Source organism: Pseudomonas sp. AFG_SD02_1510_Pfu_092 (assembly GCF_003331055.1).
GTDB lineage: Bacteria > Pseudomonadota > Gammaproteobacteria > Pseudomonadales > Pseudomonadaceae > Aquipseudomonas.
Genome location: NZ_PUQD01000046.1, coordinates 1 through 44,732 on the forward strand (window position 1 = coordinate 1; position 44,732 = coordinate 44,732).

42 protein-coding genes and 1 pseudogene are annotated in these 44,732 nt (G+C 64.6%); 20 read left to right on the top strand and 23 right to left on the bottom strand.

What is annotated here, in order from left to right; genetic code table 11:
• Positions 1-101: 101 nt before the first annotated feature.
• The 3 genes from holA to leuS form a co-directional block, all read right to left on the bottom strand.
• A complete protein-coding gene (gene holA / locus C6A77_RS18110; RefSeq protein ID WP_114170704.1) occupies positions 102-1,139 on the bottom strand; it encodes a DNA polymerase III subunit delta in 1,038 nt (345 codons plus the stop codon).
• Between the two features lie 39 nt (positions 1,140-1,178).
• A complete protein-coding gene (gene lptE, locus C6A77_RS18115) occupies positions 1,179-1,784 on the bottom strand; it encodes an LPS assembly lipoprotein LptE (protein ID WP_114170705.1) in 606 nt (201 codons plus the stop codon).
• Between the two features lie 61 nt (positions 1,785-1,845).
• Positions 1,846-4,452 (bottom strand): leucine--tRNA ligase, encoded by a 2,607-nt coding sequence (gene leuS / locus C6A77_RS18120; RefSeq protein WP_114170706.1) that lies wholly within the window; start codon positions 4,450-4,452, stop codon positions 1,846-1,848.
• A gap of 227 nt (positions 4,453-4,679) precedes the next feature.
• On the opposite strand from leuS, the gene C6A77_RS18125 reads away from it, so the two are divergent.
• Both C6A77_RS18125 and C6A77_RS18130 read left to right on the top strand, forming a co-directional pair.
• On the top strand, positions 4,680-4,994 hold the full coding sequence (locus tag C6A77_RS18125; RefSeq protein ID WP_114170707.1) for a hypothetical protein: 315 nt from the start codon (positions 4,680-4,682) through the stop codon (positions 4,992-4,994).
• Between the two features lie 136 nt (positions 4,995-5,130).
• Entirely contained in the window at positions 5,131-5,892 is a 762-nt protein-coding gene (locus C6A77_RS18130; protein WP_114170708.1) for a YdcF family protein, read from the top strand.
• Positions 5,893-6,021: 129 nt separating this feature from the next.
• On the opposite strand, the gene lnt is transcribed toward C6A77_RS18130, so the two are convergent.
• Genes lnt through C6A77_RS18150 form a run of 4 tightly spaced genes read right to left on the bottom strand, consistent with a single transcriptional unit; the run spans position 6,022 to position 9,877 of the window.
• Positions 6,022-7,539, bottom strand: coding sequence for an apolipoprotein N-acyltransferase (lnt, locus tag C6A77_RS18135; RefSeq protein ID WP_114170709.1), 1,518 nt, complete (start codon positions 7,537-7,539; stop codon positions 6,022-6,024).
• A gap of 8 nt (positions 7,540-7,547) precedes the next feature.
• Positions 7,548-8,387: an HlyC/CorC family transporter gene (locus C6A77_RS18140; RefSeq protein WP_114170710.1), complete on the bottom strand. Its 840-nt coding sequence runs from the start codon at positions 8,385-8,387 to the stop codon at positions 7,548-7,550.
• 25 nt (positions 8,388-8,412) lie between these two features.
• Positions 8,413-8,886 (bottom strand): rRNA maturation RNase YbeY, encoded by a 474-nt coding sequence (gene ybeY / locus C6A77_RS18145; RefSeq protein ID WP_114170711.1) that lies wholly within the window; start codon positions 8,884-8,886, stop codon positions 8,413-8,415.
• The gene (locus C6A77_RS18150; protein WP_114170712.1) at positions 8,879-9,877 is read right to left on the bottom strand and encodes a PhoH family protein; all 999 of its coding nucleotides are present in this window, start codon (positions 9,875-9,877) and stop codon (positions 8,879-8,881) included. Before C6A77_RS18150 ends, ybeY begins: the two co-directional genes overlap by 8 nt.
• Positions 9,878-10,127: 250 nt before the next feature.
• On the opposite strand from C6A77_RS18150, the gene C6A77_RS18160 reads away from it, so the two are divergent.
• On the top strand, positions 10,128-10,454 hold the full coding sequence (locus tag C6A77_RS18160; protein ID WP_016489346.1) for a DUF1820 family protein: 327 nt from the start codon (positions 10,128-10,130) through the stop codon (positions 10,452-10,454).
• A 3-nt stretch (positions 10,455-10,457) separates the two neighbouring features.
• Here the strand turns inward: C6A77_RS18160 and C6A77_RS18165 are convergent, their stop codons facing one another.
• From C6A77_RS18165 to C6A77_RS18180, 4 genes are all read right to left on the bottom strand, one after another.
• The gene (locus C6A77_RS18165; protein WP_114170714.1) at positions 10,458-11,003 is read right to left on the bottom strand and encodes a tetratricopeptide repeat protein; all 546 of its coding nucleotides are present in this window, start codon (positions 11,001-11,003) and stop codon (positions 10,458-10,460) included.
• A 289-nt stretch (positions 11,004-11,292) separates the two neighbouring features.
• Positions 11,293-12,576: a glutamate-1-semialdehyde 2,1-aminomutase gene (gene hemL / locus C6A77_RS18170; protein ID WP_114170715.1), complete on the bottom strand. Its 1,284-nt coding sequence runs from the start codon at positions 12,574-12,576 to the stop codon at positions 11,293-11,295.
• Positions 12,577-12,592: 16 nt separating this feature from the next.
• Complete coding sequence (gene thiE, locus C6A77_RS18175) at positions 12,593-13,216, bottom strand: thiamine phosphate synthase (RefSeq protein ID WP_114170716.1); 624 nt, start codon at positions 13,214-13,216, stop codon at positions 12,593-12,595.
• Positions 13,217-13,230: 14 nt separating this feature from the next.
• Complete coding sequence (locus C6A77_RS18180; RefSeq protein ID WP_114170717.1) at positions 13,231-14,028, bottom strand: hydroxymethylpyrimidine/phosphomethylpyrimidine kinase; 798 nt, start codon at positions 14,026-14,028, stop codon at positions 13,231-13,233.
• A gap of 265 nt (positions 14,029-14,293) precedes the next feature.
• Between C6A77_RS18180 and C6A77_RS18185 the strand changes: the two genes are divergently transcribed.
• The 4 genes from C6A77_RS18185 to C6A77_RS18200 all read left to right on the top strand — a co-directional run bounded on the left by C6A77_RS18185 (position 14,294) and on the right by C6A77_RS18200 (position 20,312).
• Complete coding sequence (locus C6A77_RS18185) at positions 14,294-16,282, top strand: hybrid sensor histidine kinase/response regulator (RefSeq protein ID WP_114170718.1); 1,989 nt, start codon at positions 14,294-14,296, stop codon at positions 16,280-16,282.
• Positions 16,283-16,390: 108 nt separating this feature from the next.
• Positions 16,391-18,043 (top strand): acyl-CoA dehydrogenase family protein, encoded by a 1,653-nt coding sequence (locus C6A77_RS18190; protein ID WP_114170719.1) that lies wholly within the window; start codon positions 16,391-16,393, stop codon positions 18,041-18,043.
• 160 nt (positions 18,044-18,203) lie between these two features.
• Complete coding sequence (gene amn / locus C6A77_RS18195; RefSeq protein ID WP_114170720.1) at positions 18,204-19,667, top strand: AMP nucleosidase; 1,464 nt, start codon at positions 18,204-18,206, stop codon at positions 19,665-19,667.
• Positions 19,668-19,673: 6 nt separating this feature from the next.
• On the top strand, positions 19,674-20,312 hold the full coding sequence (locus C6A77_RS18200) for a pseudouridine synthase (RefSeq protein ID WP_114170721.1): 639 nt from the start codon (positions 19,674-19,676) through the stop codon (positions 20,310-20,312).
• 665 nt (positions 20,313-20,977) lie between these two features.
• Here the strand turns inward: C6A77_RS18200 and C6A77_RS18210 are convergent.
• Both C6A77_RS18210 and C6A77_RS18215 read right to left on the bottom strand, forming a co-directional pair.
• Positions 20,978-21,181, bottom strand: coding sequence for a DUF2788 domain-containing protein (locus tag C6A77_RS18210; RefSeq protein ID WP_114170722.1), 204 nt, complete (start codon positions 21,179-21,181; stop codon positions 20,978-20,980).
• 54 nt (positions 21,182-21,235) lie between these two features.
• Complete coding sequence (locus C6A77_RS18215; RefSeq protein ID WP_003249795.1) at positions 21,236-21,712, bottom strand: Lrp/AsnC family transcriptional regulator; 477 nt, start codon at positions 21,710-21,712, stop codon at positions 21,236-21,238.
• 394 nt (positions 21,713-22,106) lie between these two features.
• On the opposite strand from C6A77_RS18215, the gene C6A77_RS18220 reads away from it, so the two are divergent.
• Positions 22,107-22,892 carry a DUF6515 family protein gene (locus tag C6A77_RS18220; RefSeq protein WP_114170723.1) on the top strand — a complete coding sequence of 262 codons (786 nt, stop codon included), beginning with the start codon at positions 22,107-22,109 and terminating at the stop codon, positions 22,890-22,892.
• A gap of 20 nt (positions 22,893-22,912) precedes the next feature.
• Here the strand turns inward: C6A77_RS18220 and C6A77_RS18225 are convergent, their stop codons facing one another.
• A complete protein-coding gene (locus C6A77_RS18225; protein ID WP_114170724.1) occupies positions 22,913-23,785 on the bottom strand; it encodes a cation diffusion facilitator family transporter in 873 nt (290 codons plus the stop codon).
• Positions 23,786-23,807: 22 nt separating this feature from the next.
• The gene (locus C6A77_RS18230) at positions 23,808-24,227 is read right to left on the bottom strand and encodes a polyribonucleotide nucleotidyltransferase (RefSeq protein WP_114170725.1); all 420 of its coding nucleotides are present in this window, start codon (positions 24,225-24,227) and stop codon (positions 23,808-23,810) included.
• Between the two features lie 118 nt (positions 24,228-24,345).
• Between C6A77_RS18230 and hrpB the strand changes: the two genes are divergently transcribed.
• Complete coding sequence (hrpB, locus tag C6A77_RS18235; protein WP_114170726.1) at positions 24,346-26,880, top strand: ATP-dependent helicase HrpB; 2,535 nt, start codon at positions 24,346-24,348, stop codon at positions 26,878-26,880.
• A gap of 11 nt (positions 26,881-26,891) precedes the next feature.
• Here the strand turns inward: hrpB and C6A77_RS18240 are convergent, their stop codons facing one another.
• Positions 26,892-27,548 carry a YciC family protein gene (locus C6A77_RS18240; RefSeq protein ID WP_114170727.1) on the bottom strand — a complete coding sequence of 219 codons (657 nt, stop codon included), beginning with the start codon at positions 27,546-27,548 and terminating at the stop codon, positions 26,892-26,894.
• Positions 27,549-27,714: 166 nt separating this feature from the next.
• On the opposite strand from C6A77_RS18240, the gene C6A77_RS18245 reads away from it, so the two are divergent.
• From C6A77_RS18245 to C6A77_RS18265, 5 genes are all read left to right on the top strand, one after another.
• A complete protein-coding gene (locus tag C6A77_RS18245; protein WP_114170728.1) occupies positions 27,715-28,425 on the top strand; it encodes a DUF2076 domain-containing protein in 711 nt (236 codons plus the stop codon).
• 140 nt (positions 28,426-28,565) lie between these two features.
• Complete coding sequence (locus tag C6A77_RS18250) at positions 28,566-29,045, top strand: NYN domain-containing protein (protein ID WP_114170729.1); 480 nt, start codon at positions 28,566-28,568, stop codon at positions 29,043-29,045.
• 9 nt (positions 29,046-29,054) lie between these two features.
• Positions 29,055-29,660 carry a 3'-5' exonuclease gene (locus tag C6A77_RS18255; RefSeq protein ID WP_114170730.1) on the top strand — a complete coding sequence of 202 codons (606 nt, stop codon included), beginning with the start codon at positions 29,055-29,057 and terminating at the stop codon, positions 29,658-29,660.
• 141 nt (positions 29,661-29,801) lie between these two features.
• The gene (gene yedA / locus C6A77_RS18260) at positions 29,802-30,722 is read left to right on the top strand and encodes a drug/metabolite exporter YedA (RefSeq protein WP_114170731.1); all 921 of its coding nucleotides are present in this window, start codon (positions 29,802-29,804) and stop codon (positions 30,720-30,722) included.
• A 54-nt stretch (positions 30,723-30,776) separates the two neighbouring features.
• Complete coding sequence (locus C6A77_RS18265; protein WP_114170732.1) at positions 30,777-32,108, top strand: DEAD/DEAH box helicase; 1,332 nt, start codon at positions 30,777-30,779, stop codon at positions 32,106-32,108.
• Positions 32,109-32,300: 192 nt separating this feature from the next.
• On the opposite strand, the gene C6A77_RS18275 is transcribed toward C6A77_RS18265, so the two are convergent.
• The 3 genes and pseudogenes from C6A77_RS18275 to C6A77_RS18285 form a co-directional block, all read right to left on the bottom strand.
• Positions 32,301-33,542, bottom strand: coding sequence for a TIGR03862 family flavoprotein (locus C6A77_RS18275; RefSeq protein ID WP_114170733.1), 1,242 nt, complete (start codon positions 33,540-33,542; stop codon positions 32,301-32,303).
• Positions 33,543-33,690: 148 nt separating this feature from the next.
• The gene (locus C6A77_RS18280; RefSeq protein ID WP_114170734.1) at positions 33,691-34,605 is read right to left on the bottom strand and encodes a histone deacetylase; all 915 of its coding nucleotides are present in this window, start codon (positions 34,603-34,605) and stop codon (positions 33,691-33,693) included.
• A 213-nt stretch (positions 34,606-34,818) separates the two neighbouring features.
• Positions 34,819-35,008 (bottom strand): annotated as a pseudogene (locus C6A77_RS18285) (histidine phosphatase family protein); the annotation flags it as partial.
• 182 nt (positions 35,009-35,190) lie between these two features.
• Between C6A77_RS18285 and C6A77_RS18290 the strand changes: the two are divergent.
• From C6A77_RS18290 to C6A77_RS18320, 6 genes are all read left to right on the top strand, one after another.
• Complete coding sequence (locus C6A77_RS18290; protein ID WP_114170735.1) at positions 35,191-35,760, top strand: GNAT family N-acetyltransferase; 570 nt, start codon at positions 35,191-35,193, stop codon at positions 35,758-35,760.
• Between the two features lie 95 nt (positions 35,761-35,855).
• Complete coding sequence (gene tesB, locus C6A77_RS18295; RefSeq protein ID WP_114170736.1) at positions 35,856-36,725, top strand: acyl-CoA thioesterase II; 870 nt, start codon at positions 35,856-35,858, stop codon at positions 36,723-36,725.
• On the top strand, positions 36,722-37,312 hold the full coding sequence (locus tag C6A77_RS18300) for an HAD family hydrolase (RefSeq protein WP_114170737.1): 591 nt from the start codon (positions 36,722-36,724) through the stop codon (positions 37,310-37,312). Before tesB ends, C6A77_RS18300 begins: the two co-directional genes overlap by 4 nt.
• A gap of 164 nt (positions 37,313-37,476) precedes the next feature.
• Complete coding sequence (locus tag C6A77_RS18310; RefSeq protein ID WP_114170739.1) at positions 37,477-38,487, top strand: NAD(P)-dependent alcohol dehydrogenase; 1,011 nt, start codon at positions 37,477-37,479, stop codon at positions 38,485-38,487.
• A gap of 381 nt (positions 38,488-38,868) precedes the next feature.
• Complete coding sequence (gabP, locus tag C6A77_RS18315; protein ID WP_114170740.1) at positions 38,869-40,260, top strand: GABA permease; 1,392 nt, start codon at positions 38,869-38,871, stop codon at positions 40,258-40,260.
• A gap of 196 nt (positions 40,261-40,456) precedes the next feature.
• The gene (locus C6A77_RS18320) at positions 40,457-42,850 is read left to right on the top strand and encodes a TonB-dependent siderophore receptor (protein WP_114170741.1); all 2,394 of its coding nucleotides are present in this window, start codon (positions 40,457-40,459) and stop codon (positions 42,848-42,850) included.
• Positions 42,851-43,057: 207 nt separating this feature from the next.
• Here the strand turns inward: C6A77_RS18320 and C6A77_RS18330 are convergent, their stop codons facing one another.
• From C6A77_RS18330 to C6A77_RS25810, 4 genes are all read right to left on the bottom strand, one after another.
• The gene (locus C6A77_RS18330) at positions 43,058-43,264 is read right to left on the bottom strand and encodes a co-regulatory protein PtrA N-terminal domain-containing protein (protein WP_114170742.1); all 207 of its coding nucleotides are present in this window, start codon (positions 43,262-43,264) and stop codon (positions 43,058-43,060) included.
• A gap of 266 nt (positions 43,265-43,530) precedes the next feature.
• Positions 43,531-43,809, bottom strand: a complete 279-nt coding sequence (locus C6A77_RS18335) for a DUF2790 domain-containing protein (protein WP_114170747.1) — start codon at positions 43,807-43,809, stop codon at positions 43,531-43,533.
• Between the two features lie 447 nt (positions 43,810-44,256).
• A complete protein-coding gene (locus tag C6A77_RS18345; RefSeq protein WP_114170744.1) occupies positions 44,257-44,520 on the bottom strand; it encodes a DUF3077 domain-containing protein in 264 nt (87 codons plus the stop codon).
• Positions 44,521-44,543: 23 nt separating this feature from the next.
• Positions 44,544-44,732, bottom strand: a 189-nt coding sequence (locus C6A77_RS25810; RefSeq protein ID WP_241507439.1) for a hypothetical protein, incomplete at its 5' end; no start/stop codon positions are given.

Sequence of the window (44,732 nt, forward strand, 5' to 3'; positions counted from 1 at the left end):
GCCGGGCCGCCGCTGGCCGACACCTCGCGGCCCCCCCCGTGTCCCCCGCCCCCGGGGGGGGGGGGGGGGGGCCCCGGGGGGGGGGGGCCACGCGGCCCCGATTACTCAGGGGGAAGCGCCAACCGCTGACCCGCCATCAACAGCGCCAACCGTGCCAGGCCAGTCCAGGGCGAGCCCTCGGCCTGCCCCTTGATCTGCGCATCGATACGCTGAGCATCCTGCAGCAACTGCGCCCAGCGTTGCGCCGACAGGCGCTGCAGGGCCTTGCTGACCAGTGGTCGGCGTTTGTCCCAGATCGGCGGGCGGGCCTGGCTGAAGGCCTTGTCCAGCGGAACGCCCTGGCTGAACTGCTGGGCCAGCCCGGCCAGCTGGCGCAGCTCGCGGGCCAGGGCCCAGAGAATGACCGGTGGTTCCACGCCTTCGCCACGCAAGCCTTCGAGCATGCGCAGGGCATGCGCGGCTTCGCCGTTGAGAATGGCATCGACCAGGCCGAAGACATCGAAGCGGGCGCTGTCGGCGACGGCGGCCTGTACGGTGTCTACGGTGACCTGGTTGCCTTCGGCGAGCAGCTTGAGCTTTTCGATCTCCTGCGCGGCAGCCAGCAGGTTGCCTTCCACCCGCGCCGCGATCAGGTCGACGGCGTCGCGCTGTGCCGACAGGCCGGCCTGCTGCAGGCGCTGGTTGATCCACTGGGGCAGCTGATGCACATCCACCGGCCAGATCTGAATGAACTGGCAATGGGCGCCTTCGATCAGGGCCTTGCCCCACTTGGTTTTCTGCGCGCTGCCGTCGAGCTTGGGCAGGCTGACCAGCAACAAGGTGTCTTCGGCGGGCCTGGCGCAGTATTCCATCAGTGCCGCGGCGCCCTTGTCACCGGGCTTGCCCGAGGGCAGGCGCAGTTCCAGCAGGCGGCGCTGAGCGAACAGCGACAGGCTGGCGCCGGCCTGCAGCAGCGTGCCCCAGTCGAAGTTGGCGTCGGCACTGAACACCTGGCGCTCGTCGAAGCCTTGCTGACGCGCGGCATTGCGGATGGCGTCGGCGGCTTCCTGGCACAGCAGCGGGTCGTCGCCGCTGACCACATAGACCGGTGCCAGGGCGCCTTGCAGGTGCTTGTTGAGTTGGGCGGCGGCGAGCTTCATGGCGAGCAGGCAGGGTACCCGAAGGTACCCCGCTCGGGCTTAGTTGCCCGGTACTTCCAGTGGCGACTGCTGAGGCGTTTCGGCCTGCTGGCGGCGCGCGGCCTCCAGTGCGGCGGCTTCGGCCTTGGCGCGTTCGTCGGCTTGACGCTGCAGTTCGTCCAGCTGGGACGGGGTCAGCATCTGCAGGCGAACGATCATGGCGTTGACCAGGTCGCGACGCATTTCTTCGCGGGCGCGGTTGGCTTCCTGCTCGGAACCGGTGATGTTCGAGCCGTCACGCAGGTAGATCTTGCGCACTTCCAGCTTGTCGCTCATCAGCTCCAGGTTGTTCAGGCCCTGGATGCTGTAGTTCAGCACGGTGGTCAGCTCGTACTCGGCGGTACGGTTGCCACTGTTGTAGGTGGCCGAGCGCTCGCGCTCCTGCTCGTTGGTCAGCACCAGGCGGTACGGTGCGCCGGCATGCACGTTGACGCCGCTGCGCTCCAGTACTTCACGCAGCTGAACCACGGTCGGGCCGTAGGCGTTGCGTGCGCTGACGTCCATTTCCTTGACGCTCAGCTCGGTAGAGCCGGTGCCGCGCAGCTGGAAACCGCAGGCGCTGAGCATGACCGCCAGGCCGATTACCAGCAAATTGCGTTTGATCATGTTGTTGCTCCCTTGTGGGCCTGTTCCGCCCGCCCGCGGTGGCTGCGGGCGGGCGTTGCCATCAGTTGGCGACGATGTTGACCAGTTTGCCCGGTACCACGATGACCTTGCGGATGGCCAGGCCGTCGATGAAGCGCAGGACGTTCTCGTTGCTGCGCGCGGCGGCTTCGACTTCTTCGCGGCTGGCGGCGGCCGGCATTTCGACCTGGCCACGCAGCTTGCCGTTGACCTGCACCACCAGGGTGACGGTGTCCTGCACCAGCGCTGTCTCGTCGACGGCTGGCCAGCCGGCGTCGATCACGGCCTGATCATGGCCCAGCTGCTTCCACAGTTCGTGGGAGATGTGCGGGGTGATCGGTGCCAGCAGCAGGGTCACGGCCTCGAGGCCCTCCTGCAGCAGGGCGCGGTCCTGTGCGGTGGCTTGCGGGGCCTTTTCCAGCACGTTCATCACGGTCATCACCTGGGCGATGGCGGTGTTGAACTTGTGGAACTGGCCGACGTCGGTGCTGGCCTGCTTGATGGCGGCGTGGATGGCGCGGCGAATCACCTTCTGCGCGTCGTCCAGGGCGGCGACATCCAGCTTGCCCGGCAGGCCCTGGCTGACGTGAGCCTGGGCCAGGCGCCAGACGCGGCGCAGGAAGCGGCTGGCGCCTTCGACGCCGGAGTCGGACCATTCCAGGCTCGCGTCAGGTGGCGAGGCGAACATCATGAACAGGCGGCAGGTGTCGGCGCCGTACTGGTCGATCATCGACTGTGGGTCGACGCCGTTGTTCTTCGACTTCGACATCTTCTCGGTGCCACCGATTTCCACCGGCAGGCCGTCGGTCTTCAGGCGGGCGCCAATGATCTTGGCCTTGGCATCGCGTTCGATTTCGACGTCGGCCGGGTTGAACCAGTCCTTGCCGCCGTTGCTGGCGACGCGGTAGTAGGTATCGGCCACCACCATGCCCTGGGTCAGCAGGTTCTTGAACGGCTCGTTCGAGGTGACCAGGCCTTCGTCACGCATCAATTTGTGGAAGAAGCGCGCGTACAGCAGGTGCAGAATGGCGTGCTCGATACCGCCGATGTACTGGTCGACCGGCAACCAGTGGTTGGCCGCTTTCGGGTCGACCATGCCACCTTGGTAGTTCGGCGAGGCGTAGCGGGCGAAGTACCAGGACGACTCGACGAAAGTGTCCATGGTGTCGGTTTCGCGCTTGGCCGCAGTGCCGCATTTCGGGCAGCTGCACGCGTAGAACTCGGGCATGCGCGCCAGTGGCGAACCGGCACCGTCCGGCACCACGTTCTCCGGCAGGGTGACCGGCAGCTGGTCTTCCGGCACCGGTACGTCGCCGCAGGACGGGCAGTGAATGATCGGGATCGGGCAGCCCCAGTAGCGCTGGCGGCTGATGCCCCAGTCGCGCAGGCGGAACTGGGTACGCGACTTGCCCAGTTCCTTGCGGATCAGGGCGGCTTCGATGGCGTCGAAGGCACCGGCAAAGTCCAGGCCGTCGAATTCGCCGGAGTTGATCAGTTGGCCATGTTCGCCATAGGCGGCCAGCCACTCGCTGCCGACTTCATCGCCAGCGCTGGTGCGTACCACGGCCTTGACCGGCAGGTTGTACTTGTGGGCGAACTCGAAGTCGCGCTCGTCGTGGGCCGGTACGGCCATCACGGCGCCATCGCCGTAGTGCATCAGCACGTAGTTGGCGACCCAGACCGGCAGCTTCTCGCCGGTCAGCGGGTGCTCGACCAGCAGGGAAGTGGCCATGCCCTTCTTCTCCTGGGTGGCCATGTCGGCTTCGGCGACGCTGCCGCTCTTGCACTCGTCGATGAAGGCCTGCAGCGCCGGGTTGCCCTGGGCGGCCTGGGTGGCCAGCGGGTGCTCGGCGGCGACCGCCACGTAGGTGGCGCCCATCAGCGTGTCGGGACGGGTGGTGAAGACCTTGAGGGTGCCGGCATGACCGATGCTGGCCTGGTCGTACGGGAACTGCACTTCCATGCCGCGCGACTTGCCGATCCAGTTGCGCTGCATGGTCTTGACCTGTTCAGGCCAGCCCGGCAGCTCGTCGAGGCTTTCCAGCAGCTCGTCGGCGTAGTCGGTGATGCGGAAGTAGTACATCGGGATTTCGCGCTTCTCGATCAGCGCGCCCGAACGCCAGCCACGGCCGTCGATGACCTGCTCGTTGGCCAGTACGGTCTGGTCCGCCGGGTCCCAGTTCACGGTGCCGTTCTTGCGGTAGATGATGCCTTTCTCGAACAGGCGGGTGAACAGCCACTGCTCCCAACGGTAGTAGTCGGGCTTGCAGGTGGTGACTTCACGCGCCCAGTCGATGGCCAGGCCCAGGCTCTTGAGCTGGGTCTTCATGTAATCGATGTTTTCGTACGTCCACTTGGCCGGGGCGACGTTGTTCTTCATCGCCGCGTTTTCCGCAGGCATGCCGAAAGCGTCCCAGCCCATTGGCTGCAGGACGTTCTTGCCCAGCATGCGCTGGTAGCGGGCAATCACATCACCGATGGTGTAGTTGCGCACGTGGCCCATGTGTAGCTTGCCGCTCGGGTACGGGAACATCGACAGGCAGTAGTAGGTGTCCTTGCCTGGCTGTTCGGTAACAGCGAACGATTGTTGCTCGTCCCAGAATTTCTGGGCGGCGGCTTCGATATCACGGGGCGTGTATTGTTCGTGCATGGCTACTTTTTGCTGAGAGGGAAGAGACCTTGTTCCAGGCAGCGGAACCTCGCTGCGTCCGGCACTCCGGTGTCGTTTAGAGTGAACGCCGTAGCATACAGCAGCGCCGCGCATCGTGGGAAACCTTCGTTGCGAATGCCCGCTGGTCGCGGCACACGGCTGCTTTTTGCAACGACGCTAAGCTCAGGTGTGGGGGGAGATATTCTTATCTTCAATGAGGTGAACGGATGGGAGATACGCAGCTACCCGCAATCAGACCGGAGCTATACGAACGCCTGATCGACCGGCTTGGCCTGGCACTGGAAGTGGCCAGGACCTCGGTACGATTGCGCGACGAGATGCCAGCCGAGCTGGAGTTGCGTGGCCTGAGCCACGCAGAGTTCGAAGTGATCAAGGCCTACCTGGAATCCCTTCCGGAGCGCCACGATGCTGCTGTCGGCAGTTACCCACAAGCGGAGCCGACATCGGCCAAGATCATCTGGCTGAAGGACAAGAAACGCCCCGCCAGTACGGCGAGATCCAGGACGCTGCCACATCGCTAGCCGTTCAGGACGCCAGGCGCAGGCTATCGCGCGCCGGTTCTTCAATATCATCACAGCTCAGGATCGACGCCGGCCATCCCCTTGTTGACCGGCGTCGATCCACTTAGGCTGCACGCCTGCCAAGGAGGTGTAGCCGATGCCGATCCGATTTTTCATCAAACAATGGCTGATGCCGCCGGGCGTGCTCTTTCTGCTACTGCTTCTGGCGTGGTGGTTGCGCAGCCGGCGGCCGCGGCTGGCGGCGCTGTGTTTTGCCGCAGGGCTGGGCGGCCTGTGGCTGATGAGCCTGCCGCTGGTGGTGCAGGAAACCGCTCGGCTGCTGGAGACCGAGCCGCCGCTGGCGGTGAATGACTGGCCGGGCCTTGCCAGCCGGGCAGATGCCATCGTGGTGCTGGGCGCGGGGCGAGAACGTGGCGACCCGGCCTGGGGCGGCAGCGACCAGCCGACGGCCACGGCGCTGGAGCGCATGCGCTTTGCTGCGCGGCTGGCCAAGGCGTCGGGTTTGCCGGTGCTGACCAGTGGCGGGCTGCACTACGGCACGCCACCGAGCGAGGCGCGCTTGATGGCTGATCGCTTGCAGGAAGACTTCGCGGTTGCGGTGAAGTGGCGCGAAGAAGCCAGCCGCACCACTTGGGAAAACGCCCAGCTGAGCGCGAAGGTGCTGCAGCCGTTGGGCATTCGCCGGGTGGTGGTGGTGACTCAGGCCTGGCACATGCAGCGCTCGCGCTGGAGCTTCGAGCGGGCGGGGTTCGAGGTGGTACCGGCGCCGGTGGGGTTCCTCGGCCGTGAGCATGCGCGGCCGTTTGGCGGGTTGCTGCCGGAGAGCCGGGCCATGTGGCAGAGCGGGCAGTTGTTCAATGAAGTGGTGGGGTTGGTGGGGTATCGGCTGTTCTACTGAGCCTGCTACTGCCTGTACCGACCTCTTCGCGGGTGAACCCGCTCCCACAGGATTTCCACAAGCTTCGAGAGCGGTGGAGCACCTGTGGGAGCGGGTTTACCCGCGAAGAGGCCGGTACAGGCGGCATCATCAGACAGTTTTGGCAATGCGCCCCGCCAGCAACGCCCAGCCCAGCAGCAGCGCGCAGACAATCGCCAGCGGCCACGACCGCCATTGCAGGTACGGCGTCAGTTGCTGCATCGGCACCACCTCGCCATACAGCACCGCCTGCTGGAACTGGGGAATCTGCGTGGTAATGCGGCCAAACGGGTCGATCAGTGCGGTGACGCCGTTGTTGGTGGCGCGGATCATCCAGCGCCCGGCTTCCAGCGCCCGCATCTGTGCCATCTGCAGGTGCTGCAGCGGGCCGATCGAGGTGCCGAACCAGGTGTCGTTGCTGATGGTCAGCAGCAGGTCGCTGCGCGCCGCCAGGCCGGCGGCGAACTCGGGGTAGACCACCTCGTAGCAAATGTACGGTGCGATCTGGTAGCCCTTGGCCTGCAGCAGCGGCTGGTCTTCCGGCCCGCGGGCGAAGTCCGACATGGGCAGGTTGAAGAACTCGATGGCGCCACGCAGCATGTCCTGCAGTGGGACGTACTCGCCAAACGGCACCAGCTTCTGCTTGAGGTAGGTGCCATCGCCTTCGCCGGTGACGGTGATGCCGTTGTAGTAGCGACGCTGATGATGCACCACTTCACGTACTGGCACCCCGGTGATCAGCGCCGAATGCCGCTCGGCGGCGAAGCGCCCCATCACATCGATGTAGCCCTGGGCCTGGTCCTTGAGCACCGGTACTGCGGTTTCCGGCCAGACCAGCAGGTCTACCGGCCGCGAGCTGAAACTCAGGTCCCGGTACAGCGCCAGTTGCGCGTCGATGTGTGCCGGGTCCCATTTCAGGTCCTGCTCGACGTTGCCCTGGATCGCCGCCACTTTCAGCGGCTCACCGGCCGGCGTGGTCCAGGCATGGCCCTTCAGCGCCAGGCCCAGCCCCCACGGCGCCAGCAACAGCAGGCAGGCGACCGCCAGGAACGACGGGCGCGCGCGCAGGCGGTGCAGGTTGCACAGCAGGGCGGCGGTCAGGGCCAGGGCAAAGGAGACCAGCCACACGCCGCCCAGCGGTGCCAGCCCGGCCAGCGGGCCGTCCAGCTGGCTGTAGCCGGCATACAGCCAGGGGAACCCGGTCAGGAACCAACCGCGGAAGGCTTCTTGCACCAGCCAAAGGGCAGCGAAGCACAGGGCATCGGCCAGTGGCGCCTCGCTGCGCCGCAGCCAGCGCGCCCACAGCCAGGTGGGCAGGGCGAAGAACCACGCCAGCGCGGCGAAGAACGCCAGCAGCAACAGGATCGCCAACAGCGGCGAAGCGCCGCCGTAGGTATTCATGCTGACGTAGATCCACCAGGTGCCGGCGCCATACAGGCCAAAGCCGAACCACCAGCCACGCCACATGGCCTGGCGCGGGCTGAGCTCGCGCAGGCCAAGGTAGAGCAGGGCGATGGACAGGATGGCCAGCGGCCAGATGTCGAACGGCGCCAGGGCCAGGAGGGTGGAGGCACCGGCCGCCAGGGCCAGCAGGTTACCGGGCCAGCCGGGGCGGGTGATCCAACGCATGTTTGTCCTTAACGGGTGATCGGTGTCAGGCGCAGCAAGTGTATCCGCCGGCTGTCGGCGTTGAGAATACGGAACTTGTAAGGCCCGATCTCGGTGGTTTCGTTGCGCTTGGGCAGGTGGCCGAAGGCGCTCATCACCAGGCCGCCAACCGTGTCGAATTCGTCATCGGAGAATTCGCTGTCGAAGAACTCGTTGAAGTTCTCGATCGGGGTAAGCGCCTTGACCAGGAAATCACCGCTGGGCAGCGGCTTGATGTAGCTGTCTTCCTCGACATCGTGCTCGTCCTCGATGTCGCCGACGATCTGCTCCAGCACGTCCTCGATGGTCACCAGGCCGGCCACGCCGCCGTATTCGTCGATGACGATGGCCATGTGGTTGTGGTTGGCGCGAAACTCGCGCAGCAGCACGTTCAGGCGCTTGGACTCGGGCACGAAGGTGGCCGGGCGCAGCAGGTCCTTGATGTTGAAGCTGTCGCCGTTCTCCTTGAGGATCAACGGCAGCAGGTCCTTGGCGAGCAGGATGCCGAGCACATCGTCGTGGCTTTCGCCGATTACCGGGTAGCGCGAGTGCGCTGCGTCGATCACCGCCGGCAGGAACTCGCGCGGCGACTGGCTGGCCTTGATGCTGATCATCTGCGAACGCGGGACCATGATGTCGCGCACCTGCAGGTCGGCTACCTGGATGGCGCCTTCGACGATGGTCAGCGCTTCGCTGTCCAGCAATTTGTTCTGATGGGCTTCGCGCAGCAGCTCGAGGAGCTCCTGGCGGTTTTTCGGCTCATGGGCAAAAGCCTGGGTCAGTTTACCCAGCCAGGACTTCTGCCCGTTGCTCGATCGATCTTCGCTCATGGCGGTTCTCGTGATCCTTCGTGTATCAGTGTGTGAGGGTGTCGGTTTCATCGTCGGCGTACGGGTCGGGGTGACCCAGTTCCGCCAGCAATTCCCGTTCCAGGCTTTCCATTTCCTCGGCTTCGTCATCTTCGATGTGGTCGTAGCCGAGCAGGTGCAGGCAGCCGTGGATGACCAGGTGCGCCCAGTGCGCTTCCAGCGATTTGCCTTGTTCGGCGGCTTCGCGTTCGACCACCGGCACGCAGATCACCAGGTCGCCCAGCAGCGGGATATCCAGCAGCTCATCCGGTACATCGGCCGGGAACGACAGCACGTTGGTGGCGTAGTCCTTGTGCCGGTAGGTGTGGTTCAGCTCGCGGCCTTCGGTTTCGTCGACCAGGCGAATGGTCATTTCCGAATCGGCGCTGCGCTGGCGCAGGGCCAGTTCGCACCAGCGGCGGAAGGCAGTGTCATCCGGGGCGGCAGCGTCCGTGGCCCGTTGAATGTCGAGTTCAAGCATCTTTGCCGGGCGCCTCGGGCTTGGCCTGGCGGGCATCGAAGCGGTCGTAGGCTTCGACGATGCGCTGCACCAGTGGGTGACGAACCACATCTTTGGGTTGGAAGTGGGTGAAGCTGATCCCCGGCACGTCCTTCAGCACCTCGATGACGTGCGCCAGGCCCGACTTGGTGCCACGCGGCAGGTCGACCTGGGTGATGTCACCGGTGATGACCGCGGTAGAGCCGAAACCGATGCGGGTTAGGAACATTTTCATCTGTTCCAGCGTGGTGTTCTGGCTCTCGTCGAGAATGATGAAGCTGTTGTTCAGGGTGCGACCACGCATGTAGGCCAGCGGGGCGATCTCGATCACCTGGCGCTCGATCAGCTTGGCCACGTGTTCGAAGCCGAGCATTTCGTACAGGGCGTCGTACAGCGGGCGCAGGTACGGGTCGATCTTCTGCGCCAAGTCGCCGGGCAGGAAGCCGAGCTTTTCGCCCGCTTCGACCGCCGGGCGCACCAGCAGGATGCGGCGCACCTGTTCACGCTCCAGCGCGTCGACGGCACACGCCACGGCCAGGTAGGTCTTGCCGGTACCGGCCGGGCCGATGCCGAAGTTGATGTCGTTGGCGAGGATTTCCTTCACGTAGCGTTGCTGGTTGACACCGCGCGGGCGAATGTTGCCCTTGCGCGTGCGCAGCGACACGCTGACCTCGTTGACGGCCGGGTTGTCGATGTTCTCGACGGTCGACTCCTGCAGGTACAGGTGCACGGTTTCCGGCGACAGCTCGTTGGCCTTGGTCTCGCGATAGAGACGGCGCAGCAGCTGTTCGGCAGCGGAGGTGGTCTTGGGTTCGCCGATCAGTTCGAACTGATTTCCGCGGTTGCGGATCTCGATGGCCAGGCGCTGTTCGATCAGGCGCAGGTGCTCGTCGAACTGGCCGCACAAGTTGGCGAAACGATGGGCCTCGAAAGGTTCGAGGATGAAGCGATGGGGTTGTATGGGTGCGTTCAAGGTCGTTTTTGGCCGCTCGACGGCAATGGAGGTGAACCCAAGAATAACCCTTGAATGGCAGTGGCGAAAGCACTGAAACGATCAAGGGTATGTGTGGCCTGTTCTGGCCCCTTCGCGGGCACGCCCGCTCCCACAGGTACCGCACCGCTTCGAAGATGGGTGCAAGACCTGTGGGAGCGGGCGTGCCCGCGAAGGGGCCGGTACAGGTATGATGCACCCCTTTTCTTACGCATGTGTTATTTCACCGGACATGAGCAAGCGCGAACCTGCCATTTATAAAGTGATCTTCCTCAACCAGGGGCAGGTCTTCGAGATGTATGCCAAGCAGATCTACCAGAGCGACCTGTGGGGCTTTCTGGAAATCGAGGAGTTCGTTTTCGGCGAGCGCTCGCAGCTGGTGGTGGACCCGAGCGAGGAGAAGCTCAAGAGCCAGTTCGAAGGGGTGATCCGCAGCTTCGTGCCGATGCACTCGATCGTGCGCATCGACGAGGTCGAGCGCCTGGGCACGGCCAAGATCAGCGAAGCCAAGGGCGGCGGCAACGTGATGCCGTTCCCCATGCCGATGCCGGAAAAGTAGCCGTCAGGGAAGTGGCGAGAACGGCGTGCGGCCTTCGGCGTTCTGCAGTTCGAGTAGGTACTTGCGGAAGATCTGGCCGAGCACCTGGGTTGCATGCTCCAGCTCGTCGCGGGGCATTTGCTCGGTCACTTCGTCGGCCATGTCCAGCGCATCTTCGGCGCCGTTGACCGCGGCCATCTTCAGCAGGATGTAGGCCTGCACGTTATTGGCCTTGACCCCTTCGCCACGGAAGAACATGGCACCGAGGCGGTACTGGGCGTCGGCGTGGCCTTGCAGCGAGGCCTTCTGGAACCAGTCCAAGGCCTTGTTCAGGTTTTTTGGGGTTTGTGTGTAGTAGTACTCGCCCAGTTCGAATTGCGCCTGGGCATCCCCCGCGGTCGCCGTCTGCTCGCAGGCCTTGAGGGCATTCGCCAGGTCTTCCGGCTGAACGTTCAAGGTGCAGCGGCCCGCTGCCGGAATCAGCAACGAGTTACCGCCCTCCGCCAGGGCCAGCAGGGGCTGAAGAAGCAACAGGCAGCCCAGGGTCAGGGCGCGGCCGGTGCGGTTCATGGGGATCGACTTACCTCTGCAAAGCTGCGGCCAATGTCTCTGGTGGCACATTATGGGATAAGCAGCGCCAACCTTACAAAGTTTTACTCGATTTTCTGCTTGGTTGGGGAAGTCAGCTGATTGTGCAGGGTCTTTTGTTGCCTGTCCCGGGCTCTGTGGGAGCGGCCTTGTGTCGCGAAAGGGCTGCGAAGCAGCCCCAGCGATCTGTGCATTACTGCTGAAGTCCTGGGGCCGCTTTGCGGCCCTTTCGCGACACAAGGCCGCTCCCACAAAAGCGCGGGGCAGCGTGTTACTTCAGGGCAGCAAAGGCCTTTTCCGCCGCATCCAGGGTGATCTGCAGCTCCTTGTCACCATGCGCGATGGAGGTGAAACCGGCCTCGAACGCGCTCGGCGCCAGGTACACGCCGCCGTCGAGCATCAGGTGGAAGAAGCGCTTGAAGCGCTCGGCATCGCTGGCCATGACGTCTTCGAAGGTGACGATGTCGTCGGCACCGCTGAAGTACAGGCCGAACATGGCGCCAGCCTGGGTGGTGACGAACGGCACGCCAGCGGCATCGGCGCGCTGTTGCAGGCCGTCGAGCATGCGGCTGGTGTAGTCGGTCAGCTCGGCGTGGAAGCCCGGGCGGCTGATCAGCTTGAGGGTGGTGAGGCCGGCGGCCATGGCCAGCGGGTTACCCGACAGGGTGCCGGCCTGGTACACCGGGCCGAGCGGGGCGATGCAGCCCATGATCTCGCGCTTGCCGCCAAAGCAGCCGACCGGCATGCCGCCGCCGACGATCTTGCCGAAGGTCGACAGGTCCGGCTTGATGCCGTAATGGCCCTGGGCGCCGCCGAGCGAAACGCGGAAACCGGTCATCACTTCGTCGAAGATCAGCACCACGCCATGCTTGTCGCACTGCTCGCGCAAGCCTTCGAGGAAGCCCGGCGCCGGCGGTACGCAGTTCATGTTGCCGGCCACCGGCTCGACGATGATGCAGGCGACGCTCTGGCCCACTTCGGCCAGGGTCTTCTCGACTGCGGCGATGTCGTTGAACGGCAGGGTCAGGGTGTGTTTGGCGAAGTCCGCCGGTACCCCGGCCGAGCTCGGCACGCCCTGGGTCAGCAGGCCGGAGCCGGCTTTTACCAGCAGGCTGTCGGAGTGGCCGTGGTAGCAGCCTTCGAACTTGATGATGGCGTCACGGCCGGTGTAGCCACGCGCCAGGCGGATGGCGCTCATGGTGGCTTCGGTGCCCGAGCTGACCATGCGCACCATTTCCATCGACGGCACGATCGAGCAGACCAGGTCGGCCATCTCGGTTTCCATGGCCGTCGGCGCGCCGTAGGACAGGCCGTGCTCCAGCTGCTTGCGTACCGAGTCCAGTACCTGCGGGTGACCGTGGCCGAGGATCATCGGGCCCCAGGAACCGACGTAGTCGACGTAGCGCTTGTCGTCCTCGTCAACGACGTAGGCGCCTTCGGCATGCTTGAAGAACAGCGGCGTGCCGCCAACGCTCTTGAAAGCGCGGACCGGCGAGTTGACGCCGCCGGGGATGTGCTTCTGGGCTTGGGCGAACAGGGCTTCGGAACGGGACATGGGAGGTTCTCTCGAATCAGGATGCGAACAAGGCGTTGAAGGCGCGGGCGCGGCGGGTGACTTCCTGCGCGCTGTCGGCACCGAACAGGCCGTGGATCACCGCCAGCAGGTCGGCACCATGGGCAACCAGCGGGGCGGCGTTGTCGAGGGTAATGCCGCCGATCACCGCGATCGGCAGTTTCACCTGGGCGCGGGCCTGCTCCAGCAGTTCGCTGTTGGCGGCCGGGGCGCCCGGCTTGGTGACGGAATTGAAGAAGCGGCCGAAGGCCACGTAGCTGGCGCCTTCGCTGGCGGCCTGCGCGGCCAGTTCGAGGCTGGCATGGCAGGTGGAACCGATGATCGCCTGGCGGCCGAGCAGGGCGCGGGCCGGGGTCAGCGGGCCGTCGGTCTGGCCCAGGTGCACGCCGACGCCCAGGCGCGCAGCCAGTTCGGCGTCGTCGTTGATGAGCAGCTGGGTGCCGTAGCGCTCGCAGAGCTTCATCAGCCCTTCGGCTTCGCGCAGGCGCCGTGCCGCATCGTCACTCTTGTCGCGGTACTGCAGCAGGCATACGCCGCCTTCCAGCGCCGCTTCGACATGGGACAGGAAACGGCCGGCGAGCAGCTGGCTGTCGGTGATGGCGTACAGACCGCGTAGCTTCATGGCAAGGCCTCGTGTCAGGAGCAGAAATCCAGCGGCAGGCGGCGTGGCACGAACTGGCCCTTGCCCAGCTGTTCGGCGTCACGCAGCGTGCGCCAGGTGTAGTCCAGGGCGCTGCGTACGGCGCTGTCCAGTTGCTCGCCCAGGGCCAGGCGCCCGGCCAGGGCGCTGGCCAGGCTGCAGCCCGAGCCATGGTAGCTGCCCGGCAGACGTTGGCAGGTCCAGGTGTGGCGCTGGCCGTCGCGGCTGTACAGGCGGTTGTGAATTTCGTCTTCGTCGCCGTGACCGCCGGTGATCAGCAGGTGTCTACAGAACGGCAACAGTTTCTCGGCACACTCGTCGGCGCTGCCGTCGGGCAGTTCGGCCAGGATACGGGCTTCGGGCAGGTTCGGTGTGGCGATGGTCGCCAGCGGCAACAGGCGTTCGCGCAGGGCGTAGCCCACTTCGTCCTTGCCCAGGCGGCCACCACCACCGGCACGCAGTACCGGGTCGCAGACCAGCGGCAGGTGCGGGTGGGCGGCCAGCAGTTCGGCGACGGTGTCGACCATCTCGATCGAGCCGAGCATGCCCAGCTTGACCGCGGCCACGGTGGAGTCGGCCAGCACGGCATTGGCCTGGGCCAGTACCCACTCGCGATCGAGCACGCGGAAGTCGGAAACGTTGACGGTATCCTGCACGGTCAGGGCGGTCACCGCAGGTGCGGCGTGGCAGCCTTGGGCGAGCAGGGCTTCGATGTCTGCCTGCAGGCCGGCGCCGCCACTGGGGTCGTGGCCGGAGAGACAGAGGACAACGGGGCGGGAGCTGTAGGTATTCATGGTCGGCGAGCTTACCACCAATCCTGTTTGGGCGGATCGTCCTACAAACGAGTTTTGCTGATCATATGGTCAGATTCTTATTGGCTTTGTTTCTGAAAGCATTGATTTAGAGCCTTTTCTTTGCCATTTGATATGGCCGATTGCCAGGTTGCGACGCTATGCTAGAGTGCTCGGATAACTCTACAAACGGGTTCTGCCGGATCAAGTCGTCTCAAACGGATGGGAGGCAACCGCGACTCGACCGGACAGGCCATGCTGGGGCTGTATGCGCTATTTGCTGATTGTGCTTCTGGGCGTGCTGCCCGTGCTGGCCGGGGCGGTCGATTTCGACGACGCTACCCGGTATCTTCCGCTGGGCAAGGTCATGCAGGTTTATGAGGACCGCGATGGCAATGCCAGCATCGCCCAGGTCTCTGCCCCAGCGTTCGCCAAGCGCTTTCGCCCTCATCAGGAAGAGGTGCTGAACGCCGGTTATTCCACCTCGGTATTCTGGCTCAAGGTCGAACTGCACCCCCTGGCCACGCCGGGTGCTGCCCCTCGGCAATGGCTGCTGGAGCTGGCCTATCCACCGTTGGACCACCTCGAGCTGTACCTGCCCGAAGACAATGGCGGCTACCGCCTGGCCGGGCGTACGGGGGATGCCTTGCCCTACGACAGCCGGCAGATCCGGCAGAACAACTACCTGTTCGCACTGCCATTGCCGCCAGGCCAGGTGACCACCGTGTACCTGCGCCTGCACAGCCAGGGCTCGGTGCAGGCGCCGCTGGCGCTGTGGTCTGCCGAGGCCTACATGGAACAACAGCCGACGCGCCTGTATGTGCTGGGGATGATCTACGGCGTGCTGCTGGTAATGCTGGTGTACAACCTGTTCATCTACCTCAGCGTGCGTGACGTCAGCTACCTCTACTACATCCTCTATATCGCCTCGTTCGGCCTGTATCAGGTGTCGGTGAATGGCGCCGGGGTGGCCTACTTCTGGCCGGACAGCCCGTGGTGGGCGAATGCCTCGACGCCCCTGTTCATCGGTGCTGCCGGGCTGTTTGGTTGCCAGTTCGCCCGGCATTTCCTGCAGCTGGGCAGCACCAGCCGCGGCTTCGACCGGCTGCTGCAACTGCTGATGCTGGGGGGCGCGCTGGTCATGGTGCTGGCGGTGAGCATGCCCTACGGCGTCGCCCTGCGCATGGCCACGGTGCTGGCGCTGCTGTTCACCGTGAGCATCTTCAGTGCCGGGCTGTACGCCTGGTGGCGCGGCTTGCGCGTGGCGCGCTGGTTCATCATCGCCTGGACGGCGTTCTTGCTCGGCGGCCTGGTCAACACCCTGATGGTGCTGGGTTACCTGCCGAACCTGTTCATCACCATGTATGCCAGCCAGCTGGGTTCGGCGCTGGAAGTGGCGTTGTTGTCGCTGGCGCTGGCCGACCGCATCAACAGCCTGCGTGAGCAGCAGGCGCAGGCCCTGCGCGAGACCGGGCGCACGCTGGAGCAGCTGAACCTGCAACTGGCCCGGAGCAACCGGCTGAAGGACGAATTTCTGGCCAGCGTCACCCACGAGCTGCGCACCCCGATGAATGGGGTGATCGGCTCGCTGGAATTGATGCACACCTTGCCGATGGAGGCCGAGATGGCCCAGTACCATCGCACGGCGGTGGGCTCGGCGCAGGGCATGATGGACATGGTCGATGCGATTCTTACCCTGTCTGAACTGCAGGCCGGCCGCCTGCGCGCGCAGCCGGCGCCGTTCAGCCTGCGTACCTTGCTGCAGAGCCTGCGCGCCGCCTATGCCGGGCAGGCCTTGGGCAAGGGCTTGTACCTGAGCCTGGATATCCCGGCCGATGTGCCGGACGGGCTGTTCGGCGACGGCCAGAAGCTGGCCCGCTGCCTGGCGTGCCTGGTGGATAACGGGTTGAAGTTCACCCACCAGGGCGGCGTGGTGATCCAGGTGCGGGGCCGCTGGGTGGCGCCGGATGACCTGGCGCTGACGTTCATTGTCAGTGACAGCGGGATCGGTTTCGATGACCTGGACCAGGCGACCTTGTACCAGCGCTTCTTCCAGGTCGATGGCTCGATGACCCGGCGCTATGGCGGGCTGGGGATCGGCTTGTCGATCTGCCGGCAGATGGGCGAGTTGCTGGGGGCGCGGTTGGCGCATGAGTCGACGCGGGGGTTGGGGAGCCGGTTCGAGCTGAGCTTGAACATGGCGGTCTCGCAAATGCAGATGACCCCGAACATGCTTCAGGCACGGCAGTCGTTGTAGCCGCAGCTGACCGCGTTTCACGCGCTTTAGTCATTAATGTCACTTTGACTGACCCGCAGGGAGTGCTTCACTGGGGCTCTCAAGCCTACCCGGATCCAGGAGCCGCCGATGAACCTGCACCAGTACGCTGAAACCCACGAAGTCACCAACCAGCCACCGCCGCTCGAGGGCGCCAACCTGTATCGCCTCGACCTGCCGCTGCAAGAATGGTCGCGGCGTTTCGGCGCGGGCTGGGCCGAGTCGCGGATCGATGCCTACGGCGCCCTGGCCGGCGGCCCACTGATGCAGGCCGGCTTCCTGGCCAATGCACACAAACCCGAATTCAGCAGCCATGACCGCTACGGCCATCGCATCGACCTGGTCGAGTTTCACCCGGCCTACCACGAGCTGATGCGCACCGCCGTCGAGCATGGCCTGCCTTCGCTGCCGTGGGCCGAACCGCGCCCCGGCGCCCATGTGGCGCGGGCTTCGATGACCTACCTGCACAGCCAGGCCGAGGCCGGCACCGGCTGCCCGCTGACCATGACCTTTGCCGCAGTCCCGGCGCTGCGCCTGCAACCCGAGCTGGCCGAATACTGGCTGCCGAAGATCCTCGCCTGCGAGTACGACCCGCGCAACGTCGGCGACCGGCACAAGGCCGGGGTCACCCTGGGCATGGCCATGACCGAGAAGCAGGGCGGTACCGATGTCCGCGCCAACACCACCCGGGCTTACCCGGTCGGCGCCGCAGGCCCGGGCCAGGCCTATGAGCTGGTCGGGCACAAGTGGTTCTGCTCGGCGCCCATGTGTGATGCCTTCCTGACCCTGGCGCAGACCGAGAAGGGTCTGAGCTGTTTTCTGTTGCCGCGCCATCGCCCTGACGACAGCCGCAACCAGTTCTATATCCAGCGCCTGAAGAACAAGCTGGGCAACAGTTCCAATGCCTCCAGTGAGGTGGAGTTCCGCGGTGCCCTGGCGTGGATGATTGGCGAAGAAGGGCGTGGGGTGCCAACCATCATCGAGATGGTTGCCATGACCCGCTTCGACTGCATGGTCGGCTCCAGCGCCCTGATGCGCCAGGCCTTGACCCAGGCGGCCCACCACTGCGCACACCGCAAGGTTGGCGGGCGGCTGCTGAACGAACAGCCGTTGATGCAGAACGTACTGGCCGACCTGGCCCTGGAAAGCGAGGCGGCGCTGGCCCTGAGCCTGCGCATGGGGCAGGCGCTGGAGCAGCTGGACGACCCGCAGCAGGCGCATTTCGCCAGGCTGGTCACGGCGGTGGGCAAGTACTGGATCTGCAAGCGCGCGCCGGCCATGATCAACGAGGCCGCCGAGTGCCTGGGCGGCGCGGGTTACGTGGAAGACAGCATCCTGCCACGGCTGTATCGCGAAGCGCCGGTGAACTCGACCTGGGAAGGTTCGGGCAATGTGCAGTGCCTGGATGTACTGCGCGCCCTGTCCAAAGAGCCGGGGGTGCTCGATGCCCTGTTCACCGAACTGGGCGACGGCCACGGCGACCCGCGCCTGGCGGCGCACATCGGTAACCTCAAAGGTGCATTCGCCGACACCGGTGACATGCAGTACCGCGCGCGGCAACTGACCGAGGATATTGCCTTGGCGTTGCAGGCCAAGCTGTTGCTGGAGGCGGGCAATACGCTGGTCAGTGATGCGTTCATCGGCAGCCGGTTGAGCGGCGGTGGGCGGGTGTATGGAGCGTTGCCGCGGGGTGTGGATGTGCAGGCATTGGTCGCCAGGGCGACGCCAGCCTGGGCGAATTGAGTCGCCTTGTTCGCGGGCATGCCCGCGCCTACAAAAGGTTGCGAATGACCTGTGGGAGCGGGCGCGCCCGCGAATGGACCTGACACCGATCAATGGGGATGTATTTACCCAAGAAGGCAGGCAAGATGGTCCACAAGCATGTCCAGACAGGAAGCACAGAGTGAGCCAAGCTTTTGTAGTCGTTGATACCCCCGAACAGGCCGTCGACCGTCTGGCGGCCCTGCATGACCAGGCCACCGGGGCCCTCAGCCAGGCCCTCAAGCGTTACCTGAAGGACCGTACCGAGCCCGATGCCGAAGCGCGTGCCCTGTTCCGCTACCCGGCGCTGCGCCTGACCTACTACAGCCACGGTGAAGTCGCCGCCACCACGCGCGCCTACGCCAAGGTCCAGGTTGCCGGCACCTACAGCGTCACCGTCACCCAGCCTGCCGCGTTCCGTGGCTACCTGCTGGAGCAGCTGCGCCCGTTGATGCACGACTACACCGTCACGGTCGAAGTCGGCGTCAGCGAGCAGAACATCCCTTACCCCTACGTAGTCGACCAGGGCGACGAACTGGCCGGCAGCGGCATCACCGCCGCGCAACTGGCGCGGGTGTTCCCCAGCACCGACCTGTCGGCTGCCACCGACAACATCGCCGATGGCCTGTATGACTGGGACAGCACCGAAACCCTGCCGCTGGCGCTGTTCGATGCCGCGCGGGTCGACTTCTCGCTGCGCCGCCTGGTGCACTACACCGGCAGCGACTGGCGCCATGTGCAGCCGTGGATCCTGCTGACCAACTACCACCGCTACGTCGACCAGTTCATCAGCCACGGCCTGGACCAGCTGCGTGACGACCCGCGCTTCGTGCGCATGGTGCTGCCGGGCAACGTGGTGATCGAGAAGGGCATGGACCACGGCGAAACCCAGGCCCTGGTGGCCAGCGTGGTCTGGCACCGCTACCAGATGCCGGCGTATCACCTGATCGCCGCCGACGGCGACGGCGTGACGCTGGTCAACATTGGCGTCGGCCCGTCCAACGCGAAGAACATCACCGACCACCTGGCCGTGCTGCGCCCGCACTGCTGGCTGATGATCGGCCACTGTGGCGGCCTGCGCCAGTCGCAGACCATCGGCGACTATGTGCTGGCGCACGCCTACATGCGCCGCGACGGCATTCTCGACCGCGTGGTGCCGCCGAACATCCCGATTCCGGCGCTGGCCGAGGTGCAGCTGGCCTTGCAGGAAGCGGCCGCGCAGGTCACCGGCGAGCGTGGCGAACAATTGAAGAAGCGCCTGCGCACCGGCACCGTGCTGACCTACGACGACCGCAACTGGGAGCTGCGCTGGGCCCAGGAACGGCCGCTGATCAACCTGTCGCGGGCGGTGGCGGTCGACATGGAAAGCGGCACCATTGCCGCCCAGGGTTACCGCTTGCGGGTGCCGTACGGCACCTTGCTGTGCGTGTCCGACAAGCCGCTGCACAGCGAGATCAAGCTGCCGGGCTCGGCCAACGCCTTCTATAACCGGGCGGTGAGCCAGCATCTGAAGATCGGCATTGCCGCTCTCGACCTGCTGCGTACCGAGCTGAACTCGCTGCACTCGCGTAAACTGCGCAGTTTCGATGAGCCGCCGTTCCGCTGAGGGTCCATGTCACTGCCACCCCGTTCCAAGCCGCGCCGCCCGCAGGCGCGGCCTGCCGCCGGCCCGCGTCGCCAGGCCAAGGCGCCACCGGCCGAGCCGCGCCTGATCCTGTTCAACAAACCGTTCGACGTGCTGACCCAGTTCAGCGACGGCGAAGGGCGCGCGACGCTCAAGGATTTTATCGACATCCCGGGCGTGTACCCGGCCGGGCGGCTGGACCGCGACAGTGAAGGCCTGCTGCTGCTGACCAACGATGGCGGCCTGCAGGCGCGCATCGCCGACCCCAAGCACAAACTGGCCAAGACTTACTGGGTGCAGGTGGAGGGCGAGCCGAGCGACGAGCAGCTGCAGCGCTTGCGTGATGGCGTGCAACTGAATGACGGGCCGACCCTGCCGGCCGAAGCGCGACGCCTGGAAGAACCCGAGCTGTGGCCACGCAACCCGCCGGTCCGCTTTCGCAAGAGTGTGCCGACCAGTTGGCTGGAGCTGGTGATTCGCGAAGGGCGTAACCGCCAGGTAAGGCGGATGACGGCAGCAGTGGGGTTGCCGACCTTGCGCCTGGTGCGGGTGCGCATTGGTGACTGGGCGCTGGACGGGTTGCAGCAGGGGTGCTGGCGCGAGGTCCCGGCTAAGCTGCAGCGCTAGCAGGGGCCGCTTTGCGGCCCTTTCGCGACACAAGGCCGCTCCCACAGGTACTGCGTGAGCCATAGGCCTGCGCGATTCCATGTGGGAGCGTGCAAGCCCGCGAAGCAGGTAACGCGGTGGATGGCACCGGCTGCGCCGGTGTTCGCGGCTAAAGCCGCTCCCACAGGTATGCGTGAGCCATAGGCCTGCGCGATTCCCTGTGGGAGCGGGCAAGCCCGCGAAGCAGGTAACGCGGTGGATGGCACCGGCTGCGCCGGTGTTCGCGGCTAAAGCCGCTACCACAGGTACTGCGTGAGCCATAGGCCTGCGCGATTCCCTGTGGGAGCGGGCAAGCCCGCGAAGCAGGTAACGCGGTGGATGGCACCGGCTGCGCCGGTGTTCGCGGCTAAAGCCGCTCCCACAGGTACTGCGCGAGCCATAGGCCTGCGCGATTCCCTGTGGGAGCGGGCAAGCCCGCGAAGCAGGTAACGCGGTGGATGGCACCGGCTGCGCCGGTGTTCGCGGCTAAAGCCGCTCCCACAGGTACTGCGCGAGCCATAGGCCTGCGCGATTCCCTGTGGGAGCGGGCACGCCCGCGAAGCAGGCGACGCGGTGGATGGCACCGTACCTGTGGGAGCGGCCTTGTGTCGCGATGGAGCGCAAAGCGCTCCCGGCTTTGTAGAGCCTTACACCCCTTCCAGAAACCCCACCACCACGCTCTTGATGATGAAGGCCAGTACCCCCAGCCCCAGCACGAAGAACAGGATCAGCGTCCCGAACTTCCCTGCCTTGGACTTTTTTGCCAGGTCCCAGACGATGAAACCCATGAAACCGATCAACACGGTGACCAGCACGATCATCATCCACTCTTCGAATACGACGGGATCCATCAGTGTTCTCCAGGCAGTCCGAGCAACCGAGTATACGCCTGCTGGCGCAAGGGTTTAACGCAGGTGGGTCAATGGCAGCTCGGTGCTGGCCAGCACCTGGTTGAGCACGAAGCTCGAACGTACGCTGGTGACGCCTTCGATACGGGTCAGGCTGCCTAGCAGCAGTTTCTGATAGTGGTCCATGTCCGGCACCACCACTTTCAGCTGGTAGTCGGCATCCATGCCGGTGACCAGGCTGCATTCGAGCACCTGCGGCAGGTTGCGGATGGCCGCCTCGAAGGTTTCGAAGCGTTCCGGGGTGTGGCGGTCCATGCCGATCAGCACATAGGCGGTCAGGCTCAGCCCCAGCTTCTTGCGGTCGAGCAGGGCCACCTGGCGCGAGATGTAGCCGTCGTCTTCCAGTTGCTTGACCCGACGCGAGCATGGCGAAGGCGACAGGCCGATGCGTTCGGCCAGTTCCTGGTTGGAAATGCGCGCATCGCGCTGCAATTCGGCGAGGATGCTCAGGTCGTAGCGGTCAAGTTTGCTCATGAGGTTTGCCTTTTCTGTTCGGGTTGCGTCGAATTATCGATCCGAGGTGAAAAATTGCGCAAGTGCTATTTATCCGAGCAATCTTCGCAATCATCTGCCGCATCGGCTTCGGTATCTTTATCCACAGAATCACTGCCCGGACATCAGTCCACGGCGACGCGCCCTAGGCGGGCGGTCGCGGCCAGCCATCCAACAGGATCTGCAGGCCCCCGGGCTACACACCTTCCAGAAGACGGTGTGAGGTGAGCCGGCGCCACAAGTGCCGAGCACGGACGACAATTCCTGAAGGGAGGCCCTGCGGCCTCCCTTTTTTCATGTCCCGAATTTTAATTGGCCTGTGCGGCGGGCGCGGTAGACTGGCCGCAATTGCCGTATTTCTACCGAGAGGGACAACATGAAGTCGCGCATCTGGCAGTTGGCAGGTGTTGGTGTGTTGGGGTTGGGCATCAGCCTCGGGGCCGTGGCCGAGGGGCAGGGCGAGGGCGCGCCGGGGCGCTCGCTCAATTCGCGTGACGAAGTACAGCAGACCCAGCCGCCACGCCAGGGTTACTACCAGGACATTCCCCGCCGTCATGGCGACAACCGCTACTGGCAGGCCGGTGGCCCGGGGCAACGGCCCGGCGGTGACTGGCAGGGGCGCCCGGACGGCCGTGGCGATGGCTGGGGGCCGGGGCCGCAGTATCGGCCCGGGCACCGCATCGATCAGTTCCCCGAGCGCTACTGGAAAGTGCCCTACCGTGGCGATGAGTACTTCTATTCGGGTGGCTACTGGTATCGCCCGCAGGGTGGCCGTTATGTGCTGGTGACCCCGCCCTATGGCATGCGGGTCGAGTACCTGCCGCCCTATGCGCGGGAGGTCTGGCTGGGCGGGGCGCTGTTCTTCGAGGTGGCCGATAACTATTACCAGTACCGGCCCGACAGCCGCGAGTACGTGGTGGTCAACCCGCCGGTTGCAGCGCCGGCACCTGCAAGCGATGGCTACGATGTGGTGGCCTACCCGATGCATGGACAGGGCCAGGAGCAGCAGGAGCAGGACCGCTACCAGTGCCACCGCTGGGCAGTCGGCCAGTCAGGCTTCGACCCGGCGACAGCGCCTTATGCACCACCTGCCAACGTGGCTGAAAACTACCGGCGGGCGCTGGGTGCCTGCTTCAGTGGTCGCGGCTACAGCATCAACTGAAGTGATGTGCCTAGGCAGGCTCACACCGGGTCGGCATGCACCATTACATCTGCCTGTGGATAACGCTGGCGGATCACCTTCGATGCCTCCACGCACAGCCCATGCGCTTCATGCAGCGGTAACTGCCCCGGCATTTCCAGATGCAGCTGGACGAACCACTGGTTGCCCGACACCCGGGTACGCAAGTCATGCACGCCTTTCACGCCGGGGATGGCCAGCACCAGCGCGGCCATGTTCTCGCCAACGTCGCCGGGCAGCTCCTGGTCCATCAGGATGGCCGTGCTCTCGCGGGCGATCTGTAGCGCGCTCCAGAGGATGTAGACGGCTATGCCCAGGCCGAACAGCGCATCCAGCTGCGGCCAGCCAACGCGGGCCAGCAGCAGCGCCAGCAGGATGCTGCCGTTGAGCAGCAGGTCCGAGCGGTAGTGCAGCGAGTCGGCCCGCACCGCGGTAGAACCGGTCAGGCGGATGACCTTGCGCTGCAGGGCCAGCAAGCCAAGGGTGAGCACCAGCGACAGCACCATCACCGCGATGCCGATGGCGGTATCGCCCAAGGGTTGCGGGCTGTGCAGGCGTTCGACCGCCTGCACTCCGATCAGCACTGCACTGACCCCGATGAACAGCGCCTGCGCCATGCCGGCCAAGGCCTCGGCCTTGCCGTGGCCGAAGCGGTGGTCGCTGTCGGCCGGGCGCAGCGCGTAGTGCACTGCCAGCAGGTTGAGGAACGAGGCGACCGCATCCAGCGCCGAGTCGGTCAGCCCCGCCAGCAGGCTGACCGAGCCGCTCAGCCACCAGGCCAGCGCCTTGCTCAGGACCAGGATGCTGGCCACCGCCAGTGATGCGCGAGTGGCCAGGCGCAACAGGCGCTGGTGTTCAGCCGGGGTGGTGGTCATCCGTGGTCAGTGTCCTTGTCGATCAGGCTGCCGGCACCAGGCCCAGGCTGGCCAGCTGCTCGATGCTGCCGCGTTGCTGGATCAGCCGTGGGTCGTTCAGCGGCAGGCGCTGGCCCAGTTCGCTTTCCAGAATGGCCTGCAACTTGATGTTGTCGACCTTGCCATCGGGGCTGACGGCTTCGCGCAGCTTGACCGGGTCGACCTGGGCAGAGCGCCCGCCCGGGTAATAGATGGCGCCGGTGGCGAAGTCGATGCCGAAGGCGATCAGCCCGGGGATTACGTAGAACAGGATGCCGATGGCATCCATTGCGGCAACCACTGGGTCGATCTTGCCGCCGATCTGGCCACGACGTTCCGGGTACAGAATGGTGCCGCAGGCCGTCAGTTGGGTCAGCAAGGTGACGATGAGGGCGCCACCGATGACGCGGGATGGGATGCGCATGTAAAGACTCCGAAAAGGTATTCAGCAAGGGCAAGCGAAACGCCTGCACCTGAAGCTAAGACCATGACAGGGCAGGCTGGGTTCGCCGTTATACTCGCCAGACTGTTCGAGGGCCACCATGATTTCATTACCGATCGATGCTGTCTTGCCTGCCTTGCGCCAGGCGCTGGAAAACCGTGACGAAGCGGTGCTCGAGGCGCCGCCTGGCGCCGGCAAGACCACGCGCGTTCCACTCGCCTTGCTGGAAGAGCCCTGGTTGCAAGGGCAGAGCATCATCATGCTGGAACCACGCCGGCTTGCCGCCCGGGCAGCAGCGGAACGCATGGCCAGCGAGCTGGGCGAAAAGGTCGGCGAAACCGTGGGCTACCGCATCCGCCTGGACAGCAAGGTTGGCCCGAAAACCCGCATCGAAGTGGTGACCGAAGGCATCCTGACGCGCCGGCTGCAGAGCGACCCGGCACTCGAAGGTGTCGGCCTGGTGATCTTCGACGAGTTCCACCTGCGCAATCTGGATGCCGATCTGGCGTTGGCGCTCGCCCTCAACGGGCGCGAGCTGTTCCGCGACGAGGCTGCGCTGAAAGTATTGCTGATGTCTGCAACGCTGGAGGGAGAGCGGCTGTCGCGCCTGCTGGACGACGCGCCGATCGTGACCAGTGAAGGCCGGATGTTCCCGGTCACGACAGTCTGGGGCAAGCCACAGCAACCCGGCGAGTACATCGAGCCGCGAGTGGTCAGTGCATGCCTGGATGCGCTTGCCGAGCAGGCGGGCAGCTTGCTGGTATTTCTGCCGGGCCAGGCCGAAATCCGTCGCGTCCTGGCGGGGCTTGAAGAGGCCTTCGACGCTTCGCCGTCGCTGCGCCAGGACACGCTTCTGTGTCCGCTTCATGGTGAGCTCGACCTGAACCAGCAGCGTGCGGCCATCGACCCCGCGCCAGCCGGAAAGCGCAAGGTAGTGTTGGCTACCAACATTGCCGAGACCAGTGTCACCATCGACGGTGTCCGCGTGGTGATTGACGCAGGGCTCGAGCGTGTTCCGCGCTTTGATCCGCGCAGCGGCATGACCCGGCTGGATACCCAGCGGATCTCCAGGGCCAGCGCCACCCAACGCGCCGGCCGTGCCGGGCGGCTTGAACCCGGGGTCTGCTATCGCTTGTGGTCTGAAAGCCAGCACGAGCAGATGGCGGGTTTCAGCGCGCCTGAAATTCAACAAGCGGACCTGACAGGGCTGGCGCTGCAACTGGCCAAGTGGGGCGTTCAGCCTGGCGATCTGGCATGGCTGGATGCACCGCCTGCGGCTGCGTACGCCCAGGCATGTGACCTGCTGCGTCGGCTTGGCGCGCTCCAGCAGGATGGCCAGCTGACAAAGCACGGACAGGCGATGGCCGAATTACCAAGCCATCCTCGCATCGCTCACCTGCTGCTGCGAGGGCACGAGCTGGGGCTGACCGAGACCGCTTGCGATATCGCCGCCTTGCTGGGCGAGCGGGATATTCAGCGTGGCGGCGGGGCAGATCTGCACAGCCGGCTGGCCATCCTGTCCGGCGAACACCGCGCCCAACGGGGCGAGCAAGGTGGCGCTCAGCGGGCGAAGCAATTGGCCAGGCAATACCGCTCTTTCCTGAAAGGCCCGGTATCTGCCGCTGTCGCTGATCCGCAACATCCGCGCTGGGTCGGCTGCCTACTTGCCTTGGCCTACCCGGATCGCGTTGCCCAACAGCGCCGTGCTGGCGGCGCCGAGTATCGCCTGGCCAATGGCCGTGCAGCGATGTTCACCGAAGCCGATGCGCTGATGAAGCATTCATGGCTGGTCATTGCCGACCTCGGCAGCCGGCAGGGGCAGCGGGAAGAACGGATCTACCTGGCGGCCGACCTCGATGAAAGCCTGTTCGATGACGTCCTCAAAGAACAGGTCAGCCAGGTGGACGAGCTTGACTGGGACGAGCGCGAAGGGGGGCTTCGGGCAGAGCGGCAGGTGAGGGTAGGGGCGCTCACGCTTGCGCGTGCGCCGTTGGCTGACTTGAGCGCTGAGGCGCGGGTACAGGCGCTTGTGAACTACGTTCGGCGCAAGGGCCTGGAGCTGCTGCCGTGGACGCCCGAACTGCGTCAGTGGCAAGCCAGGATAGCGCTGCTGCGCCTGCTTGATGAAGAAGCCGGCAACCACAGCGAGTGGCCCGACTTGCGAGACGAAGCATTGCTGCAGTCGCTGGAGGCGTGGTTGGGGCCCTACGTCGGCAAGGTGACCCGGCTCGGTCATTTTGCCCAGCTCGACCTGGCCGGCATCCTCCGCAACCTGCTGCCCTGGCCTTTGCCACAGCAACTGGACATTCAGGCGCCGCAGACGGTTTCGGTACCCTCAGGCTCGAATATCCGCGTGGACTACAGCGAGCGCCCGCCTGTGCTGGCCGTACGGCTGCAGGAACTGTTCGGGCAAGCGGATACACCACGCATCGCCAATGGTCGCCAGGTGCTCAAGCTGCATCTGTTATCACCCGCGCGCCGCCCGGTGCAGGTGACCCAGGACCTGGCGAACTTCTGGAAGTCGACCTACAGCGAGGTGAAGAAAGACCTGAAAGGGAGGTACCCGAAGCATTTCTGGCCGGATGACCCCCTGGTCGCGCAGGCGACCGCGCGCGCCAAGCCAAGAGGTACCTGACCATCATCGCCTCAGGCGTTGGCTTCACCTTCCAGCAACATGAACAGGCGATACAGCACCACGGTGCTGAACAGCTGAAGGAAGCCGCTGAGGCTGTCCATGGCCAGCTCCATGGCGGGCGATGGTTCGGGCAAGGCCATCAGCAGCAGCCCGTCGATCAGCCAGATCGGAGCCAGCACGCCGACCACGCAAACCATGATGCGCAGAAAATGCCCGGTGGTCATGCTGGCGCTTTCGCGCATCGCCTGCACCACCGGCCGGCCACGCAGTACCAGCAAGTATTCGGCGAACACCAGGTTGATCATGATCCACACGCCCGGGAAGATGAACAGCGCAAGGCCCGCCATGATCAGCAGCGAGCTGATCAGGATCAGCAGGGCCAGTTGTGGCCAAAGCTGCACGGCGCGGGCGAACAGGTCGCGCTTGCGGGTTTCCTGGCCATTGCTGCGGGTGTCGAGGTACAGGATCAGCGCGGCGCTGTACAACGGGTACAACAGCAGGCTGACCAGCATGCCGTAGGCCGGCGATGCCTGGTCGCCCATCTGCCGGTACAGCAGCTGGGTCAGCAGGGCTTCCAGCACCACCAGCGGCAGGCACAGCGGGAGGATGTTCGGCAGGTGGCGGCGGAAGAAGTACAGGGAGTCGCGCAGGACGCTCAGCGGATTCATCGGTCAACATCGCATGGCAGTAAAAACAGGGGCCTAACTTTAGCCCAAAGCGGGCTTGCGGCTGTCATTTGCTGAAAAAAGTTTCACGCCGCAGTGATTGAATCCCCCGCCTGTACCCCCCATCTTTGACGCTGTCCGATGTCCCGCTACCCCACGAGGTCGCCCCATGAATACTGAAGAACAAACCTTGATCGACGGCCTGTTCAGCCGCATCAGGCAAGCCGAGGACCCAAGCCAGCCACGTGATGCCCAGGCCCAGGCGTGCATCGACCAACACGTGCGTCAGCAGCCGGCGGCGCCTTACTACATGGCCCAGGCTATTTTGGTGCAGGAGGCCGCGATCAAGCGCCTCGACGAGCAGAACAAGCAACTGGAAGCCGAACTGAAGCAGGCCCGGGCGCAGGCCGAGGCGGCGCGGGCCGGCAACAGCGCGCCGAGCAATGGCGGCGGTGGTTTCCTGTCCAGCATCTTTGGTTCGGGGCGCAGTGCTGCCCCGGCCGTGCAGCCGCAGCGCCCGGCGGTGGCACCGGTAGCAACCGGTGGTGGCTGGCGTGAACCGTCGGCGCCGGGCTTTTCCCAGCCGCCAGCGCAGCAGCCTGGCTTTGGCGCTGCGCCGGCACGCAGTGGTGGCAGCAGCTTCCTCGGCGGCGCCATGCAGACTGCGGCCGGTGTGGCGGGTGGTGTGTTGCTGGCGCAGGGCATCAGCAGCCTGTTCAACCACAACTCGCAGCCGGAGGAGGTGGTCGAGGTGATCAAGGAAGAGCCGGCACCGGCCAGTGACAGCGGTGGCTGGGGCAGTGATCAGGGGGACTACGCCGACAGCGATTATGGCAACGATGATGGCGGGTTCTTCGCCGACGACGATTCGTACGTCTGACAGGTCTGGCATACTGGCCGGCAAACGTGGGGGCGCTGTGCGCCCTTCGCGGGCATGCGCTGAATCGCTGTGGGAGCGGGCGCGCCCGCGAAGGGCTGCAAGGCAGCCCCAGCATTCCAGCCCGACCAAGGGGTTCCCAGGTGAAAAAGATCGCGCTGTTCGCCGACGTGCAGAACCTCTACTACACCGTGCGCCAGGCCCATGGCTGCCATTTCAACTACACCGCGCTGTGGGCCGATGTCAGCCGCGAAGGGCAGATCGTCGAGGCGGTGGCCTATGCCATCGACCGTGGCGACAGCAAACAGCAGCAGTTCCAGCAGATTTTGCGCAACCTCGGTTTCGATGTGCGCTTGAAACCGTTCATCCAGCGCAGCGACGGCTCGGCCAAAGGTGACTGGGATGTCGGCATTACCCTGGATGTGATCGATGCGGCCAGCCGGGTCGATCAGGTGGTGCTGGCCTCCGGCGACGGTGATTTCGACCTGCTGCTGGAGCGGGTGATCCAGCGCCACGGCACCGAAGCCGTGGTGTATGGTGTGCCCGGGCTGACGGCGTTGTCGCTGATCCGCGCCGCCAGCCGTTATGTGCCCATCGAGGGTACGCTGTTGCTCAAGCACTGAGATTTCTGCATGGAACGTATCGCTGTCATCGACTTTGAAACCACCGGCATCAGCCCCGGCGCCGGCTGCCGTGCCACTGAGGTGGCAGTGGTAATGCTGGAGGGCGGGCGCATGGTCGAGCGTTACCAGAGCCTGATGAACGCCGGCGTGCCGGTACCGGCTTTCGTCGCCGGGCTGACCGGCATCACCACCGCGATGCTGCGCAGCGCGCCGCCGGTGGACCAGGTAATGCACGAAGTGGCCGAGTTTGTCGGCGGCACCCCGCTGCTGGCGCACAACGCCGCGTTCGACCAGAAGTTCTGGGACTACGAGCTGGGCCGCATCGGCCGCAGCCGCAGCCAGTCGTTCGCCTGTTCGCTGTTGTTGTCGCGGCGCCTGCTGCCGGCGGCACCGAACCACAAGCTGGGCACCCTGACCCGCTGGGCCGGGCTGCCAGACACCGGCACCGCGCACCGCGCCATGGCCGATGCCGAAATGGCCGCCAACCTGCTGCAACACCTGGCTGGCGTGCTGCGCCAGAGCCATGGGGTTCAGCAGCTCTCGCACGACCTGTTGTGCCGCTTGCAGAAAACCCCGGCCGCAAAGGTTCGCGAAGCCCTGGCCAGGTACTGTTGACGGCGGCGGATTGCGCCGACGACACCACCGGCAAACCGGCGCGCGAAAATTGTGCTGCTCATTTGCATGGGTTTTGTAACTTATCGCCACCCGGACAGGCCCTTAAACTTAACCACCGTAAACGGATTTCGAGTGTTTCCCATGCCTGCCTCCCGTCGCTTCCCGTTGCTGCTCGTCGGCGCTTTTCTGGCCTTGTACCTGGTCTGGGGCTCCACCTACCTGTTCATTCGCATTGGCGTCGAGAGCTGGCCGCCGATGCTCATGGCCGGGGTGCGCTTCCTGATTGCCGGTGGCTTGCTGTACGGCTTCTTGCGCTGGCGCGGGGTGCCGGCACCGACCTGGCCGCAGTGGCGGGCGGCCGGGGCGATCGGGTTTCTGCTGCTCAGCTGTGGCAACGGCGGGGTGACCGTGGCCGAGCACGCTGGCGTCGCCTCGGGCGTGGCGGCATTGGCGGTGGCGACGGTGCCACTGTTCACCTTGCTGTTCGGCCTGCTGTTCGGGCATCGCAATTCCCGGCTGGAGTGGGCGGGCATCGCCCTTGGCCTGGTGGGCATCGGCCTGCTGAACCTGGGTTCCAACCTGCAGGCCAGCCCGATTGGCGCGGCGCTGATCATTTTTGCCGCAGCGTCGTGGGCATTCGGCTCGGTGTGGAGCAAGACCTTGCCGCTGCCGGCGGGGCCCATGGCCAGCGCGGCGGAAATGCTGGTCGGTGGTGCCGTGCTGTTGCTCGGCAGCGTGCTCTCGGGTGAGCGCATGACGCAGATGCCGACCGCTGCCGGCTGGGGCGCGCTGGCCTATCTGGTGTTCTTCGGTTCGATTCTGGCATTCAGTGCCTACATGTACCTGCTCAAGCATGTGCGCCCGGCGGCGGCCACCAGCTACGCCTACGTCAACCCGGCGGTGGCCGTGCTGCTGGGTATCGTCTTCGCCGGCGAGCAGATTGGCGCCGAAGAGTGCGTGGCGATGGCGGTGATCATTGGCGCGGTGGTGTTGATCGGCCTGCCGCAGTGGCGCAAGCCGCCCCAGCCCGCGCAGCCGCTGAAAGGCGAAATCTGCAAGTAGACAGGGACGATGCGGTAAACTTGCCGGCTTCGCTGAACCCCTGACGGTATTGCCATGACTTTCGCCAAACTCGGCCTGATCGAACCGCTGCTGCGTACCCTGCAGCAGCTGGACTACACCACCCCGACCCCGGTGCAGGCCAAGGCCATCCCCGCCGTGCTGGCAGGTCGCGACCTGATGGCCGCAGCCCAGACCGGCACCGGCAAGACTGCCGGCTTTGCCCTGCCCGTGCTGCAGCGCCTGGCGCTGGAAGGCGAGAAGGTGGCCAGCAACTCGATCCGCGCGTTGGTGCTGGTGCCTACCCGTGAACTGGCCGAGCAGGTGCACAACAATGTGCGCGAATACGCCGAAAACCTGCCGCTGAGCACCTACGCGGTGTATGGCGGGGTCAGCATCAACCCGCAGATGATGCGCCTGCGCCGAGGGGTCGACCTGTTGGTGGCCACCCCGGGCCGTCTGCTCGACCTGTTCCGCCAGAACGCGGTGAAGTTCAACCAGGTGCAGACCCTGGTGCTGGACGAAGCCGACCGCATGCTCGACCTGGGCTTTGCCGAAGAGCTGCAGTCGGTGTACGCCGCGCTGCCCCGCAAACGCCAGACGCTGCTGTTCTCTGCCACCTTCTCCGAGCAGATCCGCATGCTCGCGGGGTTGGCCCTGAATGACCCGCTGAGCATCGAAGTCAGCCCGCGCAATGCTGCAGCGGCCAGCGTCAAGCAGTGGCTGGTGCCGGTGGACAAGAAGCGCAAGGTCGATCTGTTCTGCCACCTGTTGCGCAAGCAGCGCTGGAAGCAGGTGCTGGTGTTCGCCAAGACCCGCAACGGTGTCGACCAGCTGGTGGAGCGCTTGCTGGCCGAGGGGGTGAATGCCGACGGCATCCACGGTGACCGCCCGCAAGCCACCCGCCAGCGCGCCCTGGACAGTTTCAAGGCTCGTGAGATCCAGGTGCTGGTAGCCACCGATGTGGCGGCCCGTGGCCTGGACATCGATGACCTGCCCCTGGTGGTCAACCTCGACCTGCCGATCGTGGCCGAGGATTACGTGCACCGCATCGGGCGTACCGGGCGGGCGGGCAACAAGGGCGAGGCGATTTCGCTGGTGTGTGCGGATGAAGTGCAGCTGCTGGCGGCTATCGAAGTGCTGACCCGGCAGACCTTGGCGCGTCATGAAGAGCCGGATTTCATCCCCGATCACCGCGTGCCGCTGACCGATGCCAGTGGCCAGGTGATCAAGAAGCCGAAGAAGCCCAAGAAGCCCAAGGAAAACAGCGCCAAGCGTGGCTTGGGGCGCTGGATGGACAGTACCGAGGCGGGCAATGCCGAGCCGGCGGTGAAGGCGGTGCGCAAGGTGCCTAGCTTCAATGGTGGGCCGCGTAAGCGTAAGCCGTAGATTCGGGACCTGCGCGGTCCCTGTGGGAGCGGGTTCACCCGCGAAGAATTTTACCCGGTGCATGGCACGGGCTTCGCCCGTGTTCGCGGGCATGCCCGCTCCCACAGGTACTGCGATGCTCTCAAGGCCACTGCTGTACTTGTGGGAGCTGGCTTGCCGGCGATGGGCTGCAAAGCAGCCCCCGACAATCTGTCAGGAAACCCGCATAACCCAATCCGCCGCCGCCCGCCCGGCGCGCAACCCACTGGCGAAGCAGGCCGTCAGCAGGTACCCACCCGTCGGCGCCTCCCAGTCCAGCATCTCGCCGGCACAGAACACCCCCGGCAAGCCCTTCACCATCAGCCCCTCATCCAGCCCCTCGAAACGCACCCCACCGGCGCTGCTGATCGCTTCATCCAGCGGCCGCGTGCGCACCAGGGTGATCGGCAACGCCTTGATCGCCTCCGCCAGCGCCTGTGGGTCGGCGAAGGTCGCCTGATCGGTCAGTTCACGCAGCAGCGCCGCCTTGACCCCGTCGATACCCAACTGGCTATGCAGGTGCTTGGCCATGGAGCGCGAGCCCCGTGGCCTGGCCAGTGCCTGGGCAATCTTGTCCACAGGCTTGTCCGGCAACAGGTCAAGCAACAACACCCCGCAGCCCTCACGGTTGATGGCCTCGCGTACCCGCGCCGACCAGGCATACACCAGGCTGCCTTCCACGCCTTGCGCGGTGAGGATGAACTCACCCTTGCGCGGAGCACTGCCGGGCACGCTGAGGGCAATGTTCTTCAGCGGCGCGCCGGCGAACTTGTCCTTGAGCAACGCGCTCCAGCCTGCCACTTCAAAACCACAGTTGCTGGGCTGCAAAGGCGAGATATCCACAGCCCGTTCGGCCAGCAGCGCTTGCCAGCTACCGTCGGAGCCCAGTCGCGCCCAGCTGCCGCCACCCAGCGCCAGCACCACCACGGCGGCCTGCACCAACCGTTCGCCCTGTGGATAAGCGATCCGCAAGGCGCCGTCGGCATTCCAGCCCAGCCAGCGGTGCCGGGTGTGGATAACTACCCCGCTGTCGCGCAGGCGCTTGAGCCAGGCGCGCAGCAGTGGCGCGGCTTTCATGTCGCTGGGGAACACCCGGCCCGAGGTGCCGACGAAGGTTTCGATACCCAGGCCGTGTATCCACCCACGCAAGGCGTCGGCATCGAAGTCGCGCAGCAGCGCAGCGATTTCGCCCTGGCGCTCGGCATAGCGGCTGACGAACGCCGGGTAGGGTTCGGAGTGGGTGATGTTCATGCCGCCAACGCCCGCCAGCAGGAACTTGCGGCCCACCGACGGCATGGCATCGAACACCTCGACCGCCAGGCCCGCCTGGGCCAGTGCTTCAGCCGCCATCAGGCCGGCGGGGCCGCCGCCGATGACGACCGCGAGGGGAGGGGAACTGGGGTTCGAGTTGGACATGGTGGGCAGCAGGCTGTGGAAAAGACGCGCATTCTAGCGCAGCACGGCCCGATCAGGCACTGATCAAAAAACGATCAGCTTGCTGCAGCCCTTGCCGACAAAGGGCTGCAGCGCCTTTCCCGCAGGTTATCCACAAGCAGCTCCACAGTCATTGTGAACAACCCATGACACGAGCCGCGCTGTGATGAAGGATGCCGTGGCGCCTGGCCAGCGCGGCGCGGTCCTTGCTGTAGCCACCACCGATCACCCCCATTACCGGGATATCGCGCCCCAGGCAGTGGCGCAGCACCGCTTCGTCACGGGCGGCAACGCCGGCGTCGGTGAGTTGCAGGTAGCCCAGGGCATCGTCCTTGTGCACATCGACCCCGGCGTCATACAGCACCAGGTCCGGCTGATAAAGCGGCAGCAGGTAGTTGAGCGCGTCGTCCACCACTTTCAGGTAGGCGTGGTCACCCATGCCGCGGGGCAGCGGGATGTCCCAGTCGCTTTGCGCCTTGCGCGCCGGGAAGTTCTGTTCGCAGTGCAGCGATACGGTGATGGCGTCTGCCGTGTCGTGCAGGATGCGCGCGGTACCGTCGCCCTGGTGCACGTCGCAGTCGAAGATCAGCACGCGATGGACCCGGCCGGCTTCCAGCAGGTAGCGGCTGATTACCGCCAGGTCGTTGAAGATACAGAAGCCGGCAGGGTGGTCGTAATGGGCGTGGTGAGTGCCGCCGGCCAGGTGGCAGGCGATGCCGTGCTGCAGCGCCATTTCTGCGGTCAGCAGCGAGCCGCCCACGGCGCGCACGGTGCGCCGGGCCAGGGCTTCGCTCCAGGGCAGGCCGAGGCGGCGCTGGTCTTCGCGCGACAGGTCGCCATTCAGGTAGCGCTCGATGTAGCCCCGGTCGTGGGCCAGGGCGAGGATGTCGTTAGGGCAGATGTCCGGGCGCAGCAGGGCCTGGTCAGTGGTCAGCCCGCTGTCGACCAGGTGGTCGTGCAGCAGGCGGAACTTGTCCATCGGGAAGCGGTGTTCAGCGGGGAACTCCGGGCTGTAGTCTTCGTGGTAGATCAGCGGCAACGGCATGGAGGGGTCGCAATCAGGGCCAGTGCTGATCTTGCCATGGGTGGAGACGGCTGTGGGAGCACTCTCCTGTGGCCAGCGCTGTGGCTCTGGTGGGAGCGGCCTTGTGTCGCGAAAGGGCTGCGCAGCAGCCCCCGGGTTTCAGCATTGATGCACAAAATGCTGGGGCTGCTGTGCAGCCCTTTCGCGACACAAGGCCGCTCCCACAGGGATACTCTATTCGCCTGTGCTGGCCAGCACCCGTTGCCAGTCCGGCTCGTTCAGGCGGCCGCGGATGCGCGCCTTGCCATTGCCATCCACCGAAACGAACAGCGCACTGGCGTAACCGCTTTCACGCTCGCCACCCACGACATGCTGCTGGCGGGCGAAGTGGTCGATGCCAGCCGTTGTGGGTCACCCGCAATAACATGCGTTGCTCCGTCGGCTTGGCCGCGGTTGGCGCGGCGGTGGATGGCGGCATCCTGCCAAGTGGCCTGTCGGGGGGCGGTGAAGGGCGTGTGAAAATTGCATTCCGGGCACGCCGGGCAGGTGAAACACGCGCCCGCGCCTACGCTGTAACATGCAAGACGGCAAAACCGGAGCACACCCATGACCCCTATCCTGCAACTGGAAAGCGCACGGCTGGTGCTGCGCCAATGGCATGACGACGACCTGCGCGAGTTCGCCGCGCTGTGCGCCGACCCGCACGTGATGCGTTACTTTCCGGCGCCGCTGACCCGCCTGGAGGCGGCCGCGCTGATCGGCCGCGTGCGCGGGCATTTCAACGAATACGGGTTCGGCCTGTGGGCCCTGGAGCGCAAGGACAGCGGTGCCTTCATCGGCATGACCGGGTTGTTGCACGTAGGCTTCGATGCCGGGTTCACGCCGGCAGTGGAGATCGGCTGGCGCCTGGCACGCCGCCACTGGGGCCTGGGCTTCGCCAGCGAGGCGGCATGGACCTGCCTGCGCTGTGCTTTCGCGCAATTGCGCCTGGAAGAGGTGGTGTCGTTCACCAGTGAGAGCAACCTGCCCTCGCAAAAGGTCATGCAGGCCATCGGCATGCAGCAGGACCTGAACGGCAGCTTCGAACACCCGCGCCTGCCCGTGGGCCATCCGCTGCGCCCGCACGTGCTGTACCGCATCGACCGTGCACGCTGGGAGCAGACCCTGCGCGCTTGAATGCACGGCTATGCCCGGTGCGAATGACAAACCCTGTATTATTTGTCTCCATCAGTGTGCTGTAGAGACGTCTTGCCTTGCTAGGAGAACCCCCGATGAGTCATGTGTTGGACGACCTGGTCGACCTGTTGAGCCTCGAGTCCATCGAGGAGAACCTGTTCCGTGGACGCAGCCAGGACCTGGGCTTCCGCCAGCTGTACGGCGGGCAAGTGCTGGGCCAGTCGTTGTCGGCGGCCAGCCAGACGGTCGAGGATGCACGCCATGTGCATTCGTTGCACGGCTACTTCCTGCGCCCGGGCGATGCCAGCCTGCCGGTGGTGTATTCGGTGGACCGCGTGCGCGATGGCGGCAGCTTCAGCACCCGGCGGGTGACGGCGATCCAGAAGGGCCAGCCGATCTTCACCTGCAGTGCTTCGTTCCAGTACGACGAGGAAGGTTTCGAGCACCAGGCGCAGATGCCCGAGGTGGTCGGCCCGGAAAACCTGCCCAGTGAGGTCGAACTGGCCCGGGCCATGGCCGACAAACTGCCCGAGCGCATTCGCGACAAGGTGCTGTGCGCCAAACCGATCGAGATCCGCCCGGTCACCGAGCGCGACCCGTTCAACCCCAAGCCTGGCGACCCGGTGAAGTACGCCTGGTTCCGCGCCGACGGCAACCTGCCCGATGTGCCCGCGCTGCACAAATACCTGCTGGCCTACGCCTCGGACTTCGGCCTGCTGACCACCTCGTTGCTGCCCCATGGCAAATCGGTGTGGCAGCGCGACATGCAGATCGCCAGCCTCGACCATTCGCTGTGGTTCCACGGCAACCTGCGTGCCGACGAGTGGCTGCTGTACGCCACCGACAGCCCCTGGGCAGGTAATGCCCGTGGCTTCTGCCGCGGCAAGATCTACAACCAGGCTGGGCAGCTGGTGGCCTCGTCGTGCCAGGAAGGCCTGATTCGTCATCGCAAGGACTGGGCATGAGCCTGGGCGAGGTGCGCAACTGGGTGTTCGACATGGACGGCACCCTGACCGTGGCCGTGCACGACTTCGCCGCCATTCGCGTGGCGCTGGACATCCCGGCCGAGCACGACATCCTCACCCACCTGGCGGCCTTGCCTGCGGACGAAGCAGCGGCCAAGCATGCCTGGCTGCTGGAACACGAACGCGACCTGGCGATCGCCTCCACAGCGGCTGCCGGGGCGGTGGAGCTGGTACGCGAACTGGCCGGGCGGGGTTGCCGGCTGGGTATTCTGACCCGCAATGCCCGCGAGTTGGCGCATGTGACGCTGCAGGCCATCGGCCTGGCGGATTGTTTTCCGGTGCAGCACATTCTCGGGCGTGACGAAGCGGCGCCCAAGCCGAGCCCGGATGGGTTGCTGAAGATTGCCGAGGCCTGGGGTGTAGCGCCGGGTGAGCTGGTGATGGTGGGCGATTACCGCTTTGACCTGGACTGTGGGCGGGCTGCGGGGGCGCGCACGGTGCTGGTGAACCTGCCGGACAACCCGTGGCCGGAGCTGGTGGATTGGCATGCGGCCGATTGCCGGGCATTGAAGGTGATGCTGGGCTGAGTTTTTGTGTCGCCTGTGCGGGCTTCTTCGCGGGTAAACCCGCTCCCACAGGGACCGCGCCGAGCTCAAGTCCAGCACTCAACCTGTGGGAGCGGGTTCACCCGCGAAGAGGCCGGACCTGTCTATGCTGAACCCCAATCTTTTCCTGAACGGAGACCCTATCCATGACCAGCAAAGCCATCTACGTACAACCCGGCGGCGGCTACGACAAGGTCGAGGTCGGCACCTGCGAGGCCCCCGCACCCGAGGCCGGCGAGATCACCGTGCGCTTGCATGCCAGCTCGCTCAACTACCACGATTTTGCCGTGGTCAGCGGCATGTGGGGCCCGAGCGAGCGGCGCATCCCCATGGCCGATGGCGCGGGCGAAGTGGTCGCGGTTGGCAGCGGCGTCAGCGAATTCCAGGTCGGTGACAGTGTGGTCAGTACCTTCTTCCCCGACTGGCTCGACGGCCAGGCCAATGTCGAAGGCTTCGCCAGGGTCCCCGGCGACGGCATCGATGGTTACGCCCGTGAACAGGTGACCGCGCGCGCCAGCGCCTTTACCCTGGCGCCAAAGGGTTTCAGCCACGCCGAAGCCGCCACCTTGACTACGGCCGGGCTCACCGCCTGGCGTGCGCTGATGAGCGACGACCACCTCAAACCCGGCGACACGGTGCTGGTGCAGGGCACCGGCGGTGTGTCGATCTTTGCCCTGCAGTTCGCCAAGCTGGCCGGCGCGACGGTGATCGCCACCTCGTCCAGCGATGCCAAGCTGGAGCGCCTGAAGGCTCTGGGGGCCGACCACCTGATCAACTACAAGAGCACCCCGGCCTGGGGTGAAAAAGTGCGCGAGCTGACCGGCAACCGCGGCGTCGACCATGTGATCGAAGTCGGTGGCCCGGCGACACTGGAACAATCGATGATCGCCGCGCGCATTGGCGGGCATGTGTCACTGATCGGCATTCTCACCGGCGTGGCCGGGCAGTTGCCGCTGGTGCAGGCGCTGGTGCGGCAGATTCGCCTGCAAGGGGTGCTGGTGGGCAGCCGCGCCCAGCAGCAGGCGATGGTGCGGGCGATCGATGGCAATGGCCTGCGGCCAGTGGTGGACAAGCATTTCGAGCTGGAGCAGATCGTCGAGGCGTTCCGCTATCAGGAGAGCAACCGGCATTTCGGCAAGATCTGCCTGACCTGGTAAAGGCCAGGGCCTTCTTCAAACCATGCGCAGCCCGCTGTGGGAGCGGGCGCGCCCGCGAAGGCCGCCCCAGGCAACACACATCCATATGAAAAACAAAAGCGCCAGACGAACCGCTGTCGCAATCGGACATGCCATTCACGACATCTGGCGTCATCGGAAATGCCCTGTCGTGATCGAACAGTTCCGGGGCGTTCTCGTGTAATTTCCCACAGCCTTGCGGGGCTTAAATGAACCCCGACCCGCACTGACACCTGCTCTGTGACGCGTGCCAAATATCAACAACAGCGCGCGAGCAATGTGTCGACTTATTGATTTCAAAGGAGATATTTTCGCCTACACCTGCCCGTCCATCCTTGTGTCAGCAAAAAGAGAACAACATCAATGAACACCGTGGGATCTGATGGCAACCTTGCACAAGGTTTCAAGCCACGTCATGTAACGATGCTGTCCATCGCCGGCATCATCGGCGCCGGACTTTTCGTCGGCTCGGGCCATGCCATCGCGGCGGCCGGGCCAGCTACCATAATTTCCTATTTCGTGGCCGGGACCCTGGTGGTACTGGTCATGCGCATGCTCGGCGAAATGGCCGTGGCGCACCCCGACACCGGTTCGTTTTCCACCTACGCCGACCAGGCCATCGGCCGCTGGGCCGGCTACACCATCGGCTGGCTGTACTGGTGGTTCTGGGTGCTGGTAATCCCGATCGAAGCGCTGGCCGCCGGGCATGTGCTGAATGCCTGGTTCCCGCAGGTGGACAGCTGGATCTTCGCCCTGGCCTCGGTGCTGTTGCTGGCCGGTACCAACCTGTTCAGCGTGGCCAAGTACGGCGAGTTCGAGTTCTGGTTCGCGATCCTCAAGGTCACCGCCATTCTCGGCTTCATCGGCCTGGGCTTTGCGGCCTTGATGGGCTGGCTGCCCAACCGCGAAGTCAGCGGCCTGAGCAGCCTGGTGGCCGAGCACGGCGGCTTCGCGCCGAAGGGCTGGTCGGCCGTGGTCGGCGCGTTCATCACCGTGATGTTCAGCTTCATCGGTACCGAGGCGGTGACCATCGCCGCGTCCGAGTCCAGCGACCCGTCGCGCAACATCGCCAAGGCCACCCGCTCGGTGATCTGGCGCATCAGCACCTTCTACATCCTGTCGATCTTCGTGATCATTTCGGTGGTGCCGTGGAACGACCCGCAACTGGCGGTGGTGGGTTCGTACCAGCGTGCGCTGGAGATCATGAACATCCCCAACGCGGCCTTCATGGTCGACCTGGTGGTGCTGGTGGCAGTGACCAGCTGCATGAACTCGTCGATCTACATCGCCTCGCGGATGATGTACTCGCTGGCCAAGCGCGGTGACGCCCCGGCCATGCTGAACAAGACCTCCAAGGTCGGCGTACCGCGCGCTGCGGTATTCGGCAGCACCCTGATCGGCGCCGCCATTGCGGTGCTCAACTACTTCGCACCGAAGGGTGTGTTCGAGTTCCTGCTGGCCAGCTCTGGCGCCATCGCCTTGCTGGTGTACATGGTCATCGCCATCTCGCAGCTGCGCATGCGCCGCCGCCTGGAGCGGGAAAACACCGAACTGAAGTTCCGCATGTGGCTGTTCCCGTACCTGACCTGGGCGGTAATCCTGTTCATTGCCGGCGCGCTGGCGGTGATGATGTACACGCCTGAACACCGGGCGGAAGTGAGCTCCACGCTGGGCCTGGCGATCGTGATTTCGTTCCTCGGGATCGTCACCACGCGGGGCCATGCGCAACCGGTAGGGGCGCGTTCGATGGGGTGATTGGGTTCACCTGGCGGTAAAGGCAAAGGGCACCATTGGAGGGTGCCCTTTGTTTTTTCCGCTGTAGCACAACGCAGAAAGTCTCACCGGCGGTGAGACGATGTTGAAAATAAATGAGGTGTTTTCTCATTCTCGTTCGGCATGTAGGGAAGGCCGGAATACAGGCCAGTCTGCCGACCCTCCACGGAGCGAGAAAATGAGTTCTACCCCGGTTCCCCAGCGCCATCCATTGAATCGCGCTTTGCACGGCGCATTCCTGGGGCTGGTTGTCAGCAGTTACGCGCTGCCGTCGCTTGCACAGCCGCAGGCGGCTGACCACAGCAACCCGCAGCAACAATGGAGCATCCCTGCCGGCCCGTTGGCCCCGGCGCTTGACCGCTTTGCGCGCCAGGCGGGTGTCAGCCTTTCTTTCGATGCGCAAAGCGTAGCCAACCGCACCACCCAAGGTGTCAGCGGTGCGATGGAAACCCCGGCGGCGCTGGCGGTATTGCTGCAGGGGACCGAGCTGGCGCCCGAGCAGCAAGGCCCCAATGCCTACCGGGTGGTCCCGCAAGCCAAGCCAGCCGGCCCGCTCGAGCTCGGCGCAACCGAGGACTACCGGCTGGCGCCGGTCATCATCAACGCCAAGGTCAAGGCCAGCGCCGACGACGACCTGAACTCGGTGGTTGCCCAGGAGTTGTGGGTGGGCGGCAAGGTGGCGACCAGCATCCGTAACACGCCGGCATCGGTGTCGGTGGTCACCCGCAAGGAAATGGAGCAGCGCAGCGTCAGCACCACGGAAGAGGCGCTGCAGTACACCCCGGGGGTGATCAGCGACTTTTATGGCTCCGACGACCGCAACGACTACTTCCAGATCCGCGGCTTTCAGGCCACCACTTACCGTGACGGCTTGACCCTGAGTTCGATGCGCGGCGTACGCGAAGACCCGTTCGCCTACGAACGCATCGAGATTCTGCGTGGCGCCAACTCCACCCTGTTCGGCCCGGCAGACCCGGGCGGCTCGGTGAACTTCGTGACCAAGCAGCCGCGCTTCGAGAAGTTTGGGCAAGGCTACGTGACCTATGGCTCCTACGACCACGCCGAGACCGGCATCGATGTGGGCGACGCGCTGAATGATGAACAGACCCTGGCCGGCCGTTTCACGGCCAAGATGCAGAACAGCGACCGCGAATACGATCACTCGCAGGACGACAACCGCTTCGTGATGGGCGGCCTCACCTGGGCGCCTAGCGACTACACCTCGGCGACCATGATCCTGGACTACCTGAAGACCGATAGCTCGCCGAACAGCGGTGGCTACCCGCTGGACAAGGAATACGACCGCAGCGATTTCTTTGGCGAGCCCAGCTACAACTTCCACCACGTCGAGCGCACCAGCCTCAGCGGCAACATCACCCACGATTTCGACAATGGCTTCGTGCTGCGCAGCAACTTGCGCTACAGCGAGTTGAGCGATGACTTTGGCTATGCCTACCTGAGCGACAACCCCTCGCGGGTCGGCACCGTCATCCCCCGTTACGTGTTTGGTACCGACAGCGACGCCGACCAGCTCAACGGCAACCTGATGCTGCAGTACGACGCGCAGTTCGAGCACATCGACAGCAGCACCTTGGTGGGTGTGGAATACCTCGATTCCACCACCACGCAAAGCTCGATCTACGGCCTGGCGCCTTCCATCGACATCGCCAACCCGGTATTCACCGGGGTGCCGGGCGTGCTCACGCCCTACACGCGCAAGAAGAACGACGCCACCACCCAGGCGGTTTTCCTCCAGCAGAACCTGTCGTTCTACGACCGCGTGATCGCCACCGCCGGCGTGCGCAATGACTCGATGGACCTGTCGAGCAAGGAGTACGTCGGCGGTGTTCAGGAAGAAAAGGACAACTTCTCGGAAACCTCCTACCGCGCGGCGCTGACCTATATCGTCAACGATGAGGTGTCCACCTACGTGAGCATGGTCGAGTCCGTCTCGCCGCCACAGGTTGGCGTCACACCGCAGACCGGCAAGCAGTACGAAGTGGGCGTGAAGTATGCGCCGCTGGGGATGGACGCGCTGTTCTCGGCGGCGGTGTATGACCTGACCCAGGAAAACGTCACCATCGCCGTGGTGCTGCCCAGCGGCATCATCGAGCAGCAGACGGTGGGCGAGTCGCGCGTGCGCGGCCTGGACCTGGAAGCCAAGGCACAGGTGACGCAGGACATCAGCGTGATCGCGGCTTATTCGTACATGGAATCGGAAGTGCTGCGCGGGGCGTTGTATGATGGCTCTTCGCTCAAGGGCAAGGAGTTCACCACGGCACCGAAGCACTCGGGTTCGTTGTGGGGTTACTACAGCATTCCCGGTACTGACGTGAGCGTTGGCTTGGGCGCGCGGTATGTCGGGGCGTATTACATGGATGCGGCCAACACCAAGAAAAGCGATGGCACTACGTTGTTCGATGCGGCGCTGAATTACCAGATTGCCAAGGGGACTGACCTGGCGCTCAACGTCAGCAACCTGTTTGACGAGCAGCATGTGGTGGGCTCGGGAACCGCGAACTACTACAACCCAGGGCGAGAGGTGACGGCCAAGTTGAGTTACAGCTGGTAAGGCTGAGGGCCCGCCCACACAGAACCCGCTCCCACAGGTACCGCGCTGGCTTCGGGCTCACACCGTCCCTGTGGGAGCGGCCATGGCCGCGAACACCGGCGCAGCCGGTGCCATGCACCGCGCTGCATTCTTCGCGGGCTTGCCCGCTCCCACAGGGTACTGCACTGGTTCCGGGTTCCGCAGTATGGGCGCCCTTCGCTATACCGCTCAGCTTTTAGCGTCGTCGGCTGCCTTGCCTTTGCTTTCTGCTAAAGCGGCTTCTGCTTTCTGTTTCTCTGCAAGCTGAAACGCCTGCATGGAAGCTTTGCGGGCTGACTCCATGCGCGCGAAGGTGCGATCACCACCTCCGGACGCCATCACCAACGAAGAAGCGGTCAACGTAGCAATGACGAAAAGTACTTTCATGGATTTCATTTGCATATCCTCAAGTGAAACGATGTAACTGGCGCTGCACAGTAACTAGTCCGGCAGAATAATACTTATCCGTTGACTGGCTGATTTCAGTATTTGATTGTCAATCTTGCGATTATCTAGGCAAGACATTGCCTTGCGAATTAGGTGTGCCTATTCGCTGATGGGCTTAAGTCATGCTTACAAAAAGTTTATCTTCGCTTCGTGCCTAGGAAGTTCCTTTCCCGCTTAAGGCGCAGGCAAATTTCAGGTCTCCGATAGGAGGCGGATCAGGCCGTACCAGTAGGTGCGGCGGGGCTTCCACCCCATTCGAGGAATCGGATCTTGTGAATTTCGCCCTTGCTGTCTTCATAAACTACGGTCACCGGTACCACGCCGGTCTTGTCGGATGTATCGGTACGTTGCAATACCCGTTTCACATCGATGTTCATCCCGTAGTGATATTCAACGGCAGCAACATGCGCGCCGGGTCCTTGCAGGTTGTTATGGTCAAAGACACTGGGTGCGAGACTGGAAATCACGGCACTGACAATGGTGGCCATGCTCATAAGGCTGTACCTCTGATGAAGTTCGCTTGACAAGGACTTGATCTGACACGATGAGAAAGTGAAGTTCATTCCACCGCGACGAACGCGCTTCGCTGAGTCGCCTGTAGTGGCAAAAAACTTCCTGCAATCCACCGTGGCTGACAGCTCTCGACCATTCGTCCTTTGGTACCTGTATTTACTGGCTGGCATCCTCTTCAGCGACGGGTTGTCGGTTCTGGCGCACCTTCCGACCGGCCCGTTGTTCCGGCAAGGCAACTCTCCAGAAGCTGCACATAACGCACTAATTGACGCACACGTTGTGGGAGCGGGTTCACCCGCGAACACCGGCAGAGCCGGTGCCATGCACCGCGCTGCATTCTTCGCGGGCTTGTGCCGCTCCCACAGGATAAGCGAACCCCCTTTGTGAGCTCGGTGCTCCGCGCGACAGCGCAGCCCAAAGTCCGCTGGCTAGCGCATCATCCCCAGCTCGGCATCATCCAGCAGCGCCTTGCCCAAGGCGCACAGGTAATGTGCGGCCCAAATCAGCTTTGGCTTGTCTTCCATCAAACCGTCGATGGTCAGGTCCCGCGCATAGCCCATCAGTTCCGAAGCTTGCTCGCGGGCGTTCTGGCAGGGAATGCCGGGCTCGATGCGGAATAGCGGATGAGTCTGGTTTTCGCCTTGGTAGAAGATGGTTTTACCGACGGTGCATTGGGTGTCTTCGGTGGTCATTGATCGATCTCCCTGGTAGTGAATCAGTGCACGGCTTGCGGGTCCGCTGGCTTGTGTATGTGTGCCAGCGCTGACTCGAGAAGTTTACGAAGGGACTCAAGCTCGTGCATCGACGCCATGACCAACAATGACGCAGGCGATCGCGGCTGCATCAGCATTGCCTGCTGGGCTACGGCTTCGGCACAGAGCGCGTAGTCCGAGGCCAGCATGAT

Coding starts and splice junctions, on each gene's coding strand:
- holA (WP_114170704.1), bottom strand. CDS start 1,139: ATGAAGCTCGCCGCCGCCCAACTCAACAAGCACCTGCAAGGCGCCCTG.
- lptE (WP_114170705.1), bottom strand. CDS start 1,784: ATGATCAAACGCAATTTGCTGGTAATCGGCCTGGCGGTCATGCTCAGC.
- leuS (WP_114170706.1), bottom strand. CDS start 4,452: ATGCACGAACAATACACGCCCCGTGATATCGAAGCCGCCGCCCAGAAA.
- C6A77_RS18125 (WP_114170707.1), top strand. CDS start 4,680: ATGGGAGATACGCAGCTACCCGCAATCAGACCGGAGCTATACGAACGC.
- C6A77_RS18130 (WP_114170708.1), top strand. CDS start 5,131: ATGCCGATCCGATTTTTCATCAAACAATGGCTGATGCCGCCGGGCGTG.
- lnt (WP_114170709.1), bottom strand. CDS start 7,539: ATGCGTTGGATCACCCGCCCCGGCTGGCCCGGTAACCTGCTGGCCCTG.
- C6A77_RS18140 (WP_114170710.1), bottom strand. CDS start 8,387: ATGAGCGAAGATCGATCGAGCAACGGGCAGAAGTCCTGGCTGGGTAAA.
- ybeY (WP_114170711.1), bottom strand. CDS start 8,886: ATGCTTGAACTCGACATTCAACGGGCCACGGACGCTGCCGCCCCGGAT.
- C6A77_RS18160 (WP_016489346.1), top strand. CDS start 10,128: ATGAGCAAGCGCGAACCTGCCATTTATAAAGTGATCTTCCTCAACCAG.
- C6A77_RS18165 (WP_114170714.1), bottom strand. CDS start 11,003: ATGAACCGCACCGGCCGCGCCCTGACCCTGGGCTGCCTGTTGCTTCTT.
- hemL (WP_114170715.1), bottom strand. CDS start 12,576: ATGTCCCGTTCCGAAGCCCTGTTCGCCCAAGCCCAGAAGCACATCCCC.
- thiE (WP_114170716.1), bottom strand. CDS start 13,216: ATGAAGCTACGCGGTCTGTACGCCATCACCGACAGCCAGCTGCTCGCC.
- C6A77_RS18180 (WP_114170717.1), bottom strand. CDS start 14,028: ATGAATACCTACAGCTCCCGCCCCGTTGTCCTCTGTCTCTCCGGCCAC.
- C6A77_RS18185 (WP_114170718.1), top strand. CDS start 14,294: ATGCGCTATTTGCTGATTGTGCTTCTGGGCGTGCTGCCCGTGCTGGCC.
- C6A77_RS18190 (WP_114170719.1), top strand. CDS start 16,391: ATGAACCTGCACCAGTACGCTGAAACCCACGAAGTCACCAACCAGCCA.
- C6A77_RS18200 (WP_114170721.1), top strand. CDS start 19,674: ATGTCACTGCCACCCCGTTCCAAGCCGCGCCGCCCGCAGGCGCGGCCT.
- C6A77_RS18210 (WP_114170722.1), bottom strand. CDS start 21,181: ATGGATCCCGTCGTATTCGAAGAGTGGATGATGATCGTGCTGGTCACC.
- C6A77_RS18215 (WP_003249795.1), bottom strand. CDS start 21,712: ATGAGCAAACTTGACCGCTACGACCTGAGCATCCTCGCCGAATTGCAG.
- C6A77_RS18220 (WP_114170723.1), top strand. CDS start 22,107: ATGAAGTCGCGCATCTGGCAGTTGGCAGGTGTTGGTGTGTTGGGGTTG.
- C6A77_RS18225 (WP_114170724.1), bottom strand. CDS start 23,785: ATGACCACCACCCCGGCTGAACACCAGCGCCTGTTGCGCCTGGCCACT.
- C6A77_RS18230 (WP_114170725.1), bottom strand. CDS start 24,227: ATGCGCATCCCATCCCGCGTCATCGGTGGCGCCCTCATCGTCACCTTG.
- hrpB (WP_114170726.1), top strand. CDS start 24,346: ATGATTTCATTACCGATCGATGCTGTCTTGCCTGCCTTGCGCCAGGCG.
- C6A77_RS18240 (WP_114170727.1), bottom strand. CDS start 27,548: ATGAATCCGCTGAGCGTCCTGCGCGACTCCCTGTACTTCTTCCGCCGC.
- C6A77_RS18245 (WP_114170728.1), top strand. CDS start 27,715: ATGAATACTGAAGAACAAACCTTGATCGACGGCCTGTTCAGCCGCATC.
- C6A77_RS18255 (WP_114170730.1), top strand. CDS start 29,055: ATGGAACGTATCGCTGTCATCGACTTTGAAACCACCGGCATCAGCCCC.
- yedA (WP_114170731.1), top strand. CDS start 29,802: ATGCCTGCCTCCCGTCGCTTCCCGTTGCTGCTCGTCGGCGCTTTTCTG.
- C6A77_RS18265 (WP_114170732.1), top strand. CDS start 30,777: ATGACTTTCGCCAAACTCGGCCTGATCGAACCGCTGCTGCGTACCCTG.
- C6A77_RS18275 (WP_114170733.1), bottom strand. CDS start 33,542: ATGTCCAACTCGAACCCCAGTTCCCCTCCCCTCGCGGTCGTCATCGGC.
- C6A77_RS18280 (WP_114170734.1), bottom strand. CDS start 34,605: ATGCCGTTGCCGCTGATCTACCACGAAGACTACAGCCCGGAGTTCCCC.
- C6A77_RS18290 (WP_114170735.1), top strand. CDS start 35,191: ATGACCCCTATCCTGCAACTGGAAAGCGCACGGCTGGTGCTGCGCCAA.
- tesB (WP_114170736.1), top strand. CDS start 35,856: ATGAGTCATGTGTTGGACGACCTGGTCGACCTGTTGAGCCTCGAGTCC.
- C6A77_RS18300 (WP_114170737.1), top strand. CDS start 36,722: ATGAGCCTGGGCGAGGTGCGCAACTGGGTGTTCGACATGGACGGCACC.
- C6A77_RS18310 (WP_114170739.1), top strand. CDS start 37,477: ATGACCAGCAAAGCCATCTACGTACAACCCGGCGGCGGCTACGACAAG.
- gabP (WP_114170740.1), top strand. CDS start 38,869: ATGAACACCGTGGGATCTGATGGCAACCTTGCACAAGGTTTCAAGCCA.
- C6A77_RS18320 (WP_114170741.1), top strand. CDS start 40,457: ATGAGTTCTACCCCGGTTCCCCAGCGCCATCCATTGAATCGCGCTTTG.
- C6A77_RS18330 (WP_114170742.1), bottom strand. CDS start 43,264: ATGAAATCCATGAAAGTACTTTTCGTCATTGCTACGTTGACCGCTTCT.
- C6A77_RS18335 (WP_114170747.1), bottom strand. CDS start 43,809: ATGAGCATGGCCACCATTGTCAGTGCCGTGATTTCCAGTCTCGCACCC.
- C6A77_RS18345 (WP_114170744.1), bottom strand. CDS start 44,520: ATGACCACCGAAGACACCCAATGCACCGTCGGTAAAACCATCTTCTAC.